The following is a 55,735-nucleotide window of genomic DNA, read 5'->3' as shown; positions in this document are numbered from 1 at the left end:
GTCGGACATGGGAGTCTTTCGAATCCTGTTTCGGGTCTGGCGTCTTTGATGATTGATCTGCCCAGGCCGAAGTCCTTTTCGGATCGTTTCGACGCCTAGACTCCCATCTCATATTGCATTGCAAAAAGCACGCCAGGGAGCCCGCTGAATGCAAAGCTGACCTGCATCTTCAGAACATGCTGCTGCTCTGGATTAAGCGAAGGTCCACACCTTGTGCGCCAGAAAGCTCCACAACATCACGATTCCTGTCGTCACGACCTGGGCGGGAAGGTAAGGCCCCTCGAGCGTGACCGTGAAAATGTGCATGAAAAGCCAAGTGAGCAGGAAGCCGACGAACGCCACGAGGGCGAAGCGCCATGTCGCCTCCCGGTGCGGGCGGTCACTCGCATAGGTGTGCCGCCGATTGAGGATGTATGAAACGATCCCGCCCGCCACGTAACCGACGAGCGTCGCTGTCACAGGATCGAGACCCGCCCTTTCGACGAGCCCGATCAGGAGCCCGTAATGGACGATGGCCGCCGCGATCCCGACGCTGAAAAAGGCGAGGAATTGGCGGGCCAGGCGGGTGAGGGAGCGGGATATGGTCACCGTCTTTCGTTAGCGCCTCGAGGGCATGGGGTCACGTACCCTTCTCGGTAACCTCTACGTTTTCCCCTTCCCTCTCCGGGTCAGCGCGTGTAAGAGCCTCTCTCAACCTTCAATCCGATACCAAGCCAGCTGCGCTCGAAGCGCCGCCTTATGCGGCCGTGCGGCTGGCTACGCCTAGGTGGGCCCATGCCGAAACGGACAGATATCTCCTCCATCCTCATCATCGGCGCAGGGCCGATCGTCATCGGGCAGGCATGCGAGTTCGATTACTCGGGCACGCAGGCCTGCAAGGCGCTCAAGGAAGAGGGATACCGAATTGTCCTGGTGAACTCGAACCCGGCGACGATCATGACCGATCCGGATCTCGCTGACGCCACCTATATCGAGCCGATCACCCCGGAAATCGTCGCCAAGATCATCGAGAAGGAGCGCCCTGATGCGCTTCTGCCGACCATGGGCGGCCAGACGGCGCTGAACTGCGCCCTCTCCCTCAAGAAGATGGGTGTGCTCGAAAAGTACAACATCGAGATGATCGGCGCGACGGCGGAAGCGATCGACAAGGCCGAAGACCGCCAGCTTTTCCGCGAGGCCATGACGAAGATCGGCCTCGACACGCCGAAATCGCGCCTCGCCAACGCCTCGGCGCTGAAGAAGGCAGACCGCGACGCCTACCTCGTCGAACTCACGCGCCTCGAAGCGCTCGACGTGCACCCCGGCGACAAGAAGCGCATGGTTGCCGCCTACAAGCTCAAGTGGGACGCGAACGAGAACGAGCGTCGCAAGCGCTATCAGGAGCACGCCATGGGCGAAGCTCTGTTGGCACTCTCGGAAGTCGGGCTTCCCGCGATTCTCCGTCCCTCCTTCACCATGGGCGGCACGGGCGGCGGCATCGCCTATAACCGCGAGGAATTCCTCGACATCGTGGAACGCGGCCTCGATGCCTCGCCGACCAACGAAGTGCTGATCGAAGAGAGCGTACTCGGCTGGAAGGAATACGAGATGGAGGTCGTCCGCGATAAGGCGGATAACTGCATCATCGTCTGCTCCATCGAGAACATCGACCCGATGGGCGTGCATACGGGCGATTCGATCACCGTGGCCCCGGCGCTGACGCTGACCGACAAGGAATACCAGATCATGCGCGACGCTTCGCTGGCGGTGCTGCGCGAGATCGGCGTCGAGACCGGCGGATCCAATGTGCAGTTCGCGGTGAACCCCGAGAACGGCCGCATGATCGTGATCGAGATGAACCCGCGCGTGTCGCGCTCGTCCGCCCTCGCCTCCAAGGCGACGGGCTTCCCGATCGCAAAAGTCGCGGCGAAACTCGCCGTCGGCTACACGATGGACGAGATCGCCAACGACATCACCGGTGGCGCGACACCAGCCTCCTTCGAGCCCACCATCGATTACGTGGTCACAAAGATTCCGCGCTTCGCTTTTGAAAAGTTCCCCGGCGCGGAGCCGACGCTCACCACCGCCATGAAGTCGGTGGGCGAGGCCATGGCCATCGGCCGCACGCTGCCGGAATCGTTGCAGAAAGCGCTGCGCTCGCTGGAGACGGGCCTCACCGGCCTTGACGAGATCGAAATCGAGGGCCTCGGAAAGGGCGACGACAAAAACGCCATCAAGGCGGCGCTCGGAACGCCCACGCCCGACCGGCTTCTGAAGGTCGCGCAGGCGTTGCGTCTCGGCGTCAGCCATGACGACGTCTACGACAGCTGCAAGATCGACCGCTGGTTCCTGGAGCAGTTGCAGGCCATCGTCGATCTCGAAGCGAAGGTAAAGGCGCACGGCCTGCCCGCGACCCCTGGCGCGTTCCGCCACCTCAAGAGCATGGGCTTTTCCGACGCCCGTCTCGCGGTTCTCGCTGGTAAGACTGAAGCGGAAGTGCGCGCCCTTCGCCGCTCGCTTTCCATTCGCCCGGTCTTCAAGCGCATCGACACCTGCGCGGCGGAATTCGCTTCGCCCACAGCCTACATGTACTCGACCTATACCGCCCCCTTCGCCGGACAGCCGGCGGACGAGGCGCGTCCCTCGGACAAGAAGAAGGTCATCATTCTCGGTGGTGGGCCGAACCGCATCGGCCAGGGCATCGAGTTCGATTATTGCTGCTGTCATGCCTGCTTCGCCCTGAAGGATGCGGGCTATGAGACCATCATGGTCAACTGCAATCCGGAGACGGTCTCCACCGACTACGACACTTCCGACCGCCTCTATTTCGAGCCGCTGACGCAGGAGGACGTGCTCGAAATCATCGAGACCGAGAAGCAGAACGGCACATTGCATGGTGTCATCGTGCAGTTCGGCGGCCAGACGCCCCTGAAGCTCGCCCATGCGCTCGAAGAAGCGGGTGTGCCCATCCTCGGCACCTCGCCGGACGCCATCGACCTCGCGGAGGACCGCGACCGGTTCAAGCGTCTGCTCGACAAACTGCATCTGAAGCAGCCGAAGAACGGCATCGCTTATTCGGTGGAACAGAGCCGCCTCATCGCCGCCGATCTCGGCCTGCCCTTCGTGGTGCGCCCGTCCTACGTGCTCGGCGGCCGTGCCATGGCGATCATCCGCGACGAGGCGCAATTCGAGGATTATCTGCTGGGCACCCTGCCGAGCCTGATCCCCTCCGACGTGAAGGCGCGCTATCCCAACGACAAGACCGGTCAGATCAACACCGTTCTGGGCAAGAACCCGCTGTTGTTCGACCGTTACCTCTCCGACGCCATTGAGGTGGACGTGGACTGTCTGTGCGACGGCAAGGACACCTTCATCGCGGGCATCATGGAGCATATCGAGGAAGCTGGCATTCATTCGGGCGATTCCGCCTGCTCGCTGCCGCCGCGTTCCCTTTCCCCCGAGATCCTCGCGGAGCTGGAGCGCCAGACCAAGGCCCTGGCCCTCGCGCTCGATGTCGGCGGCCTAATGAACGTGCAATACGCAATCAAGGATGGCGACATCTACGTGCTGGAAGTGAACCCGCGCGCCTCGCGCACGGTGCCCTTCGTGGCCAAGGTCATTGGCGAACCCGTCGCCAAGATCGCCGCCCGCATCATGGCGGGCGAGAGCCTCGCCAAATTCGGCCTGGCTCCGAAGGAGTTGCAGCATATCGGCGTGAAGGAAGCTGTTTTCCCCTTCGCCCGGTTCCCGGGCGTTGACGTTCTGCTCGGCCCGGAAATGCGCTCGACGGGCGAGGTCATGGGCCTCGACCGCAGCTTCGGCGTGGCCTTCGCCAAGAGCCAGCTTGGCTCGAGCACCGCTGTGCCGAAGACGGGAACGCTCTTCGTTTCTGTCCGCGACAAGGACAAGATTCGAATCTTGCCAACCATGCGCATGCTTCAGGAACTCGGTTTCCAGATCGTCGCGACCGCCGGCACGCAGAAGTTTCTTGAGGAAAACGCGGTCAAGGCGACCCGCATCAACAAGGTGCTCGAAGGCCGCCCGCACGTGGTCGACGCCATCAAGAACGGCGACATCCAACTGGTGATCAATACAACCGAGGGAGCTGGTGCCCTCTCCGATTCCCGCAGCCTTAGACAAGCTGCCCTCTTGCATAAGGTGCCTTACTACACCACTCTTGCAGGTGCGATCGCGGCCGCAGAGGGTATTAAATCCTATCTCGGTGGCGATCTTGAAGTCCGAGCTCTTCAGGAATATTTCGCCTGAGGCTTCGGCCGAAATTGGAACTGCGAAGCTTCAAGGAAGTTTTCGTTGATTAGCGAGGGCGTCGGAAACGACGGCCTCGTCTCTCTTTTTGTGAACGAGACGAACGATGGACAAGGTCCCTCTGACGATCAAGGGTTACGCGGCGCTCGAGGAAGAACTGAAGCACCGCCAACAGGTAGAGCGCCCCCGGATCATCCAGGCGATCTCTGAAGCCCGTGCGCTTGGAGACCTGTCGGAAAACGCCGAGTACCATGCGGCCAAAGAAGCTCAATCCCTCAACGAAGGCCGTGTCCTCGAGCTGGAAAGCCTCATTTCTCGGGCCGAAGTCATCGACATCACGAAGCTCTCGGGCGACCGGATTAAGTTTGGCGCGACAGTGAAGCTCGTCGATGAGGATACGGAAGAAGAGAAGACCTATCAGATCGTCGGCGAACCCGAAGCCGATGTACGTTCGGGTCTGGTTTCTGTCTCCTCCCCAATCGCCCGCGCCCTGATGGGCAAGACCATTGGCGATACGGTGGAAGTTACGACGCCCGGCGGCGGGAAGTCCTATGAAGTCGTGGGCGTTCAGTTTAGCTGACGCAAGGAAATGATCTCCGATTCACGGAATCGGAGATCGCCCCCGTTGGTCTGGCTGCATTTTCTCAACCCCAATCGGTGCTTGCCCCGAAAATGCTCTAGATAGGAAGGAAGGCCATTTTTATGGGAGAGAAACCCATGTCCCTTCTTTCTCGTCGCTCACTTCTGGCGGGATTGCTGGCCGGGTCCAGTCTTGCCGTCGCGGGCTGCACCGCGACCGGGCTTTCGTCAGATGGGCAGGCCTTTCCGCAAAGCTTTTCCGCCTTTGCCGTCGATATCGGTCCCCTAAAGGAGAAAGGCCTCGGTCCTTTCGCGGATTTGATCGGAGCGGCGACACTCGCAGAACTGCAACGCGCGTTCGCCGATAGGTTCGATCCGCGCGGTCCACGCCTCGTCGTGCGCCTCACAAGTGTGTTCATGACGCCCTTCCCCGATAGTGGCGGCGGCCGCCGGTGGCACGAAGGAGGCGGGAGTGGAAGCGACTCACTCGAAGGCGATACGTTTGCAGTCGGCCGAGTCGGCGAAATCATCGCCCAGCATCATCAGCTCGCGGTTCTCGCCGTCAACAGAAGCATGGTGAACCCGGACGAGCCGGGCCGGGCGGTCGCGCTAGGACAGGCTTACGTCCAATGGCTGCGCCGTCAGCTCATCCGCTGAAGGGCGTCACATCCTCCAGCGGCACGAGAGGCTCGTCCTTGATCAGGTCGAGGGTCAGGGCCGTGCGGACGTTGCGCACATTGGTCAGTGCCGTAAGATCGGAGACGAAGTTCTGGAAGGCAGCCAGATTCGACGCGACGCATTTCAGGATGAAATCGATATCGCCCGACAAGGTCCAGCATTCACGCACCATGGGCCATTGCTTGATGTGCTGCTCGAACTCGTTGAGTTCCTTCTTCCCCTGAATGTCGAGCTGCACCATGGCGAAGCAGACGATCTCGAAGCCGAGGGCCTTGGGATCGAGCATGGCCCGGTAGGCCTTGATGATCCCGGCCTTCTCCAACGCCCGCACGCGGCGCAGGCACGGGGGCGCAGACAAGCCCACCCGCCGCGCCAGCTCCACATTCGTGATGCTGCCGTCGGCTTGGAGTTCCTTGAGAATGGCCCAATCTATGGAATCGAGGCGTCCGCGCACGTTAACTCCGGGAAAGGCTCGTCTCGGGTGAGTAGACCGTGTAGAGGGTCTGCACAAGAAGGGTGCGCCTCTTACTCGCAACGTTCTTGATGAACTCCACAGACACATTGATCAAATGTTGCGCAATATGACGGGCTTGACCTGCTGGGTCTTGACTGACGGCAAGGCCGGTGACGAACAGCCAGCCATTGGCATGGCCGAAGCCCTCGGTTTCGACCCCGAAATTCGCCGGGTTCGCCCCCGCGCGCCCTTTACCTGGCTGATGCCATGGGGACCGATTGATCCGCAGGAAAAACCGGGTGCGCCCAACAGCCCCATCGCGCCCCCCTTCCCGGATATCGTCATTGCCTCCGGCCGCCGCGCCGTTTCCTATCTGCGCTACGTCAAGCACGCTTCAGGCGGCCGGACCTACACCGTCTTTCTCAAAGACCCTCGCACTGGCTCGGCGAGCGCCGACTTCATCTGGGTGCCGCAGCATGATCCTCTTCGAGGTCGGAATGTGCTTGTGACCCTGACCCCACCTCACCGGATCTCGACGGAACGCCTTGAAGCGGCTCGTGCCCATCCCGATCCGCGTCTTACCGGCCTGCCCCATCCGCGCATCGCGGTGCTCGCCGGCGGCGGCAGTCGGCATCACCAGTTCACCCAGGCCGATACCGCGCGCTTCATGAAACAGTTGTTGGCGCTCGCGGCAACTGGAGCGAGCCTCATGATCACGGCCTCACGCCGGACGCCCGACTCTCTGCGTGATTCCCTCATCGCTATAGCGAAGCGCCATAATGGTTTCTTCTGGGACGGGAGCGGCGACAACCCTTACATCGCCCTGCTGGCGCTGGCTGATTCCATTGTTGCGACGGCCGATTCTTTCAACATGATCGGTGAAGCTGCGGTGAGCGGCGTGCCTATCCTCGTGTTCGAGCCAAGCGGCGGGCACCCGAAGCTCGACGCCTTCATGGAAGGCCTGAAAGCGGAGGGAATTGTGCATCCCTTTACAGGCTGTCTTGAAGGCGAGCCCTATAAGCCCTTAAATTCAACTCCTCATATTGCGGAAGCCATAGCCCACGGTTTGGCCCGCCACCGCCGCGCTCTCGGTTTGCCGGAGGCGGATCTATTACCGGAGACACATTGATGGCCCACATTCACGCCAAGCTCATGATCATCGGATCCGGGCCGGCGGGCTACACGGCAGCGATCTATGCCGCGCGGGCCCTTCTCAACCCGGTGCTGATCTCCGGCTTCCAGCCCGGCGGCCAGTTGATGATCACCACCGATGTGGAAAATTATCCCGGTTACGCCGACGTGATCCAGGGCCCATGGCTCATGGAGCAGATGCGCCTTCAGGCCGAGCATGTGGGCACTCACATGATATCCGACCACGTGGTCAAGGTGGATCTGAGCCAACGGCCGTTCAGGATCGAAGGCGATTCCGGCGACACCTATAGCTGCGACGCGCTGATCGTTTCGACGGGTGCGCAGGCGAAATGGCTGGGGCTCCCCTCCGAAGGCAAGTTCCAGGGCTTCGGCGTATCGGCCTGCGCCACCTGCGACGGTTTCTTCTTCCGGGGCAAGGAAGTGGTGGTTGTCGGCGGCGGCAACACAGCGGTCGAAGAAGCGCTTTATCTCGCCAATCTCGCCAGCAAGGTCACCCTCGTCCATCGCCGCGACAGCCTTCGCGCCGAGCGAATCCTGCAGGACCGCCTTTTCAAGCATCCGAATGTCGAGATCATCTGGAATACGGCCGTCGAAGAAATCTGCGGTAGCGAAAATCCCTCCTCCGTTACACATGTGCGTCTTGAAAACCTGGTCACAAGCAAGGTTTCGGAGCTGAAGACTGATGGCGTGTTCATCGCCATCGGGCACAAGCCGTCCACCGAGCTTTTCGTCGGCCAACTCGACATGAAACACGGTGGCTATCTGCGTACCGAGCCTGGCTCGACCAATACCAACATCCCTGGCGTCTTCGCGGCTGGGGACGTTACTGACGACGTCTATCGTCAGGCAGTCACCGCCGCGGGCATGGGTTGCATGTCGGCTCTGGAGGCCGAACGCTACCTCGCCGCGTTGGAAGAAACGCGCGACGCTGCGGAATAACGGTGGGACAACCCACCGCCTCGGGTAGAATTCCTATGGCCTGTGCCCGGCCGATGATAAATTATAAGAGAGATCCCGTCCCTTGAAGGCGGGAGATCAGGGGAACGACCGTGGATTGGGACAAGATCCGGATTTTCTACACCGTCGCCGAAGCCGGCAGCTTCACCCGAGCAGGCGACGATCTCGGATTGAGCCAATCGGCGGTCAGCCGACAGATCAGCGCCCTCGAGCGCGAATTGAAAGCTCCTCTCTTCCACCGTCATGCACGCGGCCTGATTCTGACTGAGCAGGGAGACCTGCTCTTTCGGGCGGCGCGCGACATGCGTATGCGCCTGGAGACCACGAAGGCACGACTCGTCGACACGAGCGAGCGACCCTCAGGCGAATTGAAAGTGACGACGACGGTCGGCCTCGGCTCGATCTGGCTGGCACAGCGCATCAGCGAGTTCCTGGACCTTTACCCCGATGTGCGGGTCGAACTCATCTTAACCAACGAGGAACTGGACCTCGCCATGCGGGAGGCAGACGTCGCCATCCGCTTGCGTCGCCCGGCTCAGCCCGACCTGATCCAGCGTCGCCTCTTTACCGTGCATTTCCATGTCTACGCGTCGAACGACTACATCAAGCGCTTCGGCGAGCCGAAGACCCTGGAGGATCTCGACGAGCATCGCATCATCTCGTTCGGCGGCGACCAGCCGTCCTATCTGCTGTCGGTCCACTGGCTCTCGACCGCCGGCCGCGAAGGTCGCGAACCGCGCCAATATCACTATGTCGTGAACAACATAACGGCCTTGAAGATCGCCGTGGAAACGGGAGCCGGCATCGCCGTGCTGCCGGACTACGCAGTGGTCGGCAATCCGAACCTCACGCAGATCCTGCGCGATATCGAAATGCCGTCACTGGACAGCTATCTCGTCTATGCCGAAGAAATGCGCTCCGTGGCGCGCGTCCAAGCTTTCCGCGACTTTCTCATCAACAAGGCTCAGCGCTGGACCTTCTAGCCCTAGAGCGAAACAATATGTCGATTCTGTCGGTCAAGCTCGATGGCTCAACCGTAACAAGCATTTTTATGACATAGCCATGCATTCAGTGCAGCCCTTTCATGAGGCATGCTGCGTTGCAAAAGAGCACGATGCAGTCGATATGAGCATTGGCTGATTTCAGACGGCGCCGCTACTTCCTCCCAGCGATGCCGTTTCGGCCGTTCCCTCTGGAAGGTTTTGACGTTTGTCAGAACTTTGACTTAGCCGGGCCTCGTGCCCGGCTTTTTTCTTTTTAGCTTATGCCCGCCGATCGGATTCGCGCGCTTTGTCGCCGCATTCGGTCGTGACACAGTTTGATGAGGATAAGGCGCAGGCTCTCCCTCCCCCTTGTGGGGAGGGATGAAGGGTGAGGGTGGTCTGACCGGGTGAAACTTTCAGACGTCTGGCGCTGTAGCAGCCTTCCTGCTTATCGGATCACAGGCAATACTCTGACTTTTCAACCCCCACCCCTACCCCTAAGGGGAAGGGAAGAGCGCGGATCAAACTGAGTCACTACCCCGCATTCCCTTATCGCCGGCCACTCACATTGGTGGCATAATGCTTGGCGATTCTGGAGGAGCGGGCCATGCTGCGAACCTCTCTCGTCGTCGCCCTGTTTGCCGCGAGTGTTTTTCCTGCCACCGCGCTGGAGCGGCCGAATATCCTGAGTGTCCAGTCCCCCGCCCCGGTAAAGTGCTATTGCCGCGCACAAGGCCGCACCTTCACGCAGGGCGAGAAGACCTGCCTGCCCACGCCGCAGGGCGGCCGGATGGCTGAGTGCGATATCGCGGTCAACGTGATGTCGTGGCGCTTCACCGAACAGGTCTGCCCGGTTTCGTGACAGCGAAGGGTCGGGAACATCAGCGTGCCGATTAGGCGCCTTTCGCCACCTCTTCCTTCAACGCGCGCCGCAGAACCTTTCCGACATTGGTTTTCGGCAAGGACGTGCGGAACTCGATCCGGCGCGGCACTTTGTAGGCTGTGAGATTTTCACGGCAGAAGTCGCGCAGGGCCTCCGCGGTCAGCGTCTCGTCCTTGCGCACCACGTAGGCAGCGACGATTTCACCGGAATCGTCTTTCAGACCGATGACCGCCGCTTCCAGGACGCCGGGATGGCTTACAAGAACCTCCTCGACCTCGTTCGGATACACGTTGAACCCAGAGACGATAATCATGTCCTTGATTCTGTCGACGATCTTCACCCCGCCGTCAGGCAGCATGACGCCGATATCGCCCGATCGGAAATAGCCGTCCGAGGTCATGACCTTCGCTGTCTCGTCCGGACGCTTCCAGTATCCGGCCATGACTTGCGGCCCCTTGATACAGATTTCGCCGCGCTCCCCCAAGGGGACCGTCGCCCCCTCCATTGAGCGGATCGAGATACTGGTCGAAGGCAACGGGTAACCGACGGTGCCGGTGAACTCCTTGATATCGAGTCGGTTCGCGCACGCGACGGGCGAGGTCTCGGATAGACCATATCCCTCGATGATCGGCTTCCCGCTGATCTCCTTCCACATCTTCGCGACCGTTTCCTGGGCCGCCATGCCACCCGCAACGGACATGACGAGATTGGAGAAATCGACATCGCGAATGCCGGGCGCGTGGGCCAAGGCGTTGTAGAGCGTGTTGACGCCGGACATGAGTGTGAACGGGCGCGTTTTGAGCGTCTTCACGAAACTCGAAATATCGCGTGGGTTGGTGATGAGAAGCTGGCAGCCGCCAATCCGCAACATCAGCAACGCGCAGACGGTAAGTGCGAAAATGTGATAGAGCGGCAGCGCGGTCACCATTACATGGTCGTTGCGCCCACCGAAAAACGGCACCATCCAGGCTTCGCATTGCAGAACGTTGGCCGCGACGTTGCGGTGCAAGAGGACCGCCCCTTTCGCAACACCCGTCGTTCCGCCGGTATATTGCAGGAATGCGACGTCGTCCGGCGAAACCGCGACGGGCATCGGCGCCGTTTTTGCGCCCTCGGACATGACTCGCTTGAAGGACAATGCATTCGGGATAACGAAGGGTTTCACCGCTTTTTTGATGTAGCGAGAGACCAGGTTCACCACTGAGCCCTTGAGGCCGAGAAGATCACCCGGCGCAACGATGACGATTTTGTCGACCCTCAAATTCGGCAGCACCTCTTCGACGGTCGCCGCAAAATTCTCGAGAACGAATATGATCCGGGCCCCTGAATCCTCGATCTGATGCTCCAACTCGCGTGGTGTATAGAGCGGATTGACGTTCACCACCGTGTAGCCGGCGTTCAAGATCCCGTAGAGGATCGCCGGGAACGCCATGACGTTCGGCATCATAAGCGCGATGCGGTCACCTTTCTGGAGCCCCTGCTTTCGCAGCCATGAACTGACCGCGTCCGCCCGCCGCGCGAGCTCCCCGTAGGTCATACGTGTCCCGAAGCTTTCGACCGCCGGGCGATCCGCATACGCGGAGACGGCTGCCCGGAAGATGTCGGCAAGCGATCCGATCGTGCTTTCGTCAATGGTCGAAGGGACACTCGGCGGATAGGACTTGAGCCAAGGCTTGTTCGAATCCTCAACCTGGCCCTCGAAAGTGGCTGCTGTCGTAGCGCTCATCATTCCTCCCTCGCGTGACGCGAGTTGTCATCCGGAGATTATCGCTTCTCCATGATTGTAAATTGGCGCGTCGGCGACGGTTTGTCGATGGGCGCGGACAAGGCACTCGCTCGACCTTTGGTCGACCGGGCGAGTGCCTTGTTTTGCGAACGTGAACAGGCGCTAGTGGGTATGCGCCCGAACAGCCGCCTCGGCCGGGCGTCCGCTCAATTCGGCCATATGGTCGAATCGCGTCCGGAAAGTACCTACGCCGGACGTCGCGGACCGCAATTCGATGATCAGATCGCCGATCTCCGATTCCGGGATCGTCGCCGTCAACACGTCCCACCCGGTCCATCCCGGCCGCGAGTTGTAGCCAAGGATTTGGCCGCGGCGGCTCGTCACGAGACCCGTCGCCTTGGAAAGCGCATCTGAGGGAACAGCGATCTCGACCGACAGGATTGGTTCGAGCAGTACAGGTTTTGCCTTCGGCAAAGCTTCGGCGAGAGCCAGTTTGGCTGCAGCCTGGAAGGCGGCATCGGATGAATCGACGCTGTGATAGGAACCGTCCGTCAGCGACACACCAACATCCACCACAGGAAAACCGAGTGGCCCACTCTTGATCGCATCGCGCACTCCGGTCTCGACGGAAGGAATATATTGGCGCGGAACGACACCACCTGTGATGCTGTCTTTGAAAGCGAACCCCTCACCGCGCGGCAGGGGATGCACTTCAAGCAGCACGTCCCCGAACTGACCATGCCCACCAGTCTGCTTCTTGTGTCTCCCGCGCGCGGAAGCCGGCGCGCGGATGGTCTCGTGATACGCGGTTTGAGGTTTGCCCGTTTCCACCTCTACCTGAAAGCGAGAGGCAAGGCGTTCGATCGCGACGCGCAAATGCATCTCTCCCTGCCCATGCAACCGGATCTCGCTCATCTCGGGGCGCGTTTCCACCACGAGCGCCGAATCCTCCTCGACGATCTTCGCCAACGCTCCGGTGAGCCGCACATCGTCCTTGCGATCCTTCAAGCGCAGCGCAGCAGCATAAACCGGCTCCGGTGGCGCAACGGACAAAACAGATTCCGGCCGCACTTTGCCAGCGGCAAAGCTGTCACCGGTCCCAATCCCTTCCAGCCGACCAAATCCCACGGTCTCGCCCACCTTCGCCTCGTTGAGGCGCATCGTCGCCGAACCCGTCAATGCGAGTAGGCTTGCAATCCGCGTCTCGGCGCCGCGCGAGCCGACGACGGAATCGCCTTCGTGAAAATCACCGCGAAGGATACGCGCAATGGTGAGCTTCCCGCCTTGGCCGGAGTGCAGCGTCTTCATTACTTGCGCCAACGGCGGACCGTTAGACGCAATGCCGAGACGCGCGCAGGTATCGCCCAAGGTGGGCGCTTCGTGGCGCAAGGCCTTCAGGAGCCGTGTCACGCCATAACCACGCTCAGCCGAACCGATGAGAGCAGGCACCACGTGCCGCTCCTTCAACTCGCGCGCCAAATCATCGAAGACGCGATCGCGCGGCGGCTCGATCTCGGAGATCAAATCCTCCATCAGCGTATCGTCGTAATCGGCGAGCCGCTCCAGCATGGAGAAACGCGCCTCGCGTTCGCGCGATGCTTCATCTTTGGGTAGATCCACAATCTCGCTTGCCGCGTGCTCGCGATAGATGAAGGCGCGTTCCAGAGCGAGGTCGATGAAGCCGACCGCAATGCCATCCTTCCAGATCGGGATCTGGCGCAGCAGCAGCGGCGTGCGCGATGCGCGCTGCAACAATTCCAGCGTCTCGCGCAATCGGCGTGAGGCCGTATCGATCTTGTTCACGAAGAGAAAGCGCGGAATATCCGCTTCCTCCAACTCGCGCAGCACGATTTCGAGCGCGGGAATCTTACGCTCATCCGCTTCGCAAACCACGATTGCGGCGTCGCAGACGGGTGCGACGTTGCGCATGTCATGCAGGAATTCAACGGAACCGGGGCAGTCGACGAAGGTCATCGTCTGGCCGAGGAATTCAATGGTCGCCACGTTGGGTTCGACGCTCATGGCGTGGGCACGGGCCTCCGCGCTCCCGTCCCCAACCGCATCGCCCTTGACGACGCTGCCCGAGCGCTTGATTGCGCCCGTGCGCTCCAAAATGGCCTCGAGAAGCGAGGTCTTGCCGCTCTGGAACGGGCCAACGATGGCGATGCATCGCGGACCCGGCTCTGGTCTGCCGTTAGGTGCCATGAGAATCTCCTTCCCCTGCCCCCGTCAGCCGCTCCTTACCGGGGGCTCACCCCGAATGCTGTTCCTGCCGCAACGGAATGGCAAGCAGATTCGACAACCTCTCTGTCTCCAAAGCGTCGCCTCCCAATGGAAAACGGCCGGGAAAGCCCGGCCGTCATAGTCCAGGTAGAGGGAAAATTACCGTCCGGCGCGCAACTCCAGATCGCCCACGCCGACAGCCAGATTGAGACCCGTCTGGCCACTCACGGAAACAGGCTGCAAAGCGATGGATCGGTTGGAACCGCCGACCAGCACGTTCGCGCCAAGGCCTGCTCCGACCGTGGCTTCAGCGGTTGCGCCGACATACTGACCGGCCAGCGACCCGCGTCCCACGTCTCCGGCCGAAAACACGGCCCACACGATGGTTCCTTGCGTCGTCGCGCCGATGTCGAGGCCGAATTTACGGATCACGCCGGTATAGCGCTCGGCCATTTTGCGCCGGGGTTTGAAGGTGCAGGCGGTTGCCTTCTGGGAGCCGAGAATGAGACCGACTCCGCCGGAAACACTGCATGTAAGAACTCCAACCTGGCTTTGCTTTTGCGTCTGTGCTTCGGCTGAACCAACGGCCGCGACTGTAGCGAGGGCAGCGATGGCGAGGATGCGAAACATATTGATCTCCTGAGCGTAGCTGTTGTCAGGCGGTCAACGGAAAGAATGGAGGATGGTTCCTTCGACAGGAGAAGAGTCCTGAGGCAAGACTACTTCAGCGCGGTCTCTTTTGAGCTTCGGAGGGTATCGTTATCGCTTGTGAATCCTGATGTGCGCCGCGAGGCACGACCCGCATGGAGAAAATCGTCACAGAACCGGCTCGAAGGAGATTCATGGCAGAGACGATCATCTCCGCCAATCTCTCGGGCGTAACCTCATTGCCTTCGATGTCGAGAATGAAATCCCGCGCCTCGACATAGCCGCCATTGGTGAAATCGACACGAAAATCCGCCTTCACGCGATACGGCGAATGCTGGTCGAGGCGGTGAGGCGGGGCCTCGGGATCAGGAACGAAAACCCGAGGCCAATCGCCCATCGTCCAATACTCAGCGCAATGAGCCGCAGAAACGCTGGATGCGGTTGCAGGCCTCTTCCAAAGCCGTGTTCGACGTAGCGTAGGAAATGCGGAAGTTGGGGCCGAGACCGAAAGACGAGCCGTGCACGGCGGCGACGCCTTCCGCTTCCAGAAGCTCGGACACGAAATCCTCGTCCGTCATCAAGACCTTGCCCGAAGGCGTGGTCTTGCCCATAGCTTCCGCACAGGACGGATAGACGTAGAACGCGCCTTCGGGTGTCGGACACCTGAGGTACTTCGATTGGTTCAGCATTGAGACCACAAGGTCGCGGCGTTCCTCGAAGGCCTTCTTGAACACCTTGAGATGGTCCTGCGGGCCATTGAGGGCTTCCACCGCCGCCCATTGGGCGATCGAGCATGCGCCTGAAGTCTGCTGGCCCTGCACGAAGTCCATCGCCTTGATTAGGTGCTCGGGACCGGCCGCATAGCCGATACGCCAGCCGGTCATAGCATAGGACTTCGAAACGCCATTCATGGTGAGCGTACGATCATAGAGGCCCGGCTCGACCTGAGCCGGCGTGACGAACTCGAAATCGCCATAGGTCAGGTGCTCATACATATCGTCGGTGAGCACCCACACGTGTGGATGGCGCATGAGCACGTCGGTAATCGCCTTCATCTCCGCGCGAGAATAGGCGGCGCCGGTCGGGTTCGAGGGCGAGTTGAGGATGACCCACTTGGTGCGTGGGGTGATGGCGCGCTCAAGCGCATCAGGCTGGAGCTTGAAATTTTGCTCGATGGTGCAATCCACCGTGACGGCCGTGCCGCCACACAGGCCGACCATTTCCGGGTACGAAACCCAGTAGGGTGCCGGCACGATGACCTCGTCGCCCGGATTGATGGTGGCGAGGAGCGCATTGTAAATGACCTGCTTGCCACCGGTGCAGACGATGGTCTGCGAAGGCTTATATTCCAGGCCGTTTTCCCGCTTGAACTTCGCGGCGATCGCCTCGCGCAGAGGCACGATGCCGGCGACGGGCGTATACTTCGTCTCGCCGCGGCGGACGGCGGCAATGGCCGCTTCCTTCACATTATCAGGCGTATCGAAATCCGGCTCGCCGACCGAAAGGCTGATCACGTCCCGCCCCTGAGCTTTCAGGTCTCGCGCTTTCTGCGTGATGACGATGGTCGCAGACGGCTTGATGCGCGAAAGGGCGTCAGACAAAAAGCCCATGGGAATCCTCCATGCGGGGCGTTAAAATGCGCCGGTAAATGGCGGCCGGACCCTAGTCCTCATGCGTCGCTCAAGCAAGTAAAACGACCCGCTCATCTGCGAATTTCGAGGAGACGCCCCTTGCCGACAATATTTTCCGTCAGTCGCCGCCTCGCTCTCGGTCTCTTCGCCATAGCCACGGTCTTCACCGCGAATGCCAGCGCTCAGACCTTCCCTAACCGCGTCATCAAGCTCGTAGTGCCCTATCCGGCCGGCGGCCCGACCGACGTGATCGCCCGCATCGTCGCGGAGGAAATGAGCAAGGAACTCGGCCACAACGTCGTTGTCGAAAACCTGGCGGGCGCTTCCGGGGCGGTCGGCACCCGCAGTGTCGCGAAAGTGGAGCCCGACGGCCACACCATTATTTTCGGCAATAATCAGACCCATGGGAACAACATGTTCCTGCTGAAAGAACCGGGCTACGACGCGATCAAGGATTTCGCGCCGCTGGCGGGCGCCGGCGCCTTCGAGCACGTTTTCGTGGTGCCTAACTCTTTGAATGTGAAGTCGATCCAGGATCTGGTGGCTCTCGCCAAGAAGAATCCGGACAAACTCAACTACGGCTCGACCGGAATCGGCTCAGGCTCGCATCTGGCGACCGAATTGTTCATGGCGCGCACAGGCACCAAAATGACCCACGTGCCGTTCCGTGGTGCTGCCCCTCTCGTGACGGAGCTGATTGCCGGGCGCATCGACGTGTCGAACTCCACGCTGCCGAGTGTGCTCGGTCAGGTCCAGGCGGACGAGATCCGCGCCATCGGCATTGCGAGCCCGCAGCGCAACCCTCAGCTTCCCAATGTCCCCACCCTACGCGAACAGGGCATCACCAATGCGGATGCGGAATCCTGGGCTGCCTTCTTCGCGCCCGCGAACACGCCCAAGCCCATTCTCGACAAGCTCTCGACCACCATCGTCGGTATCCTCAACAAGCCTGAGGCAAAGGCGCGGATCATGAAACTCGGGTTCACCCTGAACGTGCGCGATCCCGAAGCCTTCAAACCCTATCTCGCGCAGGAAATCCAAACCTGGGCCGAAATCATCAAGGCCGCGAACATCAAGGCCGAATGAGGCCGGCGCCAGAGGGCGGAAGTGAGCGGCGGAAGGTGTTTCACTGCTTATCTTCGGCTTGGAACTTTCTCGTTTTGCACAGGTTTTCCACGCGCTTGTCACAACCAAAGCGGGGGTTTATCCAACATGAATCCGTCCTGGTCGCAGAAGAAGCGGCATCCCTCACGCCGTCTCTATCGTCTTGAGCGTGCAACAGAAACCAGGTTGACCGGCGTGCTGGCGTTGCTGATCGGGTTTGCCCTGATGTCCATCCTCGCCGGAACGGAGGCCCAATCCCGCCGGCACTATGCGGAGACGCCTTCCTATATCCACATCGAAGACCAGTAATCGTCTGTTGCAATTGACGCTTGTTTTCGATTGACGCTTGGCGCTGGTCGTCTAGCTCTTCGGCGAGACGATGATCGAAAGGTGTTCCGATGTGGTTTCGCGCCCCTGCCGTCCTGGCCTTCACCATTGCCTCCTTCACGCATGCCACGGCGCAGGATTCGCAACGCCTGCGCACCGACAAGGTGGAGGTGATTGTCGAAACGGTAGCGCGGGGCCTGCAAAACCCCTGGGGCCTCGCTTTCCTGCCTGACGGGCGCATGCTCGTGACGGAGCGCTCTGGCCGGCTGCGTATCGTCTCCCGCGACGGGAAACTCTCTGAACCCATCAAAAGCGTTCCGGCAGTCGTGGCACGCGGACAGGGCGGTCTGCTCGATGTGACGCTCGATCCGAGTTTTGCGCAGAACGGACTTATCTATCTCAGCTATGCGGAAGATCGTGGCGAAGGGCGTTCGGGGACGAGCGTCATGCGCGCGCATCTCAATATCGAGGCGAACGCTCTCGACAATCAAAAGGTCATCTTCCGGCAGGAGCCCGCTTACACCGGCACGAACCATTACGGCTCGCGCCTCGTGTTCGACCGCAACGGAAATCCCTTCGTGACGCTCGGCGAGCGTTTCGATCTGCGAGATCAGGCGCAGAACCTGTCGAACCATCTCGGCAAGATCGTCCACATCAAGCCGGATGGCGGAGCAGCCTCGGACAACCCCTTCCTCAATCGCGAAGGGGTGAAACCTGAGATCTGGTCTTACGGCCACCGCAATGTGCAAGGAGCGGCCATCAATCCGGCAACAGGCGAATTGTGGACGGCAGAGCACGGCGCGCGTGGAGGCGACGAGATCAACATTCCCCGCAAGGGCAAGAATTACGGCTGGCCAGTCATTTCCTATGGCGTCGACTATTCAGGCGCGAAGATCGGTGAGGGCACATCGAAGCCCGGCATGGAACAACCGATTTATTACTGGGACCCGTCCATCGCACCCTCCGGCATGACGTTCTATACCGGTGATCAGTTTCCCGCTTGGCGCAACAGCATTCTCATCGGCGCGCTCGCCGGAAAACTCGTGTCCCGCGTCGAGATCAACGGCGACAAGGTGACCGGCGAAGAACGCATGTTGCAGAATCTCGGCGAGCGCATCCGCGATGTGCGTCAGGGACCGGACGGGTTCGTTTACTTGCTGACGGATTCAGGACAAGGCCGCATCCTGCGTGTTCGCCCCGCCATCTAGACGGCTATCGACGATCTTCGCCCGGGAAATCACCATAGGCATGCTTCCTCTCGCCAAGGAAGCGCAGGCCGCGGAACAAACAATTCCTGTGCCATCGGAGCCGCCCACTTCGCAGCCCGAACATCGCCCCTTGCACCGCGAAGGAGAGTAAGCTATCTGATCATTAGTACACTATCAATATGCATGCTAACATGAACTCTTCCCAGTCACAGCAGACCTTCACGGATGAATTCGCGAAGGTGACGCGGCATTGGCGCACGGTCGTCGACGCCAAACTGAAGGCCATCGGCTTCACGCTGGCCCGCGCCCGCGCGGTGCGACTTCTCTCCCAGAAGACCTGCGGTGTCACGCAACGCGAATTGGCGGACGAACTCGAGATTGAGACCGCGACCCTCGTGCGCCTTCTCGACGGGCTTGAAAAACAGGGCCTGACCGAGCGGCTTCCCGTTCAGGACGACAGACGCACGAACCATATCGTGCTTACCAAGGCAGCGAGAAAGAACGTCGCCGAGGTCTTCGAAGTCGTGGACGATCTCCGACACGAACTTCTGAAGGATATTTCGCCTCAGGATCTCGAGACAGCGACCCGCGTTCTTCAGCAGATCGGCAGACGCCTCGAGGAAATCCGGTATAGCTGAGGCAGTGACCGTGAAAGCATCACCCCGGCTCGCACCATGAATGCCGCAACTCCCGCACAACGGGGTGCTGCGATGCCCGCTCCAGAGCCCATGCCTGCAGCGAGAGCGCTCGCCTATATAGCGGCGTCTATGATCCTGTGGCTCACGCAAGGACTGGGTCTCAACCTCGTCTCCGCCAATCTGCCCACCGTGCAGGCTTCGCTCAACGCGACGCCCATCGAGGGCGCGTGGCTCGTGGCTGCCTACATGGCGCCGAACGTGACGCTTTCCCTGTTGCTGGTGAAAGTGCGAATGCAATATGGCCTTCGCCTCTTCGCCGAGATGAGCATCGCGCTTTATGCGGTTGTCACGGTCCTCCATCTTTTCATCGACGGTCTGCATTCGGCCATCGTCGTTCGGGCAGCACTTGGCATCGCAGCCTCCCCCATTTCGTCGCTCGGCTTTCTCTACATGCTGGAAGCGTTTCCTCCGGCGAAGAAGATGACCGTCGGCCTCTCCATGGCGATGCTCGGCACGCAAATCGGCGCGCCTCTGGCGCGTATCATTTCGCCGAGTCTGATCAATGGTGGCGGCTGGCGCGAATTCTACATGATTGAAATCGCGCTTGCTCTGATGAGCTTCGCAGCCATCTACCTTCTGCCATTGACGCCGGCGCCCCGCGCCAAGGTGATCGAGCGGCTCGACATTGTCAGCTTCCTGCTCATCGCCGTCGGCTTCGGGTCGCTGGCGGTAATACTGAGCGTGGGGCGTCTCTATTGGTGGTTCGAGGCCCCTTGGATTGGCGTGACGCTCGCCGCCGCCATAGCGGCTTTCACCGCAGCCGTGATGATCGAAATCAACCGCGACAACCCTCTGATCGACATACGCTGGCTCCTGACACGCGATATGTTGCATTTTTCAGCGGTTCTTCTCGTCCTGCGTCTCGTGCTCTCGGAGCAGACAACGGGAGCGGTCGGCTTCTTTCAGGCGCTCGGCCTGACAAACGACCAACTTGTAACGCTCTTTTGCATCGTCCTCATCGCCATCCTTCTCGGCACGGCGGTCATAGCGATGACGACCCGGCCCGAGCGGGAAACATACATCCACCTGGTTGGGCTGGCACTGATCGCGAGCGGCGCATGGATGGATGCGCAGGCGACGAACCTGACGCGTCCCGTCAATCTTTATCTCAGTCAGGCGTTGATCGCCTTTGCCGGAACGCTCTTTCTTCCCCCCGCACTCGCGCGCGGCGTCATGGCGGCGATGCGGAAGGGGCCGAACTATATTCTGAGCTTCATTATCATCTTCCTGACAACGCAAAGCATCGGCGGCCTTCTCGGATCTGCCGTCTTCGGCACCTTCATCACCTATCGCGAAAAGTACCATTCCAATGTCATCGCGCAGGCGATCACGTTGGGAGATCCTCAGGTGCTACAACGGCTTCGCCAGCTGACGACAGCTTATGGTCGAGTGCTGACGGACAAAGCGCTTCTCAACGCCGAGGGTCTTGCACTTCTCGGGCAGCAGGTGACGCGCGAAGCCAATGTGCTCGCTTACAACGACCTTTTCCTGCTGATCGTAGCCCTGTCGCTCTTCGGCTTTTTCGCCCTTCTCATCCAGCTTGCATGGCGCGTGTTGAAGCCCGTCATGGAAGCCCGCCTCGAAACACGTCCAGCCTGATCGAACTGACGATTATGTCCTCATCACCTCTCTTCAAGTCCCGTGCAACGGTTCCCGCTCTCCTTCTCGGCATCACGGGAATTCTGCTGGCGCTCTATGCGTGGCAGTTGCCCCCGTTCCGCTCCACTGTGCAGCGAACGGACAACGCCTACGTCAAAGGCGCCGTCACGATCATCAGCCCTAAGCTCGATGGCTATGTGGCGGAAGTTACTGTTCAGGACTTCATGCCGGTGAAGGCCGGGCAGGTTCTGGTGAAGCTCGACGACCGCATCTATCAGCAACGTCTGGCGCAGGCCCGTGCAACTTTGGCGACGACGAATGCCGCGTTGGCGAATTCCGAACAGCAGCGCCGGTCGAAGGAAGCCGGCATCGCTGCGGTGCAGGCACAGATCGACAGCGCACATGCGGTTCTCACCCGCACAGAAGCCGAATGGAAACGCGTCGAGCCGCTGCACAGCCGCGGCTTCGCGACACAGGCTCAACTCGATCAGTCGCGCGCCGCACTGGACCAGGCACAGGCTGGATTGAATCAGACGAAGGCGTCCCTCGAAGTTGCGAAACAGGAATTGACCGCGACTATCGTCAACCGCTCTTCATTGGAGGCGGCGGTTCAAGGCGCGGAGGCAGCGGTACGGCTGGCGGAAATCGATCTGCAAAACACTCGCATCGTCGCGCCACAGGACGGGCAGCTCGGTGAGGTCGGCGCGCGCCTTGGCCAATACGTGACTCCAGGATCGCAGCTCACGGCGATGGTCCCGGATCGGATCTGGGTGATTGCGAATTTCAAGGAGACGCAGATCGCGGATATGGTCTTTGGCCTTCCGGCAACGATTTCGGTTGATGCGTTGCACGGCGCCACGCTGAGTGGAAAAGTTTCGCGCTTCTCCCCTGCGGCAGGTTCCGAATTCAGCGTTTTGCGCCCGGACAACGCGACAGGCAATTTCACCAAGGTCGCGCAACGTATTCCTGTTCGCATCGAGATCGACCCGAACCAGCCTCTGGCAAAACACCTTAGCCCCGGCATGTCGGTGGTCGTCAGTGTCGACACCCAAGCCGCATCGACACAGGTGACCGAGAAGCGTCAGCGTCCGATTATCGAAGCGCCTTCGGGATAACCAGTTTCAGTCCCGACCAGATCAGCCCGAGCTTCTTGGGTAACGGTGCCCCGGAATAACCGGTGCTCATTCTAGCCACCCCTGAAAATGAAGGCCGCCCCTCCGGCGATCATGGCAAAGCCGATCAGGTGGTTCCAGCCCAGCGGTTCCTTGAGATAGAGCACTGAGAACACCGCGAATACCGCGAGTGTGATCACCTCCTGCATGGTCTTCAGCTCCGCGGCTGAATAGACCTGGGAGCCGATGCGGTTTGCCGGCACGGCAAACCAGTATTCGAAGAGCGCGATGCCCCAGCTGACAAAAACGGCGATCCACAAGGGAGCCGTTTTGAATTTGAGATGGCCATACCAGGCGAAGGTCATGAAGACGTTCGAGACGATCAGCATGAAGACAGGTGCGACAAAAGGGTTCATGACATTCAGGTTCGATGAGGCAGGACGCCCTGCCCTGTTGATGGGAAGCGTGGCGAGAGAATGGCGTTCTCGAATGTCAGCGTGCGGCAAGACGCGCCAGAACGGCTTCACCTCCGGCAATCTGCGGATTTGAAGGCTCGAAACCTTCCTTGTTCTCGCGACGTGTCACAATCGCCTTCGCCGTCTTGAAGGCGACATCGAGGCGAGACTCTGAGCGCAGCGCCTTGTTGAAGAAAGCGTCGCCGAAATAGGTCCATTTCGCCCCATCCCGACAACCGAAGGACGGCCTGTCGGCTGAGGCTGCCGTCATCACCAACGTTCGATCATCGGCAAGAGCCTTCGCGAAAGTACCCGAGTAGCACGCGGAAACGATCAGGATGCGGTGGCGTGCACCGGTGGCGTCCAAGAGTGCCCCGACCATCTTTGGCGTCATAAGGCCGCTCGTGCGCCCGGCGACGAGACCGATCCCCTCGGGCGCTCCATGAGAGGTGAGAACCAGAACCGCGATGTCCTCCTCCGGATCCAGAACTTTCGCCACACTCTGCGCCGCGTGGAACAGGCGATCTGGCATCGCATCGGACCGGCGCTTGGTGTTGGCGCGAACGATCGAGCGTCCTTTCGCATTCAGTTGGGTCTCGAGAACCAAAGCCGCTCCCTTGGCCTCGCTTTCGAAAACGCTCTGCGGTCCCCACAGGCCGAAGGAGAGAATGTAGACATCCGTTTCGCCAGGGCGGTGTGGCAGAAGCTTGGGAGCTTCAAACGATCTGGACGGCTTGCTTATGGCAGCGCCCGGCCCCGCTAGGCCGAGTGCGAGGCCGAGCAGCCCGGCAACGAAAAACCGTCGCAGCATGTGAGAGATCTCCAGCCTATCCGTATCGAAGTTTCATCAAGAGGATCGACAATACGATAACGAATGTCACCGCATTGGCGAAGATGATCGGCGCGTCTCCGATCATGATGCCATAGATCAACCACAGCGCGACGCCCAAAGCGAGCGCACTCTGGGTAACCAGCGAGAGTGACTTGGTATCCTTCGTCCGAAGGGTTTTTAGCGCCTGCGGCAGCCAACAGAGGGTCGTCGCGATGGCGGCTGTGAAGCCAAGGATTTCAAGGCCGGACATGGATGAGCTTCGAATCGAGGGAATGAAGGACCTTTATCATGCCAGACACCCCTGGTCATCGTAACAGGAAGGCGGGAGAAAGACGCTCTTTCCCTCAAGCTGAACCGAAAGTGGTCTTGTGGGTTTCCCTTATGCGCAGGATCAACAGGAAGCCCCATGGATATCGCACTCGACAAGATCTGTGACTTCATCGCCCGGGTGAAGGAAATCGATGCGAAGGAAGAGATGACCGATCCGGATTCAGGCTCAAACCCGACCGATGACGGAAATCTGGACGTGCTGACCATGGGCCCGGACGATCCAACCGACGAGGAACTTCACGAATTCATCGGCGGCCTCAACGACGACGAGCGGGCCGATCTCATCGCCCTTGTCTATATCGGTCGCGGTGACATGGAGCCTGAGGAATGGGGCGATGCCGTGCGCCTCGCCCGCGAGAGAAGCACTGGCAGCCGGGTTTCGACTGCCAACTATCTTCTGGGGATCCCGAACCTGGCCGATCTCCTGGAAGAGGGGCTCGCCGCCTTCGGCAAGGGATGCGAAGAATGAACCGAGAGCTGCATCTCAAGGTTCTTTAACTTTAAGTAGAATTTAACGTCTTTGCTACTTTTACTTGTGCGACATGACAGCCGCACAAGACCCTCCCCACTCCCAAGCCACCTTCATAGATCGCTGGACCGCCCGCGAAGGCGGGGCGGAGCGCGCCAACTATCAAATGTTCCTATCGGAGCTTTGCGATGTGTTGGGTGTCCCTCGCCCCGACCCTGCCGGCGCAGGCTACGAACAGAACGACTACGTCTTCGAGCGCGCCGTGCGCTCCCGTCAGAGCGAGAGCCTCGGCACGCCCAAGCGCATCGATCTCTACAAGAAGAACGCTTTCATCCTCGAAGCCAAGCAATCCCGCCTGCCGGGCAAAAAGAACGCCCTCCCCGGGCAACTCTCGATGCTCGACGACAGAACGGAACAACTCGGCAAGCGCAGTGTCAGGCGCGGTTGGGACGTGATGATGCAGAACGCGCGCAAACAGGCGGAAGGCTATGTCTTCCTATTGGATACGAACCATCCCGCGCCGCCCTTCATCATTCTATGCGATGTCGGCCATTGCTTCGAGATCTACGCCGACTTCACGGGCACCGGCCGCGCCTATAACCAATTCCCGGATCGCAACGGCTTTCGCATCTACATGGAAGATTTGGCGAGAGAAGACATCCGCACGCTTCTCGCGACGATCTGGCAAGAGCCGCACACGCTCGATCCGTCCAGGACAACCGCTCGTGTCACCCGCGACATTGCCAGGAGGCTCGCCCAAGTCAGCAAGTCCCTCGAGGAACAAGGCTCCGATGCGGAAGATGTGGCACACTTCCTCATGCGCTGCCTCTTCACCATGTTCGCTGAGGATGTAGAACTTCTACCGCGCGACAGCTTCAGAGGAATTCTCAAGAAAAGCGTGTCCGATCCCGAGCATTTCCAGCACCGCCTCAAATCCCTGTGGCAGCAAATGGAGAAGGGCGAAGAATTCAGCCACGTCATCGAGGCGCGCGTGCGCCACTTCAACGGCGGCTTGTTCAAGGACACGACGGTCTTCGACCTGGGTCGCGAGGAAATCGGCGAGCTTCTGGCAGCGGCGAATTATTCCTGGACCGAAGTCGACCCCGCGATCTTCGGTACGCTTCTCGAACAGGCGCTCGACAAGACCGAACGAAAGAGGCTCGGCGCGCATTACACGCCCCGCGCTTACGTGCAACGCCTCGTGGAAGCGACAGTGATGGAGCCGCTTCGCGCCGATTGGCAGGCCGCCTTGACTCGGGCCGAACAGGCCAAGGAGGATGGCGACGAGAAGAAGGCCGCCGAGCTCGTGCGCGCCTTCCATCATCAGCTCTGCGCAACGCGCGTGCTCGATCCCGCCTGCGGCACCGGAAACTTTCTTTATGTGTCGCTGGAATTGATGAAGAAGCTTGAAGGTGAGGTGCTGGAAACGCTCGCCGAGCTCGGCGAACCTGAAAACATGGGACTCGACCGCGAGACGGTGGACCCGCACCAATTCCTCGGCCTCGAACTCAACCCGCGCGCGGCAGCGATTGCCGAACTCGTGGTGTGGCTTGGCTATCTGCAACAGCACTACCGCACCCGCACGGGCCACCCTTCCGAGCCAATCCTGCGCGCTTTCGAGAATATCAATTTCGGAAAACGCGAAGGCTACGACGCCGTGCTCACCTGGGATAACTATCCGTTGCCGACGGTGGTGGAGAAGGATGGCAAGTGCGTCGAGACCCATCCGAACGCACGTCGTCCCGTCTGGCCGGAGGCAGAGTTCATCGTGGGGAATCCGCCGTTCATCGGCGGCAAGGATTTGCGTGCGCGGCTCGGCGATCTCTACACCGAGGCCCTTTGGGGCGCGCACAAGCATATGAACGACAGCGCCGATTTCGTCATGTATTGGTGGGACCGCGCCGCAGAGTTTCTTGTCGCCAAAGGCGCGAAGCTACGCCGCTTCGGCTTCGTGACCACGAATTCCATCACACAGGAGTTCTCCCGCCGCGTGATGAAGAAGCGCATGGAAGGAAAACCGCCGATCTCTCTCCTCATGGCGATTGCCGATCATCCTTGGACGAAAGCGACGGCGGATTCGGCAGCGGTGCGGATCGCGATGACGGTTGCGGTGAAAGGCGGGCGGGACGGGGTGCTGTGGGAAGTGTCGCACGAAAGCGGGCTGGAGACGGATGCGCCGGTTGTGGAGTTTTCCGAGCGTGCGGGGCGCGTTAATGCGGATCTGACGGTGGGCGCGGATGTAGTTGCAGTTACAGGCCTACTCGCGAATCAGGGGCTTTGCTCTCGCGGTGTTTCGCTCCACGGCGCAGGCTTCATTGTAACCATAGAAGAAGCGAAGCATCTTGGCCTCGGCAGGAGGCAAGGCTTGGAGAGACACATCCGTCCCTATCGCAACGGGCGGGACCTGACCGCCACGCCACGCGAGGTCATGGTGATAGATCTTTTCGGACTTGAGGTTGGCGAAGTTCGGCTGAGCTACCCCGAGGTTTACCAACACGTCCTTTCGAGAGTGAAGCCGGAACGGGATACCAATAACCGCGACACCTACCGACTCAACTGGTGGGTCTTTGGTGAACCGCGCCGTGAATTACGTCCAGCCTTGGCAGATTCGTGCCGCTACATCGCAACGGTCGAAACCGCAAAACACCGCGTATTTCAGTTTCTGGATACGACAATTTTGCCCGACAACATGCTCGTTGCCATAGCGAGCTCGGACGCGTTTCATCTCGGCATTGTCTCATCACGGCTCCATGTGAGTTGGAGTCTGCGTGCTGGTGGTTGGCTCGGGATTGGTAATGACCCTCGCTACTCGAAATCCCGTTGCTTCGACCCCTTCCCCTTCCCCGATCCCTCAGAATCCCTCAAAGCTAAAATCCGCGCCATCGCGGAGGAACTCGATGCGTTCCGCAAATCACGTCAGGCGGAACATCCCAAGCTCACACTGACGCAGATGTACAATGTGCTGGAGAAGCTGAAGGCGATGAAGGCGGTGGCATCCTCGCCGTCATCCCCGGGCTTGTCCCGGGGATCCACACCTTCCGCTCCCACGCGCGACAAAGGCGTGGATAGCCGGAGGTCGGCTGTTGTCGATTTCCGCATTGAAAGACCGAAGTCGGAAGCGTCCGACTTCGGGGGCAAGCCCGGCCATGACGATGGAAACATTGAGCTCACACGTGACGAGGCGCGCATCAAGGATGAAGGCCTCATCCTCATTCTAAAGGAACTACACGAGCGGCTGGATCGCCTCGTGTTCAAAGCCTATGGCTGGCCTGCCGATCTTACCGACGAACAAATCCTCGAACGTCTCGTGGCGCTCAACGCCGAGCGCGCGAAGGAGGAAGCGGCGGGACATGTGCGCTGGCTACGGCCAGACTATCAGATTCCGCGCTTCGCCAAGGGCGCAACGGCGAAGACCGGTGAGCTCGATCTCGGCGACAACATCATTGCCATCGATAAGGCGCTGCCTGAATTCCCGAAGGATCGCTACGAAAGACCGCTCGCAGTCGAATCCCTGCTCATGGTCGCCAACCGCCCGATGAACGTCGCCGAAATCGCGCGCGGCTTTAAACGCGGCGGCAAGCGCATCGAACAAGGCGTCGCGGAAGTACTCATCACCCTCGTCCGCTATGGCCGCGTCTCGCCAGCGCACGACGGGCGCTATGCGGCACGCAAGGCGGCGTAACGACCGCCAGAAGAGAAAAGCGGCGTTTCCGGTCGAGTGGAAAAACTTCTCATCGACCTCAACCAGCCTTACCTGCCTGGCATAGACGCCAAGATTGTTGTCGATGAGAAGCTTGCAGAGATCCTGGGTTTCTCCCAACCCTTCCCATCGGGCACGGTTTGTACCATATTCGTTCTATGGCCAAGACACCTAAGAAGCCCAAGCTTTCCACCGGCAAGGCGACGAAACCTGAGTTGAAACCGCTGGATACCTATCTGGCGGATCTCCTGAACCCTGCCGTCAATCGCGAGCGCGAGGCGGCGGAGGGGTTTGCAGAGCGGGCGCAGGAAACCTTCGCCTATGGCGATGTGAGCGATGTGGACCCGGCCCTTGCGTCGCAACTCGGCCTCACCGAGCCTGATGTTGGAGCCCCCGAGCAGGACAGCGCCGTCAACGATTTGCCGAGCGGCGTTTCCGCAACCGTGCATGCGCTCACGCAACTGCTCACAGAAGGCGATCCACGTTTCAAGAACGGCAAGCTCTGGGTGCCGCACCGCCCGGAACGTCCCGAGAAATCGGAAGGCGGTATTCCGTTCAAGATCGTCTCGGAATTCAAGCCCGCCGGCGACCAGCCCACGGCCATCAGGGAACTGGTGGACGGGGTGCGCCGACAGGAGCGCGATCAGGTACTGCTCGGCGTCACGGGCTCCGGCAAAACCTTCACCATGGCCCAGGTGATCGCGGAGACGCAGCGCCCTGCCCTCATTCTCGCGCCGAACAAGACTCTCGCCGCGCAGCTTTACGGCGAGTTCAAATCCTTCTTCCCCGACAACGCGGTGGAATATTTCGTCTCGTATTACGACTACTACCAGCCGGAAGCCTATGTGCCGCGCTCGGATACCTTCATCGAGAAGGAATCGTCCATCAACGAGCAGATCGACCGCATGCGTCACTCGGCGACGCGCGCCTTGATCGAGCGCGATGACGTGATCATCGTCGCCTCTGTGTCGTGCATCTACGGTATCGGCTCGGTGGAGACCTACACGGCCATGACCTTCTCCGTGAAGGTCGGCGAGAAGATCGAGCAGCGCCAGCTCATCGCGGATCTGGTGGCGCTGCAATACAAGCGCATCCAGAACGATTTCGCGCGCGGTACCTTTCGCGTTCGCGGCGATGTGATCGAACTCTTTCCCGCCCACTTGGAAGATCGTGCGTGGCGCATCGGCCTGTTCGGCGACGAGATCGAAAGCATCGTGGAATTCGATCCCCTCACCGGCAAGAAGACGAACGACCTCTCCTTCGTCAAAGTCTACGCCAACTCGCACTACGTGACGCCGCGCCCGACCTTGCAGCAGGCGGTGAAGGGTATCCAGGACGAGTTGCAGCATCGCCTGAAGGAACTCGCCCGCATGGGCCGCCTGCTCGAAGCGCAGCGGCTCGAACAGCGCACGCAGTTCGATCTCGAAATGATCGAGGCCACGGGCGCGTGCAACGGCATCGAGAATTATTCGCGCTATCTCACCGGCCGTAAACCCGGCGAGCCGCCGCCGACGCTGTTCGAATATCTGCCCGACAACGCCCTTGTCTTCACGGATGAGAGTCACGTGACCGTGCCGCAGATCGGCGGCATGTATCGCGGTGACTTTCGGCGCAAGGCGACGCTTGCCGAATACGGCTTCCGCCTGCCCTCTTGCATGGACAACCGGCCCTTACGTTTCGAGGAATGGGACGCCATGCGTCCGCAATCGGTGCATGTTTCCGCGACGCCCCAGAAATGGGAGATGGAACAGACCGGCGGCGTGTTCGTGGAGCAGGTCATTCGCCCCACGGGCCTTGTCGATCCCATCATCGATATCCGCCCCGCGCGCAGCCAGGTGGACGATCTGTTGGGCGAGGTGAAGGAGATGGCGGCGAAGGGTTATCGCACCCTCGTCACCACGCTCACCAAGCGCATGGCGGAAGACCTCACGGAATATCTGCACGAGAACGGCGTGCGCGTGCGCTACATGCACTCGGACATCGACACGCTGGAGCGCATCGAGATCATCCGCGATCTGCGCCTCGGCGCGTTCGATGTGCTGATCGGCATCAACCTTTTGCGCGAAGGTCTCGACATTCCCGAATGCGCGCTTGTCGCCATTCTCGATGCGGACAAGGAAGGCTTTTTGCGCTCGGAAACATCGCTCGTGCAGACCATCGGCCGTGCGGCGCGAAACGTGGATGGCCGCGTCATTCTCTACGCGGACAACATGACCGGCTCCATGGAGCGCGCGATTGCGGAAACCACCCGCCGCCGCGACAAGCAGCTCGCCTACAACGCGGAGCACGGCATCACGCCGCAGAGCGTGAAGAAGAACATCGCCGATATTCTGGAGAGCGTTTACGAGCGCGATCACGTCTCTGTCGATACCGGCCTCGCGAAAGTCGGCCAGACCGTCGGGCATAATCTCAAGGCCGTCATGGCCGATCTCGAAAAGCGCATGCGCGCTGCAGCCGGCAATCTGGAATTCGAGGAAGCCGCGCGCCTGCGCGACGAACTCAAGCGCCTGCAAGCCACCGAACTCGCCATCGGAGACGATCCCCTCGCCCGTCAGGCGGACGTGGAGCGCGAAGCGGGCGCCTACAAAGGCAGCCGCAAATACGGCAAAAATGCCAACCTCCCCCCGAAGGGCCTCGCCCCCTCACCCGAAGGCGCCAGCGGCGGCAATGAGGACGCGGACGCCTACGGCCCCACAGGCAAAGGCCGCTCGGACGAAGGCACCCGCATCCGCAAACCGACCCTCGACGAAATGGGCCCAGGCACGGACCGCGAAGTGCCGCTGAATTTTAAAGAGCGCCCGCTTCCGCGTTCAACGCAGGGGCATGGGGGGCAGAAACCGAAGTATCGGAAGGGGCGGTAGAGATTTGTTAATATCGCAAGCCTGAATTTACTTCAACAGTTCGTAGGTCTCGCATTATGTTACGTGCATCCTTCTTCCAGAACAAAAATTCTAGGAGAGCAGCGGCAACAGGATAGATTGCGAATGATGCGAGCGACAAGTATACCCATGAAGTGACTTTTGCACTTTCGAGAAGTGGTATCGCTAATAAAACGATCACATTCGCTAATGCTGCGCATAGAGACGTCAAAGAAAGAATTTGGCGAGTCTTCCTCCAGTCACTCTCCAATATAGATAGCGCTAATCTGACCTGAAGGAGCTGATCTTTACGATTTTCACCTTCTTCCGATGAATCATTTTCGACTTTTTGCCAAGCCATTTTGAAACGTCGACTTACAGACAAGAACCCAAAGCTACTAACTTCATTTAGCACCGAATAAGCGAGGCCAAGACCAACTCCGGCCTCGAAAACAGACGTAGCATCTGCTAAATCAATCACGAATCAACCTCCGGTTATCGTCGACGATGCCATTTCAGCCACAAGTGACACAAAAAATCCTTAACGCGCGAGGGGTTTCGGCAGATGAACTCGCGGTAGCAGCGGGCATTAGCTCTAACAGGTTTGGGGAGATGCTTGAGGGGAAACGGGAGCCCTCAGCCTTACAAGTAGAAAAGCTGGCAGATCGTCTAGCCATTCCTTGCTATGCGTTCTTTCTTCCTTCCTTCGAGGTAGCCCCAACACGACTCATCGATTTTAGAAGGAACAGTCCCGGCCCGTATAAATTAGGCTTAAATGCCGCATTCTTTGAGCACTGCTTTCGCTTGCAGAATTTTGCAAGAGAGCTGTTCGCGATAAGCGAAATGAAATTGCCGCTTGAACTTTTTTCAACTGAACTAGAAGAAAATCCAGAACAAGTTGCTCAAGCCTTTCGCAAAATATTAAAGCTAGACGATTTCCAATTTGATCGTGAATTCTCTGCAAGTAGGTTTTATAGCGAATTCAGAAATAGAGTTGAGCAGCTCGGTATCTTTGTTGTCCAAGGATCAATGCGGGATAATAATATAAGAGGATGTGCGATATTCGATGATTCGGCTGCGGCGCACATGATTATCATTAATACTCTGCAGCAAAACCATCAATCTCGCAGCTTTACGTTAGCCCATGAATTAGCTCATATAATTCTCAAACAATCTGGCATTTCTGACCCCATTACAACTAACAACAAAGTAGAAATTTTCTGCAATCGATTCGCGATCAATCTTCTGGCGCCTCGGGAGCAATTTTATAATCTTGCCAGCACCCAGAATATAACGAATAATTACGACACTGCTATGGACTCAGCGAAAAATATAGCGCGAACTCTCAAGATTAGTATAACAGCAACTTTAATTCGATTGCACGAGTTTAAGTTTGTGAGCAAAGATATACTTGCCCTCTGGTATCCAATAGCACAAGGCCGCAACTCTCCTGACGCACTGAAGGATATAAGGAGAGGTGGCGAACCGAGTGCCGGTAAAAATGCTATCGCAAGATTGGGGGCCCGCTTCTGTGGTCTTATTCGAGACGCTGTCAACGAAAAACGAGTTAACGCGTTTGATGTCTATACACAGACCGGAATGTCGGAATCTACGATCAAGTCAATGATTACCGTCAGTGATGAGCGGCTGCGCGCAATGTCCGCCGAAGGTGACGACTGATGCCATCGTTCATTGAGTATCATATAGCGTCGGACATAGCCGACTGCGTCGAACCCGGCGGAAACTGTTCGCACTCGGCAACTTCGCACAATCCCTTTTTTCTTTGCTCGATGATTCATGCCGATCTCCTGCGCTTTTCATCACCGCGAGCCGAAAAATTAGCGCTTATTTCAGTCGAGATCGTTAAATCAGAAATTTCTGATTATGAATTGGTCGCAGATAAAATTGAAACAATTCGCACTATCGCCAGTATAAATTTTTATGATAAGAATAAATTTTTATATTCGTTCGCCAAAGCTAAGCGATTAGGCTACGTATTACTTATAAAGAAAAATGCACCTTTTCAGACTTCTCTGGAGCAGATTGCTGGTATATTCGGCGTAAATACTCTTATTATATGATTATTGAGCTAAAATTTATTATACACTAACTGTAGAATTTTTCGCGAATTCGGCCCCGCGCTCAGTTCTTCCTGCGTGAGACCCGCTTTCTTGCGCGCGTGACGGAGGAACATGCAGAGTTTTTCTTGCCGCGTCGTCTGGATGGAGCGCATGGGTGTATTGGCAATCTTCGCCATTTGCTTCAATCCGCCAGGACTGATTTGAACAGCTGAGCCGGTTCGATCCCAAGCGCCTCCGCAACCGCGATAAACTCCACCACATCGATCTGCCGCTCGCCGCGCTCATACTTGCTGACAAACGTGTTGTATGCCCCGAGACGCTGGGTGAGTTGGTCTTGGGTCAGGCCGGCTTTCTTGCGCTCGGCTTTCAGCACGGCGCGCAGGCGCTCTTGTCGCTTCGTGTGAATCGATTTTCGCATGGCCCAGCCTGGAAATGACGGGCAGGCGAAATATGCTGTTTTAGGAAACTAGCCAAAATAGCTACTAGCTATTTTGGCTAGTTGTGGCATCTTGCCTCCATGTCCACCTCCTGGAAACGCTCCCGCGAAGCCAAGCTTTGGCATCGGCTTGAGGCCGGCGACGCCGTGCGCGTTCTGGCCGATTGCTATGGCGACGGGGCGGGGGCGGAGGTGCTTCTGCGGGCGTTTCTGGCGGAGCGGGATTTGAACGGCGAGGCCGTGCGGTTCTGGCTCAAGGTCTATGACGGCCTGCAAGATCCGCAGCCCAAGGACGACCCCCTGCCCTCGCCTGCGGCCTGAGCGGGCAAGCGGGTCTCCCCTTCACCTCTCCCGGATCTCGGGTGTTCCCGAGATCTGCTCGTTTTGCGCAAGTCGGGAACACCCAACTTGCGATGAGAGAGGTCGAGCGGAGCGAGGGTGAGGGGTTACAGGTTTATCCGGAGAGGGCGTAACCCCCTCACCCCAACCCTCTCCCACAGGGAGAGGGTGCCGCGTTGCGCTCCCCTTCTCCCCCGTCATGCCCGGGCTTGTCCCCGGGTATCCACGCCTTACCGTGCCGCTACTCACCCAGTCCAAGACGTGATGGCCGCCGCAAGTCGGCTGTTGCCGACTTGCGCATTGAAAAACCGAAGTCGGAAACATCCGACTTGCGCATTGAAATACCGAAGTCGGAAACATCCGACTTGCGCATTGAAATACCGAAGTCGGAAACATCCGACTTCGGCTCAAGCCCGGCCATGACGGGGTGGCCATGACGGCGGAGAGTGTCATCCCCGGGACAAGCCCGGGGATGACGATGAGTGAATAAGATGAACTATTTGTTCTCTTTTTGTTCTTGACAATCTTCCCAACCTGGGCCATCTTCCTCCTGTCCCGACCCACCGAGGGGCGCGTTCGCGAGGCGTCGTGATTGTGGGGTTGGGCACGGTCTCGCGGGCGAGGTGACGCAGCCTTGTTCGGCGGGAGGCCCAGGCTGTGGCTGGAGACGTCGGGATTGGTCGTGCGCCGCCTGCCGCGAGGCAGAATCCGCGTACGGCAGTCGCCGGGCTCACGTCCGCCTGTCCGCCTAAAAAAGCCGTGCGCGAGGCGCCTCCCGGCTCCAAGCACCACACTTCAGAGATCGAGCCGGGCCGTGCATCGCGCCACCCTCGCCCACCTCTCGTTATGGCTCCCGGCCTTTTCAGGCCCGGAGCCCGCAGGCGCTCGCCCTTTTTCCAAGCATACCATTGTCAGACGAAACGATTGCCGGAGGTTTCATGAGCCGCGTTCAGGCCACTCTCTCCAAACTGCCCGATTGCGACGACACCTTGCGGCGGCTGGCCGACATCCTTGGGGTGCCGTCCACCTGCCGCAAGCGCGCCTGCCGCATCGAAGGGACTTGCCAGGGCGGCTACGGGCCGCCCTGTTTCTTCGCGCGCAGAGAGTTCCGGCCTTGATTCAGCCAGCCCCCGGATATGGATGGCCCACCCTCCGGTGCAATGCGGCGGATGATTCCAACTGGTTCACCCTAGAACAAAGAGGATACGATGAGCACGCCAGTGCAGAGGATCTTACGTCAATCCAGGATCGGAGAGAGCAGGCGCTACGCAAAGACCGTGATGTGTGATCCAATACATTGTGAAATAATATAACGTATATTAATGTCGGATTGGTACTGTCAGGCTTGAGGCAAGAACAATGGCTGGGTTCAGAAACGTTCCGGGATCAGGTTACGGCAATCCCTACATCGACTCACTCATCTGGGGTGGAAAGGTCTGGGACCAGTCGCCGCAAGACCCTATCCTCATCGCCATAGGTGATGTCCCGCTCGATTTCGGGAACGAGATTGATTATTACGCCGCTAAAAATGTACACGGCGAGCTTCAGAGCGGCTGGCTAACGATCCGACAGTTTCGGGGGCATTGGTGGGACGAAATGACCAACCTCCTCGTCGAGGCCTTGAGTGTCTATACCAGCGTCGCCAATATCAACTTCGCTACGGTAGATGACATCACAGAAGCTAATATGGTCTGGTGGTTATACCCGCTTGATGAAGGCCTTGCCGGCTGGCACGAGTCACCCGACGACAGCAACCCCTCCCATCAGCGTTGGGGCCTGTTCAACAGCTTCTTTTCGGATATCTGGCGCGTAAAAAGCTTCGGCAGCGTCGGGCGCACGACCATGATCCATGAGATCGGCCACGGCCTTGGTCTTGCTCATCCTCATGACGGTGGAGAGCGTGCGGATGGCACCACGTTCCCTGGGGTAGCCGGCCCGAAGGACATCGGGGAGAACGGCCTGAATCAATCCGTATATACGCAAATGTCGTATAACGACGGATTGAGTACTGCGAAGGGTGACTTCACCTACGGCCACCAGGGCACGCTTGGCGCCTTCGACATCGCAGCCATTCAACTGCTCTATGGCGCCAATATGACCACCGCCACCGGCAACGACACCTACACGCTACCGACGGCGAACGCTCCCGGCACGGGCTGGTCCTCGATCTGGGATGCGGGCGGCATCGACACGATCACCGCAGCCGGATCCACGGCCGGTGTCACCATTGACCTGCGCGCCGCCACCTTGCAGCAAGGTGATCCGAACGCGGGAGGCTTCCTCTCGCAGCAGACGAAGATCGCAGGCGGGTTCACCATCGCCAAGGGAGTGGTGATCGAGAATGCGGTAGGCAGCGCCTTCGACGATGTGCTGATCGGCAACAGTGCCGTCAATTCCCTCAACGGAGGCGCCGGCAACGACACCTACTTCATCCAATCGGCCCAGGACATCATCATCGATTCAGGTGGCGTCGATACCGTCTATGCAACCTTCAACTACGCGAACCCTGCCATCGAGAATGTGATCGTGAACGGCGTTGCAGTGCAGTCTGGCGGCAACCCTGTCGTCGGCGGTTTCCGGATCGTGCGCGGCGGGGTCGGCAAGGACATCCTGACGGGCAACGCGCTTGACGACAAAATCTATGGCGGTCCCGGAAAGGATGTTCTGACGGGCGGCCCAGGCAAGGATATCTTCGTGTTCGACACGAAGCCCAGCAAAGCCAATGCCGACAAGGTAACGGACTACACGGTTGCCGACGACACGATCTGGCTCGACAACAAGGTGATGAAAAAGCTCGGCAAGGGGACGGCCTCGAAGCCAGGGAAACTCAGCAAGAAGTTTTTCGCGCTGGACAAGGCGAAGGACGATAATGACTACGTCATTTATGTGAAGAAGAGCGGTGCGCTTCTCTATGACGAAGACGGCTCCGGGGCGATGGCTGCGGTGCAGATCGCTACGCTCCCGACAAAACTCAAGGGTTTCTCTGCTTTGGAGTTATTCGTCGTCTGATAGCTTAGGCTCCTTCGATGGGGCGCGTTCAAGACCGCCTCGGCCGCTGGGCTCCCCCATCAACAATGTCATCGACGGAATGTTGCAGAATACGGACGAGCTCGAGGCGGCCGAGATCAGGCCGCGCAGGTGGCGGGCAACGATCAAAGAGGCACGTTAATCGAGCATTGCAATCCTTCCGGAAGAAAGCGCATCTCCACAGTGCCTTCCAGATCGTAGTCAATATTGCGTTCGATCAGCCGCGAACCGAACCCTTTGCAGATGGTCTCCTGCACGACAGGCCCGTTGCTCTCCACCCACATGATTTCAAGGCGAGGCTTTCCGGCCTCACTGGCGGTTTTGCGCCAGGCTATATCGACTCGCCCGTTGGGCGCCGACAGCGCGCCGTACTTCGCGGCATTGGTGGCGAGTTCGTGAAACACCATGCCGAAACTGACCGCCTGTTGCGGTGTGAGGCGAACGGGCTCGCCGGAGGCGCTCACACGGCCCTCGTCGAGACCGCCATAGGGTGCGAGCTCCGCAGAAAGAATTTCGCGCATGGGGGCGCCGTGCCACAACTCCTCCGTCAGGATGTTGTGGGTCGCCGACAAAGCGAAAAGGCGCGCTTGAAATGCTTCCTTGAAAGCCGCGAGGCTCTTGCTCCCATTCAGAGTGAGAAGAGCCAGGGACTGCACAACCGACAGCGTGTTCTTCACACGGTGATTGAGTTCGTGAACGAAAAGCTGCTGCCGCTCTTCGGCCTCCTTGCGTTCGGTCACATCGAGGCAGGCGCCCACCATAACGGATTCCTGGCCCGGATTGTCGGGGAGCATGCGGTTGCGGGAATACATCCACCGAATCGTGCCATCGGCCCGGATCGCGCGAAATTCATAATCGGCCCCCCCAGTCGCCAACGTCTCACGAGACCTCTGGATGACCAGCTCGCGATCGTCAGGATGAACGAAGCGAAGAAAGTCCTCGCGGACGCAAGGCGAATTGGCCGGATCGATTCTGAACAGATGATTGAGCGCGGTGTCCCATTCCACACAATCCTCGCGCATGTTCCACCACCAAGTTCCTGTGCCGGAAGCATCCAACACCGTTACCAGCTTTCCCTGCGCCAATTCCAACCGGGCGACAGCAGCCCTGAGCGTGGCGGCAACGACGACCGACAGGCCCGCACCGAAGAGATAAAGACCGAACTCGGTGATACTCCCTGCAGTGAAGGGAGCGTTTTCACGACTCGGAAAAATGAAAAGTGCGGCGACGGCGCTGATCAAAATCGCGAATGCGCCGGCCCCCGCCCCACCGATGACGGCCGCCATCAACACAGCCGGAAAGAGCGAGACATCGAGAAGGTCGTCTCCCAGAACAGGTGTGAGCGCCAGCCGCGCAAGGATCACAGCGCCGACCATCACTGCGGTGATCGCATAGGAGAGGATCGAGTTCGCCGGAACGAGCTTGGTATAGCGGATGAGCAAAGGGAGGCCTTGGAGCGATTCTGGATACTATAACATTCCAGTACGGTAGGTTCTAGTATTCTCGGGCTTGTCTGTCCTTTCTCTGCTCGGAAGAAAGAACATAAGTACGCCCCATCGGGCTCAGGGAAGGCCTCGCCTGATCTTCGACGATTATCGTCGCATCGCTCATGACCGAGCGCCGAAAGCGGTAACCTGCACTTACGGTGCTAGATACGCCCCAGAAGAAACAGGATGAGGAGGATGAGCAGGACCACGCCGAGGAGGCCGCTCGGTCCATAACCCCAATTGCGGCTATAAGGCCACCGCGGCACTGCGCCAATCAGAAGAATGATAATGATGATGAGAAGGATGGTGCTGAGAGGCATGAGGGAAACCCTTCCGTTCGTGACCGCCTGAAAGTTTCGTCGATCCGCGGCGACCGTGCCGCTAAGGATAGACACAGAACTTGACGCGAAGGATTAAGTTCCGAAACGGAGTTATCCCCAGACAACAGGTCACTGCCTAGCTTCAAGCAGGAACGATGCCATGCCTTGGACGTTACCCCCACGGTGAAAAGGCGCCGCCTTAAGGTGCGCCAAGGCTTGAGGAGGTTGCGCAATCGATGCGGCAGGGCGATCCAAGCAAGAAGTCCCCCGCTTTCGCGAGGGGAAGAGACGATAGTTCAGTGAGTCTGAAGAAAGAAAAGCGGCCGGCCTTGAGCCGATCCGTGCAGAACCAGCTCGGCCAGCGCCTCCAGAGTTTCTACGACAGTCTGGCGCTCGGCGAGACCCCTGTTCCGGAGCGGTTCATAGAGATCATCAACCAGCTGGACCAGGTCGAACTCGACCAGGAACAGATGGGACGGGAGCGGAGGAAACAGCATTCATGAGCATCGACAACGCGCTGCGCGACGACATGCTGAAGGCTACTCCGAACCTTCGGGCCTTTGCCATTTCGCTGACCAACAACGTCGACCGCGCTGATGACCTCGTGCAGGAAACGCTGATGCGAGCCATCGCTAACATCACGCGCTTCCAGCCCGGCACCAATATGCAAGCCTGGCTTTTCACCATTCTACGGAACCTATTCCACTCTGAATACCGCAAGCGGCGGCGGGAAGTGGAAGATGCTGACGGTAAGTACGCAGCGACCCTCGCCGTGCAACCCGCTCAAGGCGCCCATCTTGATTTCGAGGATCTGCAAAAGGCCTTGACGCGCCTTCCGGCGGATCAGCGGGAAGCCGTGTTGCTCGTCGGCGCATCAGGCTTTTCATACGAGCAGGCTGCAGAGATCTGCGGCTGTGCCGTCGGCACCATCAAAAGCCGCGTCAACCGTGCGCGAAACAGGCTCGCCGAGTTGATGCACCTGCGTGATATGGATGAGGACCTCGGTCCCGATCAGGTCACCCTTTCGGTCATGCAGGCAGTCGCATAGGGCGACCGTCTCGATTGAGAGCGGCCCCATTTCTTGAAGCACAATCAATTCTTGTGCGCAGGATCGATCCGGCGAAGGGTAATCCCTTCGCCGGATCGTGCGCCTTAGCGGCGACGGAACTGCGGGTTGCCGCGCTGCGGCGGCCGGGGGCCGGAGGGCGCACCCGAATCCTTGTGACGGAAGATCAGGCGCCCCTTCTCTAGGTCATAAGGGGACATCTCGACGGTCACGCGGTCACCCGCAAGCGTCTTGATGCGGTTTTTTTTCATCTTCCCTGCGGTATAGGCAACCACCTCGTGCCCGTTATCCAGCTGCACCCGGTAACGGGCGTCCGGCAGGATTTCGGTTACGAGACCCTCGAAGGTGATGAGTTCTTCCTTTGCCATGCAAAGCCTTCCGTCAAACAACAAAAAGGCCGCCCCGAACCGGAACGGCCGCTGCAGGAAGACGAGACGAGCCCGCCCTCCAGCAAGAAAAGCTTACGCGCCCTGCAGATTTACTGCGGACGTCTTGCCCGTACGCTGGTCCGTCTGAAGTTCGTAGGAGATCTTCTGACCCTCGCGCAGACCACGCAGTCCGGCGCGCTCAAGCGCGGTAGCGTGGACGAACACGTCCTTACCACCGTTGTCCGGCTGAATGAAGCCATAACCCTTGGTCCCGTTGTACCACTTCACCGTTCCGGTTTCCATCTGGAACACCCTTCACTATCGTTTGCACGTAGACGGAGCGCCAAGTGTCGATCCGTCAATGGTCGAGTTTGGTAGAGAGGAGACGTGCGCCCGGCAGTGCCAGAGGCGAAGCAGCCCATTCGTCCGGCCAAATGTCGATGCCATTTAACTAAGAGATACCCCCAGAAAAGGCAAGATCCACACTTGGCTAAGATGCTGGAAAGGGTCACCAAGCAGTGGCGCGATCAGGCTTTGCGGCTTTCACGAGCGTCTTTCGGAGATGCTCGAAGTCGTCTGCATGAGCGTCACTACCGCTGCGGAACACCGCCTTCCCTGAAACAAAACAGAACCCATATATCGCGGAAAAGGATTTGTACGAATGGCCGGGATTTCCGTCACGCTTGAGGGCGATAATATCCAGCTCGCCTTCAAGAAAGGCGAACAAGCGACTGCGGTGGTGATGGATCCCCAGGCGGCACGTTCGCTCGTGAAAGCCGTGAGCCAACTTCTCTTCGCGATCGGCGAAAGCGACGAAGACGATGTCGAGCCGGAGGGCGATTTCGTCGACGTCACCTCCCCCACCATTGACATCGGCATGGATGAGAATGGCCTTGCCGTCGTGTCGCTCCAAGCGGGTCCGATGCCCCCCTTCATGCTACGTCTGAAGGACGACGAAGCACGTCATATTGCGCAAAGCCTGCTCGAAATTCTCAACAGCCCCCGCGATGCCCGGATTTCGCTCGGCGGACACTGAAACTCTTAAGCATCCGACTTTCGAAGCCTGGAAGCGAAACAACCGGGGAAGGTCCCCGGCCGCTCTAAATTCAGTTCAATTGTTGAATGGCGGACAGTTTCCACGGGCCGCTCTGGTCACGACGGAATGTCCATATTTCCGCGACCTCCACCGGCACGGTCGGATTGCCTTCGACGATCCGGCCCGTTGCCTTTTCCTTCGTCACATCGAGCAGGGAATAGCGCATGGCGACGGTCGCGTAGTCGACGACACCTTCGCGCCAGGCTTCAGCTAGATCGCCCTGGAGAAGGCGGACATTCGAAACGGAATTGACGAGGCCGCGCGACGCGTAGTCGTTCAACTCCTCCTGGATGTATCCTGCCATTTCGGGCGTCGCCGATTGCCAAATGGCAGCGACGTCGCCGTGGGAATAGGCGCCTTGCGTCTCGACGAGCGCCTTCTCAAAGGCGGCATAATCCTTCTCGCCGATGCCCACTTCGTCGCGCGTGGCTGAGCCGCGAGGCGCTGCCTGCGGACGAGACAAGCCGAGACCGTTCAGCGCCGAGCCGTAACCTCCACCCATAGAGCGCGAAGAAGCTTCCGGCGACGCGCCTGTGTAGGCATGACCAGCGAACGCCGGCTGCTGGCGACGACGAAACCATTTCAACGCGAAAGACGCCAGCAAAACGATCAAGCCGATCTGCAGGAGCAAGCCGAGAACGGAACCGAGCCCGGCGAGACCACCGAAGAAGCCGTTACCCATCAGCATACCGATAAGGCCTGCTCCGAGAAGACCTGTAGCGAGTCCCGAACCGAAACCGAAGCGGCGCGGCTGAGCGGCCGATCCGACCGGCGGAATCGTTCTTTGATCACTGAGGTTGGGCGTCTGCGAACGCTGAATCGGGGTCGCAACGTTCGGTGCGGTGTTGGTTGTCGGAGGGGCGCTCCAGGTGCGTGCGCCCCGAGAGCCGACGCTGCTGCGGCCACCTCCCATGCGCGCTTCCGCGACGCCGGCGGCAAGGATCAGCCCGACGGCCATGAGCGCTACTGCGCTTTTACGATACCATTTCAAAGTCTTCGTCACAGACATAGTCCTCCCAGACCAACCATGTAGGAATGGCTTCGGCTCAGCGAAAGAGGATCGCTTATCCTTTTTAGGACAACGCCAAAAGACGGCGCACTTTCCGCCTTGCCGCAGCGAAACGGCCGCGCGCGTGAGCGGCCCGCCATTGCGCGAAAGAGTTTCTCGCCGTTGCGATGCCGCTTCGAATATGGGCGACGATAGCCTTCGCGTCCTGCCAGATCTTCATTTTTTCCAAGCGCATATGAATGGCGTCACGGACTGCAAGGCATCGCTCGAAACACCAGGCAAACCAGTGGATACTCAGAAGCTTATCGCGCCCGATGGCAAAAAGCCGCTCGGCGAGCCCAACTCCGACGATCTTGGCAAGAGCGAAGACGAAGAGGCCTGACAGAATGTGCCCCAGACCCATCAGGTAGAGGGCATAGAGCTTGAAGGGTTCGATGATCGCGAGCGGAACCAAAAAGAGCGTCAGGATCCCATAAGCCGGCATTTGCCCGATCAGCATCTCGAGTCGCCGGATCGCCCCGATCTGGGCCAGACGCCGCACCGCCGGGACAACCACCGCGCGAAAGGCGTCGTCGATCAAAACGACAATGATCGCCAGAGCAAGGATTGGCCCTTGGAGGATGCGTTTCAATGAAAAGTGGGATTTGTGGCTCTGCATTTTTGGGCCTGGGTTCGGTTCTCGCAGCTGGATAGCGCTCTGGAATTATGGATGATGTAAGGCCGATTTGAACCAACGTAGTTCATGTCGCAACGACAGATAGGGCCAACCGAAAGACGGCACCATTTCGACAGAAGTACTTTAGTATGTATTAACGTTCGCTCAATTCGAGAAAACGCGGATGTTCTTTTTTTGTTCGAATAGATTGAACACGTTTTCGAGCAAGGAATATCAACCCAGTGCGCCCGATTTATTCCCCGTTATTCACAGGCTTGGGACTCGACAATCTCATGAGAGAATGTTCTATTTTTGTTCTTTATCCATGTGAAAGATATGGCAGCGCTTCAGCCCTCGGGCCTTGAACGATTGTACGTCGATTTCGATTCATTCTTCGCGAGCGCGGAGCAATATTTCGATCCGCGCCTGCGCGGAAGGCCGGTCGGTGTCATTCCGATCAAGTCTAATCACACGGGCCTCATTGCCGTGAGCCGCGAGGCGAAAGCTGTCGGTCTCAAGCGTGGCATGATGGTACATGAGGCGCGCCGCCTATGCCCTAGCATTGCGCTAGTGGAAGCGCGGCATGATGCGTATGTTGTCCTCCACAAGGCGATCATCCGGACCGTGGAAGAGATCGTTCCAGTGAAGGGCATCTGTTCCATCGACGAAATGGTCTGTGCCCTACTCCCCTCGGAAGAAAAGAACGCACACGCAATAGCGCGGCGCATAAAGGACGCGCTCGCAGAGACGTTCAGCCCTGTCCTCACCTGTTCCATCGGCCTTGGCCCCAACGACCTTCTCGCCAAGATCGCGGCTGAGATGAATAAGCCGGACGGGTTGGTGACCCTCCACCCGGACGACTTGCCGGGGTCTCTTCTCGCTCTGCCTCTGACGGAGGTGCCCGGCATCGCCAAGGGGAATGCCGCGAGGCTCGCACGCGCGGGCGTGACCGACATGGCAGGCTTCTGGCAGCTTCAGCCAAAGGAGGCTCGTCGCATCTGGGGGAGCGTCGAGGGCGAACGGCTCTGGATGGGCCTGCATGGCTACGCGGTGGAGCGCCCAGCCACGGAGCGGCGCATGTTCGGCCATGGCCGGGTCCTGCCCACCGACTGGCGCAACCTTCCAGGGGCCTATGCCTGCGCGCGAGTCCTGCTGGCCAAGGCAGCAAGTCGGATGCGGCGGGAAGGCTTTGCCGCCCGATCCCTCGGTTTATGGCTGAGAGATCGACAGGGCGCCGATTGGCACGGAGAGGAACGCTTCCCGGCGACATGGGACGATCCGGCCCTGCTGGCCGCTCTGGCGGAGTTATTTCGTCGGGCGAAGTACGAATACTCCTCTCGTCGTGCAAATAACCTGCACATCGTTCTGGCGGAGCTACAGCCCGTCGAAGATATCGGGAAGGATCTCTTCTCGAATACGGCCGATGCGCAACTTCGCCGACGCATGGAAAGCCTGTCGCTCGTCGCGGATAGACTCAATGCCCAGTATGGAAGCCGCATACTTCACTTCGGCCCCTGGCCAGAGATCCCCGGCGGGTATGTGGGAGCGAAGATCGCTTTCAACCGTATTCCCGACGAGAAGGATTTCGATCTTCCGCGCGCCAGTTGATTGGAAACGGCTCGTGGTCTCCACCAGGGAGCGACTGCTCTTTTCGCGTCACCGTAAACCGAAGGTCGCACGAGGCCATCTCCTCGGCTAAACAGAAAAACAAAAACCCCACCGCTTTCGGCGATGGGGTTTTTTGAATTCGATCAGGCTCTTGTTGGAACCACTGCAATGACCCGGATCAGGCCGCCTTGGCCTTCGGCTGAACCTCGGCCGTGTAGTCGTCCATCAGGATCTTCGTCATGTTGCTCGGCTGGAACGTATAGGGTCCGATTTCGGACACCGGCGTCACTTCGGCCGCCGAGCCTGTGATGAAGCATTCGCTGAAGGTCTTGAGCTCATCGGGCATGATGCGCCGCTCGATCACTTCGAAACCGCGCCGCTTGGCGAGTTCGATGACCGTCTGGCGAGTGATGCCGTCAAGGAAGCAATCGGCGATCGGAGTATGGACCGCGCCGTCCTTGATGAAGAACACGTTCGCGCCCGTGCATTCGGCCACCCGGCCCTGCCAGTCGAGCATGAGCGCGTCGGCATAACCCTTGCGCTCCGCACGGTGCTTGGAGATCGTACAGATCATGTAGAGACCCGCGGCCTTCGCGGTGGACGGCGCTGTTGCCGGATCCGGACGACGATAATCGGCGATATCGATACGGATACCCTTCATCTTCTGGGACGGATCGAAATAGCTTGGCCATTCCCAAGCCGCGATGGCGAGGTGGATCTTGTTGTGCTGCGCGGAAACCCCCATCATCTCCGAGCCGCGCCACGCGACGGGGCGCAGATAGCCGTCCGTCAGCCCGTTCTTCTCGAGCACGAGGCGCTTGGCGGCATCGATTTCGGCCACGGTGAAGGGGATTTCGAAGTCCAAGATCTGAGCGGATTTCTTGAGCCGCTCGGAATGCCGGGTCGACTTGAAGATCTCGCCGCCATAGGCCCGCTCGCCTTCGAAGACGCTCGAGCCATAATGAAGGGCATGCGTCAAAACGTGCACCTTCGCGTCTTTCCACGGTACGATCTGTCCGTCATACCAGATCCATCCATCACGTTGATCGAAGGGGGTAGCGGACATCGTTCGTCTCCTTAAGGATTGTCGGCCGTTTTGGCGAAACACCGGGGCCGTGAAATTTCCGATGTGCCACCGTGCCTTTTAAGGTTCATTCGTTTCACAGAAGCGACTTGACGAGTAACAATCAGCCTGAGATATGTCAACAAGGCTGACTTAAAAAACAGGTTTTGAGATAGTGCCCGACGCAATTCAGGCTCTGAAGCGGCCACGGCCGGACGGAGAAGCATTCGACGGAGAGACCCCGGCGGATATGCCGGCCTATGATCTGATCGAACTTTTCTTTTTCGCCTATCGCGATTTCGTGAGCGACCCCGACCGGATCCTCTCGGAATACGGCTTCGGCCGTGCTCACCACAGGGTTCTTCATTTCGTGGACCGTCAACCGGGCCTGACCATTGCCGAATTGCTCGATATTCTACGAATCACCAAGCAAAGCCTCAACCGTGTCCTGAAGGAACTCATCGAGAAGGGGTTTATTTCAAGCAATGCCGGCACGGCAGACCGCCGCCAACGGCATCTTCAAACCACGGCGGAAGGGCACGAGCTGGCGCTGCAGTTCTCTAAACTGCAGACCCATCGTATCATGCGTGCCATGGCCGACCTGGACCCCACTGCGAAAAGCCTGATCAGCGCTTATCTTCTGCGCCTGATCGATGCCAATGACCGTGCCCATGTGGAGCGCCTCGTTTTTGGCGGGACCAACTGACATGGAGGTTTCTCGCGTCGATATCCCAGATCATGCCGCGCATATTCTTGTGGTGGACGATGACCGTCGCCTTCGCGATCTTCTGGCTCGCTTCCTGGGCGAGAACGGATATCGGGTCACGACCGCCGCGAACACTGCGGAGGCGCGGGCCAAGGCTGAGAACTTCGTTTTCGACGCGCTCGTTCTCGATGTCATGATGCCGGGTGAGACAGGCTTCGATTACGCGCGCTCGTTGCGCGGCCAATCGCAGATCCCGATCCTCATGCTTACCGCCCGTGCGGATGCGGACGACCGCGTCAACGGTCTTGAGATCGGGGTCGACGACTATCTTCCAAAACCCTTCGAACCTCGCGAGCTTCTCCTACGTCTTGGCAACATTCTCCGACGCTCGGCGCCGGTTGCGACAACAATCGAGAGCGACACTCCCGAGCAAATCCGCTTTGGTCCTTTCACCTATCGCTTCGATCGCGGCGAATTACGGCGCGACGCGGAACTGGTAAGGATCACCGAGCGTGAACGCGAGATCCTCAACATCCTCGGCGAACGTGTCGGAGGGAACGTTGCGCGTGAGGAGTTGGCAGGCAACGGGATCGGCGCGAACGAACGCACCGTCGACGTTCAGATCAACCGCCTGCGCCGGAAGATCGAGAACGATCCTGCCAATCCGATCTTCCTGCAAACCGTGCGCGGGATCGGCTATCGTCTCGTTCTCGACCGATGAAAGTCAGAAGGTTCTTCAAGCGTTCGTTTCTGGGCCGGGCTCTGCGCTGGTTGGGAAACCTATTGCCGAAGGGCCTCTATGCGCGCTCGCTGATCATCATCATCGCGCCTGTCGTTCTGCTGCAATCCGTCATCGCCTATGTCTTCATGGAGCGGCATTGGCAACTCGTCACACGCCGGTTGTCTGCCGCCGTTACCGCCGATGTGGCAGCGCTGGTCGATATCTACGAGAGCTATCCGCAGGATCGCGACGCAGCGACGTTGGCACGGATCGCGTCGGATCGCTTGCAGTTGGATGTCGATATTCTCCACGATACCGATTTGCCCGCGCCAGGTCCGAAGCCGTTCTTTTCCATTCTCGATGAAACGCTGTCGGATGAATTGCGGAAGCAGATCGACCGCCCTTATTGGATGGATACGGTCGGGCGTTCGAACTACATCGAAATTCGCGTGCTGCTGAACAATCAGGACGTGATGCGCGTGCTCGCGCGGCGCAGTCAGGCCTATGCATCGAACTCACACATCTTCCTGGTCTGGATGGGCGGATCGTCCCTCGTGCTGCTCGCCATCGCCATCCTGTTCCTGCGCAACCAAATCCGCCCGATCTTGCGACTCGCGGAAGCGGCGGAGGATTTCGGCAAAGGGCGCGAAATCGAATTTCGCCCACGCGGCGCGCGCGAGGTCCGGCAGGCCGGTCAAGCGTTTCTCGAGATGAAGCGCCGTATTGAACGCAGCATCGAGCAGCGCACTACGATGCTGAACGGCGTCAGTCACGATCTTCGTACGATCCTCACGCGCTTCAAGCTGTCGCTCGCCTTGATAGAGCAGACGCCGGAGGTCGAAGACCTCAAGCGCGACGTAGATGAAATGAGCCGCATGCTCGAAGGCTATCTCTCCTTTGCGCGCGGCGATGCCGGCGAGCACGCGGTGACCACGGACTTGCGCCTTCTCCTGAGTGAGCTGCAATCAGACGCGGAACGGCAAGGGCATATGACGACGCTGGACGTCGTCGGCGATCCTAACATCACGGTGCGCATAGATGCGTTCCGCAGGCTGCTGTTCAACCTCGTGTCAAATGCTGCGCGGCACAGCGACACCATCGAGATCTCAGCCAATCACGAGACGCAATGGCTCGTTCTGCACGTGGACGATGACGGCCCCGGCATTCCACCTGACATGCGCGACGAGGTGTTCAAACCGTTCTTCCGGTTGGATGAAGCGCGCAATCAGGATGAAGGCGGCTCCGGCCTCGGCCTCGCCATTGCACGCGACATCGCGAGAGCCCATGGCGGCGACATTAGCTTGAGCAAAAGCCCCCTCGGTGGACTGCGTGCGACCGTCCGCCTGCCAGCCTGATCAGTAGAGTTTGCCGCCAAGCGGCACATCCCGGTCGGGCCTGACCAACATGACTTCGCCGTTGTCGTCCGGCACACCGAGCGTCAAAACCTGCGACATGAACGGACCGATTTGCCGCGGTGGAAAATTCACGACCGCGAGGACGCGTTGCCCCACCAATTCATCCAGCTTGTAATTCGCCGTGATCTGTGCCGAGGAGCGTTTGGTGCCCATCTCCGGTCCGAAATCGATCGTCAGTTTGAAGGCCGGTTTGCGCGCCTCCGGGAACGGCTCGACGGCGATGATCTGGCCTACGCGAATATCGACCTTCAGAAAATCGTCGAAAGTGATTGCGGCCATCGCGGCCGAACCTTGGTTCATACTGCCCCCAAAAAAATCTCTGGCAAATCGCTCTAGATTGTCGCCGCCGGATTGCTGGTTTCGCCATCCTTCGTGCGCTGCCGCGATCCATCATGCCTGGATTTCGACTTGAGGCAAGCACGCCCAAAAGCGCGCAATGGCGCTGTCAGACGGCAGAAGCCGTCAGCGCTTTCCAGAACGCTCTCGCCGCGCCTCAACTCGCGATCGAGTCGTGCCATGGTGCGGGAGAATGAAGGATCATCGTCGTGCAACCATGTCCGCATGGTTTTCCCGAACACGAGAACAGCTCCTTGCAGCTTCAGCGCGCCGAGGGCTCCATCGGTTGAAATCCCCGCCGATGCGAGCATGAACCGCTGTGAGTTGACGGCGGCGCGATTGAGCGACGCGAGCGAAAGCGGGTCGAGACTAAGTGTGTGCGCAATACGCTTCAAGGAAGCCTTGTAGGGCGCCAGCGCATCGAGGCGGCGCATCATCACGTCGAAAACGCGCTCGCGCGCAGGTTCCGCCGCGAGATCGGACGTCGTTCCCTCCAACACCTTGCGATCGATCATACACGAGAACGCCCCCAGGATGGCGCCCTTCGAGGGAAAGAGATCGCGAAAATCGGCGAGGCTGACATCAGCCGCATGGGCGATGTCGGCGATGCCGATCTCATTCCAGGAGCGTTCGGCGGCAAGCTTCATGAGAGCTTGAACGATGGCCTCTTTCTTGGATCCAGCAGAAGGGGTCGGAGCTTCGATCGTCATGGCTTTCTCCTAAAGAGATGTTCCATTCTCATCTAGGATTGCGCCGGGCGATTGCCACCACGCTCAGCCCGCAAGCTCTTCCGCGCGACGCTTTGCAGCGGCGACAGCATCTCGCATCAAGGTTTTCAGACCAGCCGGATCGGTCATGAGAACTTCAAGGGCAGCCGCCGTAGTTCCGCCGGGCGAGGTGACATTCTGCCGAAGCGTTGCAGGAGACAGATCGCTCTGCATAAGAAGCTCTCCCGCCCCTGTCACGGTTGCCCGCGCCAGGCGCGCCGCGAGGTCGGCGGGAAGACCGGCTGCCGCGCCCGCCTCCGCCAGACATTCGACGAGATGGAACACGTAGGCAGGGCCAGAACCCGAAACCGCCGTGACCGCGTCGATCAGATCCTCCGAAGGCAACCACTCGACGATACCGACAGCGCGAAGAAGCGCATCGGCTGTTTTCTTCTGCGCCTCGCTGACATGGGTGTTCGCCACCGCACCCGTAGCGCCGCGCCCGACGCTCGCCGGGAGGTTCGGCATGGCGCGGATCACCGCCTTGGCGTTGGGCATTTTCTCAAGAAGATTCCCGATGGTCTTGCCCGCGAGAATCGAGACGATGAGCGTGTCGGAACCGAGCCAGGAATTGATCGTCGGCGCGGCTTCATCGAGCATCTGCGGCTTGATCGCGAACACCAGAACCGCAGGCGATTTTACCGTCGTCGGGTTGAGTGCGATGCCACGCTCCGTGCAAAGGCGAACCATCTCATCCGACGGTCGGGGATCGACAACAGTGACGGCAGAAGCAGGCATCCCCACGGCAAGCCATCCCTCGAGCATGGCGCCGCCCATCTTTCCAGCGCCGACGAGAACGAGAGATGAAGGGAGATCGGAGGCTTGAACGGACATGACGACCTGTCGCTTGAACAAGGGAGGCGGTATCTATTCCATCTCGGTCGCTGGCTGTCGAGATTGACGAAGGCCACGATCCCTTCGCCTCACGCCTTCATGCCCATACGTGATCCGGGCATGAATGTGCTGAGGAACCCGGATAGCGGTTCAAGCATCCGGCCACGAGAAGCGCGTCGGATCGTGCTTCTAGGCTTCGCCTTCCGTCTCGAACAGAACGCAGTCCAGCGCTTCCTGGGCCGACTTGCCGCCCCACATGACGAACTGGAAAGCCTGAAAATAGCGCTCGCAGGCCTCGACCGCGACCTTGAGCATGGTCTCGCATTGCCGCTGGGTTGGCTCCGCACCGCCTGCGAGCAGAAGGCCGTGCCGGAACATCACCACGTTACCGGTCGACCACAGATCGAAATGGCCGATCCACAATTGCTCATTGATGCGCGCGATGAGGTCGAGAATGTGCCGCCGCCGGCGGTCGGACACTTTCAGATCGAAAGCACAGGCCACGTGGAGCGCCTCGACCTCCTCGAGCCATGTGAAGGCAACGCTGTATTCGCACCAAGTCCCGTCGACCGAGATGGACATCTCGTCGGCATCCGCCCGGTCGAAAATCCAGTCACGTAGGGATGCAAGCCGCTCCACGATGTCGAGAGGGTGCTCGGCACGGTCGATTTCGAGAGGTAGCAAGGACATGTCGACCCAGATCGTCTCAAGCAAGCCCGAGACCAAACAAGGCCCCTTGCAACAGAATTGCTTTTTCGGCTCCATTGAGAAGCGTATTATCTGCCTAATCTTTGAGATTTAGACAGATGAATCGCGCCTCGAACACGAATCAGCTCACAACTCGACAGTCCAGGATTTTGGCCACCGCCACAATGCGTTTGGATCACCTGTCCACAACGGCCCTCGACATAGCAGGCCTACGTCGAATTCATGCCGGGGGCAGGTGGCTATTGGCTGAGGCGTTCCTCAAGCGCCTTCAACCGGGCGCTCAGACGTTCGTTCTCCTCGCGCGCTGCGATAACCATCTCACGCAGGACGTCGACTTCCTCACGCGTCGCCACATCCATGTCCTTGATCAGGCGCTCGATCTGGGCCTTCGCAACCGTCTCGACTTCACGCCTGACGCCCTGAGCGGCGCCTGCGGCATCGGTCGCCAACCGGGCGATTTCATCGAAAATCCTGTTTGAGGTCTGAGACATGGGCCGATTTCCTCGATTTGCACCGGCCTTCATGTGGTCGTTTTCGCGAAAAACTGCAACAGGGTTGACGGTTTCCGCCCGTCGGGTCCAATGACAGCGTGTTTACGAACAGGTCCCTATGCCCCTTTTCGCGATTCCCTTCCCCGCTATCGATCCTGTCGCCATTTCCATCGGGCCACTTGCGATCCGATGGTATGCTCTGGCCTATATCGTCGGGCTTCTCGGCGGATGGTTTTACGCCAAGAGGTTGGCCGCCAGGGCCGGTCTTTGGGGCTCCCTGCCCCAGCCGAAACCCATCGACATCGATGACCTCATCGTCTGGGCAGCGTTGGGAGTCGTTCTAGGGGGCCGCGCGGGCTATGTTCTGTTTTACAATCTCAGCGCTTATCTCGCGGAGCCGCTCGAAATCTTCGCCATATGGCACGGTGGCATGTCGTTTCATGGGGGCCTGATAGGCGCGACTTTGGCGATCATCCTGTTCGCCCGTAAACGCGGGCTCAACGCCCTCTCGATCCTCGATCTTGCAGCCGTCGTCGCTCCCATCGGCCTTTTCTTCGGCCGCATCGCCAATTTCATCAATGGCGAACTCTGGGGCCGCATAGCGCTGGATTTCCCCTTTGCAGTCGTGTTCCCCCATGCGGGTCCCCTGCCGCGCCATCCGAGCCAGCTCTATGAAGCGCTCGGCGAAGGCCTGATACTCTTCCTCATCATGGCCTGGGCTGTTCGCCGCTTCGGCTTCCGCCGTCCCGGTCTTCTCTGCGGTGTGTTCGTCATAGGTTACGCCATTGCCCGGATCGTCTGCGAATTCTTCCGCGAGCCCGATGAGCAACTGGGCTTCCTGTTCGGCTCCGCATTCCAGTTTCTGGGTGGCGGTATCACCATGGGAATGGTGTTGTCGCTCCCGCTCGTGTTACTCGGCATCGGCTTGATATGGGTTGCATCGCGGGGCCGCACGCTGCCATCAGTACGCTCCGCGTGAACGGGTTCGAGGCGCGTCTCAGCGAGTTGATCGCCCTTGAGGGGCCGATCACCGTCGAGCGTTATATGAGCCTATGCCTCCAGCACTATTACGCGACGCGCGACCCGCTCGGCGCGCGCGGCGATTTCACGACCGCACCGGAGATCAGCCAGATTTTCGGCGAGCTTCTCGGCCTCTGGGCCGCCGAAATGTGGATGATTATGGGACGTCCCTCCCCTTGCCATCTCCTCGAACTGGGCCCCGGTCGCGGCACTCTCATGGCAGACGCATTACGCGCCGCAAAGGTGCTGCCTGAGTTCAGGTCCGCACTGCACGTGCATCTCATCGAGACGAGCCCTGTATTACGCGAAAGCCAGCGCACGGCGCTCGCGGAATCAGGCGTTCCTCTCTCCTGGCACAACCGGATCGAGGATGTTCCGTCCGGCCCTGCCATCGTCTTCGCCAACGAGTTCTTCGACGCCCTTCCCGTGAGACAGTATGTTTCCACAGAGCGGGGCTGGTGCGAACGCCTCGTCGGCCTGAGAGCTGATGGCCACTTAGCATTCGGTCTAAACGCGGAGCCAGAAAAAACACTCTCTCAATCTCCTCAGCGGCTTGGCGAGATTCTAGAAATTCCGACAGCATCTATTGCCGTCGCCGGAACACTAGCGCATCGGCTTGCAAGCGATGGTGGCGCGGCTCTCCTGATCGATTACGGCTATTGGGGACCGGCCTTCGGCGATACCCTTCAGGCGGTGCATCGGCATAAGTTCGTCGACCCTCTGCAAGAGCCCGGTGAGGCGGATCTCACCACCCACGTGGATTTCCATTGGCTCGCGAAAGCCGGCATCGACAGCAAAGCCCACTTCCACGGCCCGGTCACGCAAGCCGCGTTTCTCGAAGGGCTTGGGATCGAAACCCGAGCGCGCTCGTTGAAACAACGTGCAAGCCCGTCTCAAGCTCACGACATCGATCTTGCCGTTCAGCGGCTGACCGAGCGCGGAGAGAAGGGCATGGGTGAGCTTTTTAAGGTTTTGGCCCTAAGCCATCCTGATCTCGAAGCCGTGCCCGGATTGCCAATGGGGCGCTTTCAAAACGCGGAACTCTGAAGACCCATGTTCATCGAAGCGCCCGAACTCGCCTCCTATTCCAACATCAAGCACGCCTTCTTCACGCGGCAGGGCGGCGTCTCGCAAGGAATCTACACGTCCTTGAACGGTGGCCTCGGCTCCTCCGACGAACCGAGCAATATCGCCGAGAATCGTAGACGCATGACAGTCGATCTCGATGTGGCCTCCGACGCGCTTTTGAGCCTCTATCAAATTCATTCCGCCGATGTGGTCGTCGCCGATGGCCCTTGGACCGGAGAGCGTCCAAAAGCCGATGCCATGGTGACGAAGGTCCCCGGTATCGCGCTCGGCATTTCGACAGCCGATTGCGGCCCGGTTCTGTTTTGCGACCCGGAAGCGAGCGTCATCGGCGCGGCTCATGCGGGTTGGAAAGGTGCGCTGACAGGCGTCCTCGAAGCCACCATCGGCGCGATGGAAAACCTCGGCGCACGGCGCGAACATATCGTCGCCGTGCTCGGCCCGACAATTAGTCAGGCAGCCTATGAAGTGGGTGCCGACTTCGTGGAACGTTTCGCCGAGATGGATAGCGACAATCGGCGCTTCTTCATCCCGAGCATTCGCGAAGGTCACGCGCAGTTCGATCTGCCCGCTTATATCGGCTCGCGCCTCGGAGCAGCGGGTATCGGCGAGTTCGCCGATCTCGGCCTGTGCACCTATTCCGATGAAGAGCGCTTCTACAGCTACCGGCGCACCACCCATCGCAAAGAACCGGATTACGGTCGCTTGATCTCCGCGATTACACTGCTTCCAAGCCGGCTCATTCTTTGATGCCGATCACATCCGGCGTCTCCCAGGCGAGATGCTGGCCGCCATCGACCGCAATCATCTGGCCGGTCACGCTACGCGCCTGCGCCAGATAGAGAACAGCCTCGGCGATTTCTTCCGGTGAACCTCCGTGACCGAGAGGCACGGCGCGGTTCTGGCGCGCAAAATCCTCTTCGCTTTGTCGCTCCCCCATCAAGGTGGGGCCGGGACCGACCGCATTGACGCGAATACGCGGTGCGAGGGCCTGCGCCATGGTGTGCGTGGCGGCGAACAGGGCCGCTTTGGTCAGACCATAAGAGAAGAAATAAGGCGTCGGCTTCCACACCCGCTGATCGATGATGTTGACGATGCAGCCTTCTCGCCCGTCCGGAAGCTGTTGCGCGAAATCCCGCGCGAGGAAAGACGGCGCGCGGAGATTGGCCGCAAAATGCAGATCCCACGTTTCATCACCAAGGGTGAGTAAATTATCCTGTTTGAAGGCCGACGCGTTGTTGACGAGAAGAGTCAGCGGACCAAGCGCCTGGATGGCCTCGGGAACGATCCGTTCCACGTCGCGAAGGTCGCAGAGATTCGCCTGAATAATGGCAGCTCGACTACCGATCTCTTCGACGTTAGCCGCCAATTTCTCCGCGTCGCCGAGGGAATTGTGGCAATGAATTGCAACAGCATATCCTTCACGGGCCAGCTTCAGCACGATGCTTTTGCCGATCCGCCGGGCGCCGCCCGTCACTAAGGCGATTTTCTTCACTCTCTTCTCCCGAGCTGTTGCCTATATGCTGCAAGGGTTTCCTTCTTAGGGCAGAAGTCAAATTTCTGCACCTCGAAGCTGAACCAAGAGCGAAGCTCGGCGTTTAACTCTCAGCGATGCCACAAGGGAACGGCATGCACATTCTTGCCACGATGCTGCCACGGTGCCTTCGGGCGCTGTGATTGGCAGGCAACAGACCTCGTGCGGCCATCGCTCTATAAGGTGCCTGTAAGTCGTCCCGGGCTTTTGGGGCACGGGTCAGACAAACGATAGGAATGGAGACCATGAAGAAGATTCTTCTCGCCGGCGTTGCGCTCGTCGGTTTTGCCGGAGCAGCTGCGGCTGCGGACCTTCCCTCTCGGGTGGCACCGGCCCCGATCATTCCGGTGATCCCGGCCTTCACGTGGACCGGCTTCTACGTCGGCGTGAACGCTGGCTATGGCTGGAACTCATCGAACGATGACAATGTGTTCGTTCCGGGCGTCGGCTTCGTCGGTAACGGCGGCAGCAACGGCGGCTTCGTCGGCGGCGGTCAGATCGGTTACAACTACCAGATGGGTCAGTTTGTGATCGGTGCCGAGACCGACCTTCAGTACGCTGACCTCGGTCACCGGAACAACGACGTGTTCGTGGGCACCTTCGGCTTCAACAACAAGAGCAGCGACAACTACTTCGGTACTGTTCGCGTGCGTGCCGGTTACGCCTTCGATCGCGCTCTGATCTACGCCACCGGCGGTTTCGCTTACGGGG

At 59.3% G+C, this 55,735-nt stretch carries 59 protein-coding genes (1 of these 59 cut by a window edge); 32 read left to right on the top strand and 27 right to left on the bottom strand.

Features of this window, described 5'->3' with window-relative positions; genetic code table 11:
* Both AB4072_RS07185 and AB4072_RS07180 read right to left on the bottom strand, forming a co-directional pair.
* Positions 1-9: the 5' portion of an MFS transporter gene (locus tag AB4072_RS07185; RefSeq protein ID WP_441966657.1), read on the bottom strand. The gene continues 1,248 nt to the left of window position 1, outside the view; the window shows 9 of its 1,257 coding nt (coding positions 1-9); it begins with the start codon at positions 7-9; the stop codon falls past the left edge of the window.
* A 183-nt stretch (positions 10-192) separates the two neighbouring features.
* Entirely contained in the window at positions 193-588 is a 396-nt protein-coding gene (locus AB4072_RS07180; protein ID WP_441966655.1) for a GtrA family protein, read from the bottom strand.
* 186 nt (positions 589-774) lie between these two features.
* On the opposite strand from AB4072_RS07180, the gene carB reads away from it, so the two are divergent.
* The 3 genes from carB to AB4072_RS07165 all read left to right on the top strand — a co-directional run bounded on the left by carB (position 775) and on the right by AB4072_RS07165 (position 5,481).
* Positions 775-4,245, top strand: coding sequence for a carbamoyl-phosphate synthase large subunit (gene carB / locus AB4072_RS07175; RefSeq protein ID WP_441966654.1), 3,471 nt, complete (start codon positions 775-777; stop codon positions 4,243-4,245).
* Positions 4,246-4,351: 106 nt separating this feature from the next.
* The gene (gene greA / locus AB4072_RS07170) at positions 4,352-4,825 is read left to right on the top strand and encodes a transcription elongation factor GreA (protein ID WP_441966652.1); all 474 of its coding nucleotides are present in this window, start codon (positions 4,352-4,354) and stop codon (positions 4,823-4,825) included.
* A gap of 137 nt (positions 4,826-4,962) precedes the next feature.
* Positions 4,963-5,481: a hypothetical protein gene (locus tag AB4072_RS07165; RefSeq protein ID WP_441966651.1), complete on the top strand. Its 519-nt coding sequence runs from the start codon at positions 4,963-4,965 to the stop codon at positions 5,479-5,481.
* Here the strand turns inward: AB4072_RS07165 and AB4072_RS07160 are convergent.
* Positions 5,471-5,956 carry an Lrp/AsnC family transcriptional regulator gene (locus AB4072_RS07160; RefSeq protein WP_441966650.1) on the bottom strand — a complete coding sequence of 162 codons (486 nt, stop codon included), beginning with the start codon at positions 5,954-5,956 and terminating at the stop codon, positions 5,471-5,473. The two genes, AB4072_RS07165 and AB4072_RS07160, sit on opposite strands and share 11 nt — an antisense overlap.
* 127 nt (positions 5,957-6,083) lie before the next feature.
* On the opposite strand from AB4072_RS07160, the gene AB4072_RS07155 reads away from it, so the two are divergent.
* From AB4072_RS07155 to AB4072_RS07140, 4 genes are all read left to right on the top strand, one after another.
* Complete coding sequence (locus tag AB4072_RS07155; protein WP_441966648.1) at positions 6,084-7,085, top strand: mitochondrial fission ELM1 family protein; 1,002 nt, start codon at positions 6,084-6,086, stop codon at positions 7,083-7,085.
* A complete protein-coding gene (gene trxB, locus AB4072_RS07150) occupies positions 7,085-8,047 on the top strand; it encodes a thioredoxin-disulfide reductase (protein WP_441966647.1) in 963 nt (320 codons plus the stop codon). Before AB4072_RS07155 ends, trxB begins: the two co-directional genes overlap by 1 nt.
* 110 nt (positions 8,048-8,157) lie before the next feature.
* Positions 8,158-9,048, top strand: coding sequence for a LysR family transcriptional regulator (locus AB4072_RS07145; protein ID WP_441966645.1), 891 nt, complete (start codon positions 8,158-8,160; stop codon positions 9,046-9,048).
* Between the two features lie 607 nt (positions 9,049-9,655).
* Positions 9,656-9,910 carry a hypothetical protein gene (locus AB4072_RS07140; protein ID WP_441966644.1) on the top strand — a complete coding sequence of 85 codons (255 nt, stop codon included), beginning with the start codon at positions 9,656-9,658 and terminating at the stop codon, positions 9,908-9,910.
* Positions 9,911-9,941: 31 nt separating this feature from the next.
* On the opposite strand, the gene AB4072_RS07135 is transcribed toward AB4072_RS07140, so the two are convergent.
* From AB4072_RS07135 to AB4072_RS07115, 5 genes are all read right to left on the bottom strand, one after another.
* Entirely contained in the window at positions 9,942-11,660 is a 1,719-nt protein-coding gene (locus AB4072_RS07135; RefSeq protein ID WP_441966642.1) for an AMP-binding protein, read from the bottom strand.
* A gap of 159 nt (positions 11,661-11,819) precedes the next feature.
* A complete protein-coding gene (locus AB4072_RS07130; RefSeq protein WP_441966641.1) occupies positions 11,820-13,862 on the bottom strand; it encodes an elongation factor G in 2,043 nt (680 codons plus the stop codon).
* Positions 13,863-14,039: 177 nt separating this feature from the next.
* Complete coding sequence (locus AB4072_RS07125) at positions 14,040-14,510, bottom strand: DUF992 domain-containing protein (RefSeq protein ID WP_441966640.1); 471 nt, start codon at positions 14,508-14,510, stop codon at positions 14,040-14,042.
* Between the two features lie 94 nt (positions 14,511-14,604).
* Positions 14,605-14,925, bottom strand: a complete 321-nt coding sequence (locus AB4072_RS07120; protein ID WP_441966639.1) for a hypothetical protein — start codon at positions 14,923-14,925, stop codon at positions 14,605-14,607.
* 10 nt (positions 14,926-14,935) lie between these two features.
* Complete coding sequence (locus AB4072_RS07115; protein ID WP_441966638.1) at positions 14,936-16,138, bottom strand: pyridoxal phosphate-dependent aminotransferase; 1,203 nt, start codon at positions 16,136-16,138, stop codon at positions 14,936-14,938.
* Between the two features lie 120 nt (positions 16,139-16,258).
* Between AB4072_RS07115 and AB4072_RS07110 the strand changes: the two genes are divergently transcribed.
* The 6 genes from AB4072_RS07110 to AB4072_RS07085 all read left to right on the top strand — a co-directional run bounded on the left by AB4072_RS07110 (position 16,259) and on the right by AB4072_RS07085 (position 22,210).
* On the top strand, positions 16,259-17,245 hold the full coding sequence (locus AB4072_RS07110) for a Bug family tripartite tricarboxylate transporter substrate binding protein (RefSeq protein ID WP_441966637.1): 987 nt from the start codon (positions 16,259-16,261) through the stop codon (positions 17,243-17,245).
* Between the two features lie 126 nt (positions 17,246-17,371).
* Entirely contained in the window at positions 17,372-17,572 is a 201-nt protein-coding gene (locus tag AB4072_RS07105; RefSeq protein WP_441966636.1) for a hypothetical protein, read from the top strand.
* Between the two features lie 89 nt (positions 17,573-17,661).
* Entirely contained in the window at positions 17,662-18,798 is a 1,137-nt protein-coding gene (locus AB4072_RS07100; protein WP_441966635.1) for a PQQ-dependent sugar dehydrogenase, read from the top strand.
* Between the two features lie 191 nt (positions 18,799-18,989).
* A complete protein-coding gene (locus AB4072_RS07095; RefSeq protein WP_441966634.1) occupies positions 18,990-19,436 on the top strand; it encodes a MarR family winged helix-turn-helix transcriptional regulator in 447 nt (148 codons plus the stop codon).
* Positions 19,437-19,526: 90 nt separating this feature from the next.
* Positions 19,527-21,095: an MFS transporter gene (locus AB4072_RS07090; RefSeq protein WP_441966632.1), complete on the top strand. Its 1,569-nt coding sequence runs from the start codon at positions 19,527-19,529 to the stop codon at positions 21,093-21,095.
* Between the two features lie 14 nt (positions 21,096-21,109).
* The gene (locus tag AB4072_RS07085; RefSeq protein ID WP_441966631.1) at positions 21,110-22,210 is read left to right on the top strand and encodes an HlyD family secretion protein; all 1,101 of its coding nucleotides are present in this window, start codon (positions 21,110-21,112) and stop codon (positions 22,208-22,210) included.
* A 71-nt stretch (positions 22,211-22,281) separates the two neighbouring features.
* Here AB4072_RS07085 and AB4072_RS07080 read toward each other — a convergent pair whose 3' ends face one another.
* From AB4072_RS07080 to AB4072_RS07070, 3 genes are all read right to left on the bottom strand, one after another.
* The gene (locus AB4072_RS07080) at positions 22,282-22,623 is read right to left on the bottom strand and encodes a DMT family protein (RefSeq protein ID WP_441966630.1); all 342 of its coding nucleotides are present in this window, start codon (positions 22,621-22,623) and stop codon (positions 22,282-22,284) included.
* 76 nt (positions 22,624-22,699) lie between these two features.
* Positions 22,700-23,473 (bottom strand): C13 family peptidase, encoded by a 774-nt coding sequence (locus AB4072_RS07075; protein ID WP_441966629.1) that lies wholly within the window; start codon positions 23,471-23,473, stop codon positions 22,700-22,702.
* A 16-nt stretch (positions 23,474-23,489) separates the two neighbouring features.
* Positions 23,490-23,744 (bottom strand): SemiSWEET transporter, encoded by a 255-nt coding sequence (locus tag AB4072_RS07070; protein WP_441966628.1) that lies wholly within the window; start codon positions 23,742-23,744, stop codon positions 23,490-23,492.
* 156 nt (positions 23,745-23,900) lie between these two features.
* On the opposite strand from AB4072_RS07070, the gene AB4072_RS07065 reads away from it, so the two are divergent.
* The 3 genes from AB4072_RS07065 (at position 23,901) to uvrB (ending at position 30,854) form a co-directional block, all read left to right on the top strand.
* On the top strand, positions 23,901-24,293 hold the full coding sequence (locus tag AB4072_RS07065) for a DUF3775 domain-containing protein (RefSeq protein WP_441966626.1): 393 nt from the start codon (positions 23,901-23,903) through the stop codon (positions 24,291-24,293).
* Positions 24,294-24,366: 73 nt separating this feature from the next.
* Positions 24,367-27,975: a class I SAM-dependent DNA methyltransferase gene (locus AB4072_RS07060; protein ID WP_441966624.1), complete on the top strand. Its 3,609-nt coding sequence runs from the start codon at positions 24,367-24,369 to the stop codon at positions 27,973-27,975.
* A 176-nt stretch (positions 27,976-28,151) separates the two neighbouring features.
* The gene (uvrB, locus tag AB4072_RS07055; RefSeq protein ID WP_441966622.1) at positions 28,152-30,854 is read left to right on the top strand and encodes an excinuclease ABC subunit UvrB; all 2,703 of its coding nucleotides are present in this window, start codon (positions 28,152-28,154) and stop codon (positions 30,852-30,854) included.
* A gap of 7 nt (positions 30,855-30,861) precedes the next feature.
* On the opposite strand, the gene AB4072_RS07050 is transcribed toward uvrB, so the two are convergent.
* The gene (locus AB4072_RS07050) at positions 30,862-31,332 is read right to left on the bottom strand and encodes a hypothetical protein (RefSeq protein WP_441966620.1); all 471 of its coding nucleotides are present in this window, start codon (positions 31,330-31,332) and stop codon (positions 30,862-30,864) included.
* A 26-nt stretch (positions 31,333-31,358) separates the two neighbouring features.
* Between AB4072_RS07050 and AB4072_RS07045 the strand changes: the two genes are divergently transcribed.
* Positions 31,359-32,531: an ImmA/IrrE family metallo-endopeptidase gene (locus AB4072_RS07045; RefSeq protein WP_441966618.1), complete on the top strand. Its 1,173-nt coding sequence runs from the start codon at positions 31,359-31,361 to the stop codon at positions 32,529-32,531.
* Entirely contained in the window at positions 32,531-32,932 is a 402-nt protein-coding gene (locus tag AB4072_RS07040) for a hypothetical protein (RefSeq protein WP_441966616.1), read from the top strand. Before AB4072_RS07045 ends, AB4072_RS07040 begins: the two co-directional genes overlap by 1 nt.
* 181 nt (positions 32,933-33,113) lie before the next feature.
* Here AB4072_RS07040 and AB4072_RS07035 read toward each other — a convergent pair whose 3' ends face one another.
* Positions 33,114-33,350 (bottom strand): helix-turn-helix domain-containing protein, encoded by a 237-nt coding sequence (locus AB4072_RS07035; protein ID WP_441966614.1) that lies wholly within the window; start codon positions 33,348-33,350, stop codon positions 33,114-33,116.
* Positions 33,351-33,449: 99 nt separating this feature from the next.
* On the opposite strand from AB4072_RS07035, the gene AB4072_RS07030 reads away from it, so the two are divergent.
* The gene (locus AB4072_RS07030; RefSeq protein ID WP_441966612.1) at positions 33,450-33,689 is read left to right on the top strand and encodes a hypothetical protein; all 240 of its coding nucleotides are present in this window, start codon (positions 33,450-33,452) and stop codon (positions 33,687-33,689) included.
* A gap of 259 nt (positions 33,690-33,948) precedes the next feature.
* Here the strand turns inward: AB4072_RS07030 and AB4072_RS07025 are convergent, their stop codons facing one another.
* Positions 33,949-34,128: a hypothetical protein gene (locus AB4072_RS07025; RefSeq protein WP_441966610.1), complete on the bottom strand. Its 180-nt coding sequence runs from the start codon at positions 34,126-34,128 to the stop codon at positions 33,949-33,951.
* Positions 34,129-34,645: 517 nt separating this feature from the next.
* On the opposite strand from AB4072_RS07025, the gene AB4072_RS07020 reads away from it, so the two are divergent.
* Together AB4072_RS07020 and AB4072_RS07015 are read left to right on the top strand one after the other, a co-directional pair.
* Complete coding sequence (locus AB4072_RS07020) at positions 34,646-34,825, top strand: hypothetical protein (RefSeq protein ID WP_441966609.1); 180 nt, start codon at positions 34,646-34,648, stop codon at positions 34,823-34,825.
* A 241-nt stretch (positions 34,826-35,066) separates the two neighbouring features.
* The gene (locus AB4072_RS07015) at positions 35,067-36,716 is read left to right on the top strand and encodes a M10 family metallopeptidase C-terminal domain-containing protein (protein ID WP_441966607.1); all 1,650 of its coding nucleotides are present in this window, start codon (positions 35,067-35,069) and stop codon (positions 36,714-36,716) included.
* A gap of 143 nt (positions 36,717-36,859) precedes the next feature.
* On the opposite strand, the gene AB4072_RS07010 is transcribed toward AB4072_RS07015, so the two are convergent.
* Both AB4072_RS07010 and AB4072_RS07005 read right to left on the bottom strand, forming a co-directional pair.
* Positions 36,860-38,176 carry a sensor histidine kinase gene (locus tag AB4072_RS07010; RefSeq protein WP_441966605.1) on the bottom strand — a complete coding sequence of 439 codons (1,317 nt, stop codon included), beginning with the start codon at positions 38,174-38,176 and terminating at the stop codon, positions 36,860-36,862.
* Positions 38,177-38,382: 206 nt separating this feature from the next.
* Entirely contained in the window at positions 38,383-38,541 is a 159-nt protein-coding gene (locus tag AB4072_RS07005; protein WP_441966603.1) for a DUF3309 family protein, read from the bottom strand.
* Between the two features lie 299 nt (positions 38,542-38,840).
* On the opposite strand from AB4072_RS07005, the gene AB4072_RS07000 reads away from it, so the two are divergent.
* Positions 38,841-39,044 (top strand): NepR family anti-sigma factor, encoded by a 204-nt coding sequence (locus AB4072_RS07000; RefSeq protein ID WP_441966601.1) that lies wholly within the window; start codon positions 38,841-38,843, stop codon positions 39,042-39,044.
* Positions 39,041-39,589, top strand: a complete 549-nt coding sequence (locus AB4072_RS06995) for a sigma-70 family RNA polymerase sigma factor (protein ID WP_441966600.1) — start codon at positions 39,041-39,043, stop codon at positions 39,587-39,589. The genes AB4072_RS07000 and AB4072_RS06995 overlap by 4 nt, the downstream gene beginning before the upstream one ends.
* A 104-nt stretch (positions 39,590-39,693) precedes the next feature.
* Here the strand turns inward: AB4072_RS06995 and infA are convergent, their stop codons facing one another.
* Both infA and AB4072_RS06985 read right to left on the bottom strand, forming a co-directional pair.
* On the bottom strand, positions 39,694-39,975 hold the full coding sequence (gene infA / locus AB4072_RS06990; protein ID WP_441966598.1) for a translation initiation factor IF-1: 282 nt from the start codon (positions 39,973-39,975) through the stop codon (positions 39,694-39,696).
* A 93-nt stretch (positions 39,976-40,068) separates the two neighbouring features.
* Positions 40,069-40,278, bottom strand: a complete 210-nt coding sequence (locus AB4072_RS06985) for a cold-shock protein (protein WP_441966597.1) — start codon at positions 40,276-40,278, stop codon at positions 40,069-40,071.
* Between the two features lie 358 nt (positions 40,279-40,636).
* On the opposite strand from AB4072_RS06985, the gene AB4072_RS06980 reads away from it, so the two are divergent.
* On the top strand, positions 40,637-41,011 hold the full coding sequence (locus AB4072_RS06980) for a hypothetical protein (protein WP_441966595.1): 375 nt from the start codon (positions 40,637-40,639) through the stop codon (positions 41,009-41,011).
* A gap of 70 nt (positions 41,012-41,081) precedes the next feature.
* Here AB4072_RS06980 and AB4072_RS06975 read toward each other — a convergent pair whose 3' ends face one another.
* Positions 41,082-42,080 (bottom strand): Tim44 domain-containing protein, encoded by a 999-nt coding sequence (locus AB4072_RS06975; protein WP_441966593.1) that lies wholly within the window; start codon positions 42,078-42,080, stop codon positions 41,082-41,084.
* A 64-nt stretch (positions 42,081-42,144) separates the two neighbouring features.
* Positions 42,145-42,738 carry a hypothetical protein gene (locus AB4072_RS06970; RefSeq protein WP_441966591.1) on the bottom strand — a complete coding sequence of 198 codons (594 nt, stop codon included), beginning with the start codon at positions 42,736-42,738 and terminating at the stop codon, positions 42,145-42,147.
* Between the two features lie 333 nt (positions 42,739-43,071).
* On the opposite strand from AB4072_RS06970, the gene AB4072_RS06965 reads away from it, so the two are divergent.
* Entirely contained in the window at positions 43,072-44,343 is a 1,272-nt protein-coding gene (locus AB4072_RS06965) for a Y-family DNA polymerase (protein WP_441966590.1), read from the top strand.
* A 178-nt stretch (positions 44,344-44,521) separates the two neighbouring features.
* Here the strand turns inward: AB4072_RS06965 and AB4072_RS06960 are convergent, their stop codons facing one another.
* A complete protein-coding gene (locus tag AB4072_RS06960) occupies positions 44,522-45,409 on the bottom strand; it encodes a branched-chain amino acid aminotransferase (RefSeq protein WP_441966588.1) in 888 nt (295 codons plus the stop codon).
* A gap of 169 nt (positions 45,410-45,578) precedes the next feature.
* Here AB4072_RS06960 and AB4072_RS06955 point away from each other — a divergent pair, with 169 nt between their 5' ends.
* The 3 genes from AB4072_RS06955 to AB4072_RS06945 are packed head-to-tail and all read left to right on the top strand — an operon-like array spanning position 45,579 to position 48,188.
* A complete protein-coding gene (locus AB4072_RS06955) occupies positions 45,579-46,112 on the top strand; it encodes a MarR family winged helix-turn-helix transcriptional regulator (RefSeq protein ID WP_441967250.1) in 534 nt (177 codons plus the stop codon).
* A complete protein-coding gene (locus AB4072_RS06950) occupies positions 46,066-46,833 on the top strand; it encodes a response regulator (RefSeq protein ID WP_441966586.1) in 768 nt (255 codons plus the stop codon). Before AB4072_RS06955 ends, AB4072_RS06950 begins: the two co-directional genes overlap by 47 nt.
* Positions 46,830-48,188 carry an ATP-binding protein gene (locus AB4072_RS06945; protein WP_441966584.1) on the top strand — a complete coding sequence of 453 codons (1,359 nt, stop codon included), beginning with the start codon at positions 46,830-46,832 and terminating at the stop codon, positions 48,186-48,188. Before AB4072_RS06950 ends, AB4072_RS06945 begins: the two co-directional genes overlap by 4 nt.
* Here AB4072_RS06945 and AB4072_RS06940 read toward each other — a convergent pair whose 3' ends face one another.
* The 5 genes from AB4072_RS06940 to AB4072_RS06920 form a co-directional block, all read right to left on the bottom strand.
* Positions 48,189-48,527, bottom strand: coding sequence for a tRNA-binding protein (locus AB4072_RS06940; protein ID WP_441966582.1), 339 nt, complete (start codon positions 48,525-48,527; stop codon positions 48,189-48,191).
* 53 nt (positions 48,528-48,580) lie between these two features.
* The gene (locus AB4072_RS06935; protein WP_441966580.1) at positions 48,581-49,294 is read right to left on the bottom strand and encodes a TetR/AcrR family transcriptional regulator; all 714 of its coding nucleotides are present in this window, start codon (positions 49,292-49,294) and stop codon (positions 48,581-48,583) included.
* Positions 49,295-49,357: 63 nt separating this feature from the next.
* Entirely contained in the window at positions 49,358-50,185 is an 828-nt protein-coding gene (gene proC / locus AB4072_RS06930) for a pyrroline-5-carboxylate reductase (protein ID WP_441966578.1), read from the bottom strand.
* 189 nt (positions 50,186-50,374) lie between these two features.
* Positions 50,375-50,875 carry a YbjN domain-containing protein gene (locus tag AB4072_RS06925; protein WP_441966576.1) on the bottom strand — a complete coding sequence of 167 codons (501 nt, stop codon included), beginning with the start codon at positions 50,873-50,875 and terminating at the stop codon, positions 50,375-50,377.
* A gap of 257 nt (positions 50,876-51,132) precedes the next feature.
* Positions 51,133-51,384, bottom strand: coding sequence for an accessory factor UbiK family protein (locus AB4072_RS06920; protein WP_441966574.1), 252 nt, complete (start codon positions 51,382-51,384; stop codon positions 51,133-51,135).
* Positions 51,385-51,502: 118 nt separating this feature from the next.
* On the opposite strand from AB4072_RS06920, the gene lgt reads away from it, so the two are divergent.
* The 3 genes from lgt to pgeF are packed head-to-tail and all read left to right on the top strand — an operon-like array spanning position 51,503 to position 54,240.
* Positions 51,503-52,363, top strand: a complete 861-nt coding sequence (lgt, locus tag AB4072_RS06915; RefSeq protein WP_441966572.1) for a prolipoprotein diacylglyceryl transferase — start codon at positions 51,503-51,505, stop codon at positions 52,361-52,363.
* Positions 52,315-53,451, top strand: coding sequence for a class I SAM-dependent methyltransferase (locus tag AB4072_RS06910; RefSeq protein WP_441966570.1), 1,137 nt, complete (start codon positions 52,315-52,317; stop codon positions 53,449-53,451). Before lgt ends, AB4072_RS06910 begins: the two co-directional genes overlap by 49 nt.
* Before the next feature lie 6 nt (positions 53,452-53,457).
* Complete coding sequence (gene pgeF, locus AB4072_RS06905) at positions 53,458-54,240, top strand: peptidoglycan editing factor PgeF (RefSeq protein WP_441966568.1); 783 nt, start codon at positions 53,458-53,460, stop codon at positions 54,238-54,240.
* On the opposite strand, the gene AB4072_RS06900 is transcribed toward pgeF, so the two are convergent.
* Positions 54,230-54,985, bottom strand: a complete 756-nt coding sequence (locus AB4072_RS06900) for an SDR family oxidoreductase (RefSeq protein ID WP_441966566.1) — start codon at positions 54,983-54,985, stop codon at positions 54,230-54,232. The two genes, pgeF and AB4072_RS06900, sit on opposite strands and share 11 nt — an antisense overlap.
* Positions 54,986-55,269: 284 nt before the next feature.
* On the opposite strand from AB4072_RS06900, the gene AB4072_RS06895 reads away from it, so the two are divergent.
* A partial coding sequence (locus AB4072_RS06895; RefSeq protein ID WP_441966564.1) for an outer membrane protein occupies positions 55,270-55,735 on the top strand: 466 nt, incomplete at its 3' end.

The organism is Microvirga sp. 2MCAF38 (genome assembly GCF_052115485.1).
In the GTDB taxonomy this organism is placed as follows: domain Bacteria; phylum Pseudomonadota; class Alphaproteobacteria; order Rhizobiales; family Beijerinckiaceae; genus Microvirga.
This window is presented reverse-complemented; position numbering and strand designations above follow the sequence as displayed.

Excerpts from the sequence above, each read along its gene's own strand:
- AB4072_RS07070 (WP_441966628.1), bottom strand. The coding sequence starts at position 23,744 with ATGTCCGGCCTTGAAATCCTTGGCTTCACAGCCGCCATCGCGACGACC.
- pgeF (WP_441966568.1), top strand. The coding sequence starts at position 53,458 with ATGTTCATCGAAGCGCCCGAACTCGCCTCCTATTCCAACATCAAGCAC.
- AB4072_RS07080 (WP_441966630.1), bottom strand. The coding sequence starts at position 22,623 with ATGAACCCTTTTGTCGCACCTGTCTTCATGCTGATCGTCTCGAACGTC.
- AB4072_RS07085 (WP_441966631.1), top strand. The coding sequence starts at position 21,110 with ATGTCCTCATCACCTCTCTTCAAGTCCCGTGCAACGGTTCCCGCTCTC.
- infA (WP_441966598.1), bottom strand. The coding sequence starts at position 39,975 with ATGGCAAAGGAAGAACTCATCACCTTCGAGGGTCTCGTAACCGAAATC.
- AB4072_RS06980 (WP_441966595.1), top strand. The coding sequence starts at position 40,637 with ATGGCCGGGATTTCCGTCACGCTTGAGGGCGATAATATCCAGCTCGCC.
- uvrB (WP_441966622.1), top strand. The coding sequence starts at position 28,152 with ATGGCCAAGACACCTAAGAAGCCCAAGCTTTCCACCGGCAAGGCGACG.
- greA (WP_441966652.1), top strand. The coding sequence starts at position 4,352 with ATGGACAAGGTCCCTCTGACGATCAAGGGTTACGCGGCGCTCGAGGAA.
- AB4072_RS07035 (WP_441966614.1), bottom strand. The coding sequence starts at position 33,350 with ATGCGAAAATCGATTCACACGAAGCGACAAGAGCGCCTGCGCGCCGTG.
- AB4072_RS07030 (WP_441966612.1), top strand. The coding sequence starts at position 33,450 with ATGTCCACCTCCTGGAAACGCTCCCGCGAAGCCAAGCTTTGGCATCGG.
- AB4072_RS07135 (WP_441966642.1), bottom strand. The coding sequence starts at position 11,660 with ATGATGAGCGCTACGACAGCAGCCACTTTCGAGGGCCAGGTTGAGGAT.
- AB4072_RS07095 (WP_441966634.1), top strand. The coding sequence starts at position 18,990 with ATGAACTCTTCCCAGTCACAGCAGACCTTCACGGATGAATTCGCGAAG.
- AB4072_RS07155 (WP_441966648.1), top strand. The coding sequence starts at position 6,084 with ATGACGGGCTTGACCTGCTGGGTCTTGACTGACGGCAAGGCCGGTGAC.
- AB4072_RS06970 (WP_441966591.1), bottom strand. The coding sequence starts at position 42,738 with ATGCAGAGCCACAAATCCCACTTTTCATTGAAACGCATCCTCCAAGGG.
- AB4072_RS07130 (WP_441966641.1), bottom strand. The coding sequence starts at position 13,862 with ATGGCACCTAACGGCAGACCAGAGCCGGGTCCGCGATGCATCGCCATC.
- AB4072_RS06960 (WP_441966588.1), bottom strand. The coding sequence starts at position 45,409 with ATGTCCGCTACCCCCTTCGATCAACGTGATGGATGGATCTGGTATGAC.
- AB4072_RS07065 (WP_441966626.1), top strand. The coding sequence starts at position 23,901 with ATGGATATCGCACTCGACAAGATCTGTGACTTCATCGCCCGGGTGAAG.
- AB4072_RS07120 (WP_441966639.1), bottom strand. The coding sequence starts at position 14,925 with ATGGGCGATTGGCCTCGGGTTTTCGTTCCTGATCCCGAGGCCCCGCCT.
- AB4072_RS06975 (WP_441966593.1), bottom strand. The coding sequence starts at position 42,080 with ATGTCTGTGACGAAGACTTTGAAATGGTATCGTAAAAGCGCAGTAGCG.
- AB4072_RS07040 (WP_441966616.1), top strand. The coding sequence starts at position 32,531 with ATGCCATCGTTCATTGAGTATCATATAGCGTCGGACATAGCCGACTGC.
- AB4072_RS06995 (WP_441966600.1), top strand. The coding sequence starts at position 39,041 with ATGAGCATCGACAACGCGCTGCGCGACGACATGCTGAAGGCTACTCCG.
- AB4072_RS06965 (WP_441966590.1), top strand. The coding sequence starts at position 43,072 with ATGGCAGCGCTTCAGCCCTCGGGCCTTGAACGATTGTACGTCGATTTC.
- AB4072_RS07020 (WP_441966609.1), top strand. The coding sequence starts at position 34,646 with ATGAGCCGCGTTCAGGCCACTCTCTCCAAACTGCCCGATTGCGACGAC.
- AB4072_RS07165 (WP_441966651.1), top strand. The coding sequence starts at position 4,963 with ATGTCCCTTCTTTCTCGTCGCTCACTTCTGGCGGGATTGCTGGCCGGG.
- AB4072_RS07090 (WP_441966632.1), top strand. The coding sequence starts at position 19,527 with ATGCCTGCAGCGAGAGCGCTCGCCTATATAGCGGCGTCTATGATCCTG.
- AB4072_RS06935 (WP_441966580.1), bottom strand. The coding sequence starts at position 49,294 with ATGACGATCGAAGCTCCGACCCCTTCTGCTGGATCCAAGAAAGAGGCC.
- AB4072_RS07005 (WP_441966603.1), bottom strand. The coding sequence starts at position 38,541 with ATGCCTCTCAGCACCATCCTTCTCATCATCATTATCATTCTTCTGATT.
- AB4072_RS06950 (WP_441966586.1), top strand. The coding sequence starts at position 46,066 with ATGACCGTGCCCATGTGGAGCGCCTCGTTTTTGGCGGGACCAACTGAC.
- AB4072_RS06910 (WP_441966570.1), top strand. The coding sequence starts at position 52,315 with ATGGGTTGCATCGCGGGGCCGCACGCTGCCATCAGTACGCTCCGCGTG.
- AB4072_RS07140 (WP_441966644.1), top strand. The coding sequence starts at position 9,656 with ATGCTGCGAACCTCTCTCGTCGTCGCCCTGTTTGCCGCGAGTGTTTTT.
- carB (WP_441966654.1), top strand. The coding sequence starts at position 775 with ATGCCGAAACGGACAGATATCTCCTCCATCCTCATCATCGGCGCAGGG.
- AB4072_RS06925 (WP_441966576.1), bottom strand. The coding sequence starts at position 50,875 with ATGTCCTTGCTACCTCTCGAAATCGACCGTGCCGAGCACCCTCTCGAC.
- AB4072_RS06945 (WP_441966584.1), top strand. The coding sequence starts at position 46,830 with ATGAAAGTCAGAAGGTTCTTCAAGCGTTCGTTTCTGGGCCGGGCTCTG.
- AB4072_RS07125 (WP_441966640.1), bottom strand. The coding sequence starts at position 14,510 with ATGTTTCGCATCCTCGCCATCGCTGCCCTCGCTACAGTCGCGGCCGTT.
- lgt (WP_441966572.1), top strand. The coding sequence starts at position 51,503 with ATGCCCCTTTTCGCGATTCCCTTCCCCGCTATCGATCCTGTCGCCATT.
- trxB (WP_441966647.1), top strand. The coding sequence starts at position 7,085 with ATGGCCCACATTCACGCCAAGCTCATGATCATCGGATCCGGGCCGGCG.
- AB4072_RS07115 (WP_441966638.1), bottom strand. The coding sequence starts at position 16,138 with ATGGGCTTTTTGTCTGACGCCCTTTCGCGCATCAAGCCGTCTGCGACC.
- AB4072_RS07060 (WP_441966624.1), top strand. The coding sequence starts at position 24,367 with ATGACAGCCGCACAAGACCCTCCCCACTCCCAAGCCACCTTCATAGAT.
- AB4072_RS07075 (WP_441966629.1), bottom strand. The coding sequence starts at position 23,473 with ATGCTGCGACGGTTTTTCGTTGCCGGGCTGCTCGGCCTCGCACTCGGC.
- proC (WP_441966578.1), bottom strand. The coding sequence starts at position 50,185 with ATGTCCGTTCAAGCCTCCGATCTCCCTTCATCTCTCGTTCTCGTCGGC.
- AB4072_RS06985 (WP_441966597.1), bottom strand. The coding sequence starts at position 40,278 with ATGGAAACCGGAACGGTGAAGTGGTACAACGGGACCAAGGGTTATGGC.
- AB4072_RS07015 (WP_441966607.1), top strand. The coding sequence starts at position 35,067 with ATGGCTGGGTTCAGAAACGTTCCGGGATCAGGTTACGGCAATCCCTAC.
- AB4072_RS06940 (WP_441966582.1), bottom strand. The coding sequence starts at position 48,527 with ATGGCCGCAATCACTTTCGACGATTTTCTGAAGGTCGATATTCGCGTA.
- AB4072_RS07105 (WP_441966636.1), top strand. The coding sequence starts at position 17,372 with ATGAATCCGTCCTGGTCGCAGAAGAAGCGGCATCCCTCACGCCGTCTC.
- AB4072_RS07025 (WP_441966610.1), bottom strand. The coding sequence starts at position 34,128 with ATGGCCGGGCTTGAGCCGAAGTCGGATGTTTCCGACTTCGGTATTTCA.
- AB4072_RS07100 (WP_441966635.1), top strand. The coding sequence starts at position 17,662 with ATGTGGTTTCGCGCCCCTGCCGTCCTGGCCTTCACCATTGCCTCCTTC.
- AB4072_RS06920 (WP_441966574.1), bottom strand. The coding sequence starts at position 51,384 with ATGTCTCAGACCTCAAACAGGATTTTCGATGAAATCGCCCGGTTGGCG.
- AB4072_RS07045 (WP_441966618.1), top strand. The coding sequence starts at position 31,359 with ATGCCATTTCAGCCACAAGTGACACAAAAAATCCTTAACGCGCGAGGG.